Genomic DNA, 54,628 nt, shown 5'->3' on the forward strand with positions numbered 1-54,628 from the left:
GCGAGGACCGTGACTACATCCTGGAGCTGCTGCTCGAGCATTCCACCGCGGGTCTGACCTACGAGCAGTGCGTCGGGGTGACTTACCAGCAGTTGCGCGACGACAGTGACGCCGCGATCGCCCGCATCGTCGACGCCTATCACGCGGTGGCCGAGCACTGCGACGCGGTGGTGATCGTCGGCAGTGACTACACCGACGTGACCAGCCCGGCCGAACTCTCGGTGAACGCCCGGATCGCGGTCAACCTGGGCGCACCGGTGCTGCTGACGGTGCGTGGCACGGGCCGTACTCCCGACGAGGTCGCCAGCGTGGTCGAGGTGTGTCTGGCCGAACTGTCCGCGCAGCGGGCGCACACGGCGGCCGTCGTCGCCAACCGGTGTGAACCGGACGAAATGCAGGACGTCGCCGATGCGCTCCGCAAGTTCACCCCGCGCGCCTACGTGCTGCCCGAGGAGCCGTTGCTGGCGGCGCCGACGGTAGCCGAACTGACCGAAGCCGTGGACGGTACGCCCGTTCGCGGTGACGAACAGCTGGCCCAGCGCGAGGTGATGGACGTGATGGTCGCCGGGATGACGGCCGACCACGTGCTGGAACGGCTGCGCGACGGTATGGCGGTGATCACCCCCGGCGACCGCTCCGACGTGGTGCTCGCGGTCGCCAGTGCCCATGCGGCAGAAGGCTTTCCGTCATTGTCGTGCCTCGTGCTCAACGGCGGCTTCGATCTGCACCCATCGATCGCCGCCCTCGTCGTCGGTCTGCGGCTGCGGCTGCCCATCATCGCCACCGCGCTGGGCACCTACGACACGGCCAGCGCAGCGGCCGCTGCCCGCGGCCGGGTCACCGCGTCCTCGCAACGCAAGATCGACACCGCACTGCAGCTGATGGACCGGCATGTCGACGTCGACGATCTGCTCGAGCAGCTCACCATCCCGATCCCGACCGTCACCACGCCGCAGATGTTCACCCACCAGTTGGAGCAGCGCGCCCGGGCCGACCGCCAGCGCATCGTGCTGCCCGAAGGCGAGGACGACCGGATCCTGCGCTCGGCGGGCCGCCTGCTGCAGCGCGGTGTCGCCGACTTGACGATCCTGGGAGACGAATCCCAAATCCGATCGCGGGCAGCGGAACTCGGCGTCAGCCTCGACGACGCAACGGTGCTCGACCCGCGCAGCAGCGACCTGCACGAGCAGTTCGCTGAACAGTACGCCGAGCTGCGCAAGGCCAAGGGCGTCACATTGGAGCATGCCCGCGAAATCATGAACGACGCAACGTATTTCGGTACCATGCTGGTGTACAACGGAAAGGTCGACGGAATGGTGTCGGGCGCCGTGCACACCACCGCGCACACCGTGCGGCCCGCGCTGGAAATTATCCGGACGATGCCCGATGTGTCCACGGTCTCCAGCATCTTTCTGATGTGCCTGCCGGACCGCGTGCTGGCCTATGGCGACTGCGCCATCATTCCCAACCCGAGCACCGAACAGCTCGCCGACATCGCGATCTCCTCGGCGCGCACGGCCGCCCAATTCGGCATCGAGCCGCGGGTGGCCATGCTGTCCTACTCGACTGGCGCGTCGGGGTCCGGTGCCGACGTCGAGAAAGTAAGGAAAGCAACCGAATTGGTGCGGTCCCGGGATCCGCAGCTACTGGTCGAGGGGCCGATCCAGTACGACGCCGCGGTCGACCCATCGGTCGCGGCGACCAAGATGCGCGACTCGCCGGTCGCCGGCCGCGCCACCGTGCTGATCTTTCCGGACCTGAACACCGGCAACAACACCTATAAGGCGGTGCAGCGTTCCGCGGGTGCCATCGCGATCGGTCCCGTGCTGCAGGGCCTTCGCAAGCCGGTCAACGACCTGTCCCGGGGCGCGCTGGTCGAGGACATCGTCAATACCGTGGCGATCACGGCGATTCAGGCGCAGGGCATCCATGAGTGATCGTCTGGTCCTGGTGATCAACTCCGGATCCTCATCATTGAAATTCCAGCTCGTCGATCCTGATTCCGGTGAGTCGCGAGCCGGTGGCACGGTCGAAAAGATCGGGGAGCCGTCATCACCGATCCCCGATCACGAAGAAGCGCTGCGCCGCGCGTTCGAGATGCTGACCGACGACGGTATCGACCTGCAGCATTGCGGGCTCGCCGCGGTCGGGCACCGGGTGGTTCATGGCGGCAATCGTTTTCACCGTCCGACCCTGCTAAATGACGACGTGATCCGGGAACTGGAGGAGCTCGCCCCGCTGGCGCCGCTGCACAACCCGCCGGCACTACGAGGCATCGAGGTGGCACGCAAACTGCCGCCCGCAGTGCCGCACATCGCGGTGTTCGATACTGCGTTCTTCCATCACCTGCCCGCGGCCGCCGCCACCTACGCCATCGATCGCGAACTCGCCAAGAAATGGCAGATCCGCCGGTACGGATTCCACGGCACCTCACACGAATTCGTCAGCGGGCAGGCGGCGGCGTTTCTGGGCAGACCGCAGGGCGAGCTGAATCAGATCGTGCTGCACCTGGGTAACGGTGCATCGGCATCCGCGTTAGCCGCCGGGCGACCGGTAGAGACGTCGATGGGCTTGACGCCGCTGGAAGGCCTGGTGATGGGCACCCGCAGCGGTGACATCGATGCGTGCGTGTTCGGCTACTTGTGGCGGACCGCCGGTATGAGTGTCGACGAGATCGAGTCGATGCTGAACAATCACGCGGGCGTGCTCGGCCTGAGCGGCGAGCGTGACTTTCGGCGGCTGCGGACGATGATCGACTCCGGCGACTCCACAGCAAAATTGGCCTACGACGTGTTCATCCACCGGCTGCGCAAGTACATTGGCGCCTACCTGGCGGTGCTGGGCCACACCGATGTGGTGAGTTTCACCGCGGGCATCGGCGAGCACGACGCGGCGGTGCGCCGGGATGCGCTGTCGGGGCTGCGGGAGTTGGGAATCGAGCTGGATGAAGAAGCGAACGCCGCGTCGGCCTCCGGTATGCGCCGGATATCCACGCCGAGTTCGCGGGTCGCGGTTCTGGTGGTGCCGACCAACGAGGAACTGGCCATCGCACAGGACTGCGTGAGCTTGCTATAGGGGCCGGCCTCTTGGGGCGCGGGTCTAGCGGTGTGCGAGCAGGGCGGTTCGGCCGTCGGTGCCGAGCGTCCAGCCCGTCAGGGCGCGGGTATAGCCGTTGTCATGGCCCAGGGTGAACAGCTCCACGAATTCGCGGGCCAGGTTCTCGTTGGCGGCTTTGGCGCTGTTGGTATCGGGGTGGCGATCGCGCCGCGGTCGGCGGCCAGCGCGGTATCGACATTGCTGGGCCAGTTCTGTCCGACCACCGCGTCGACCTCGGGGCCGGTGACCCCGAACCCGGTCCTGCGCAGGACGCGGGCCCCGCGATCCATCTCGGGGACTGCCCGGCCATAGTGTCCTACCGTCGCGCGCAAACCTATGTTTCGCTGAGTGTGGCTGTGGACGGTGGTAAGCGCCGTACGCGGTCGTCATGCGAGCGTGCTGGCATGAGCGACGTGGCGGGTCCCTTCATCGGCAGCGAGGCGTTGGCGTCCGGTGCCCTGGACTGGCATCGGCTGCGTACGCGGTACCGGCCGGTGTTCCCGAATGTCTACCTGCCGAAAGGCCTGCAGCCCTCGCTGCAGCAGCGCACTGTCGCGGCATGGCTGTGGTCGCGTCGCCGAGGGACGATCGCGGGTGCGGCCGCGGCCGCGCTGCATGGGGCCGAGTGGATCCCCGACGACGTTCCGATCGAGCTGATCCACCGCAATCCGAGGGCGCCGCGCGGTGTACTGACTCGGCGCGAAGGCCTGCACGACGGTGAAGTCCAGATCATCGACGGGCGCCCGGTCACCACACCCGAGCGAACCGCCTTCGATATCGGCCGGCGCGGGGCGATACGGTCGGCGGTAGCGCGACTCGATGCGTTATCTCGCGCAACGGGTTTCAAGGTCGACGACGTGTTGACGCTCGCCGAGTGCCATCCCGGCTCACCGGGGTTGCGGCGTTTGGAGGCTGCGCTCGAGCTGGTGGATGCAGGGTCGCAGTCGCCGCGGGAAAGCTATCTGCGGCTACTGCTCACCGATGCCGGCTTTCCGCGGCCGCAGACACAGATTCCGGTGGTGGGCGGTGACGGCCTTCCCCTCGCGTATCTGGATCTGGGTTGGCGGGAGTCGATGGTAGCGGTCGAGTACGACGGCGACCACCATCGCACCGACCGCCGTCAATTCGTCAAAGACATCAAACGGCTGGAAATGCTCGAGCGGATGGGCTGGATCGTCGTCCGGGTAGTCGCCGAGAACCATCCGGCGGAGATTGTGCGACGGGTCCGCGCCGCGCTCGAGGCGGCGGCGGCCCGGTCGCGGATTTGATTGTGCTGCTACTGCTTTGAGTGTGCCGCCACCGCGCGGATAAGACCGAAATCGCGCGGTGTACGCACACTCGATGGAACGGGCGGCCGGCGCCCGCCCCGGCCTTGACCGCCCACAGGGGCAATGGCGAATCTCATCAGCGATGAGCGCGCTCACATGTGGACCGGGGTACGGGCCGCTCGGCTGTGTCTATTGTGATGCCATCACCTGCCTTTCGAAGTGCTCAACTGTGCTCGTGCTCAAGGGGAAGCCGGGGGGCTGCGCTGGACGGCGCGCACCCGGTGCGCTGGTCCGGGACGCGGCCTGAGTGGGACGCTCGAGGCGACGGGTGATGCCGGTGGCCGGCGACTGGTAGCCACGGCCGCACACAAGATGGCGTCGACCTCGGCGATCAGCTCGGCGACTTCCCCGGCCAGGTCCAGCTCAGCCGGAATCAACAGGCTGGTCATCTGGTGGCCTCTCAGGCGTCGACGACCTGGTGCCCGTTGCGCCGCTCGACTGCTACCTTGCGCGGCTTTGCCCTCTCGGCCACCGGAATTCGCAGTGTCAGGACTCCCGCGTCGTATGACGCCTCGATCTTCTCGGTGTCCAGGTTATCGCCCAGCACCAACTGCCGACTGAACACACCGCGGGGGCGCTCGTTGGCCACCATCTCCCGGCCCGGTTCGACATCGGGGCGCTCCGCGCGCACCGTCACCACGTTGCGCTCGATGTCGATGTCCAACGAATCCTCTTTGACGCCGGGCAAATCGAACTCCACGACAAACGACGAGCCGTCGCGCCAGGCGTCCATTGGCATCGCGGACGGACGTGCGGCGGTCCCCAAGACCCGCTGGGTGAAGCGGTCGAAGTCGCGGAACGGATCGGTTCGCATCAGCATCGTCGCCACCTCCAACTCATTCAATGTGGTGTCAAAGCTTGAGTAAATGTGTGCCTGACGGCATACATCTGATTTAGCACGGCACCGGGTCGAACGCAAGAATTAGCGCCGAAATTTCTTCTCAATGTTGTTGCGCGCGTGCAACTACCGGTCAGAAGGTACTCGTGGGTCGCACCTGGTTGGCCATGTCCACCAGGGTGTAGCGATGGCGCTGGGTGGGTGCCACCCTGGCCAGGCTGCGCAACGATGCCTCGACACCCAGCCGCAGGCCATGGTCGGTGAACGGGAATCCCAGGATGTGGTTCGTGCTGGCTTGTTTGTTGCCCCGATTGTCCTGCAGCCAGTCCATCGCGCCGCCGAGCACCAGTGCGCGGATCTGCAGAACCCGGGGTTCGGTGGGCGGCAGCGCTTCCACCCGCCGCGCCGCGTCGCGGATCTGCTCCTCGGTGATCTCGCTCTGGCTGCGCCCGGACAACAGGGTGACCGCACTGGTCAGGCGAGCGGTGGTGAAATGTCGCGAGGTGGGCGGTACTTCGTCGAGGGTCCGCACCGCGCCGCTGCGGTCGCCCATCGCCGAGCGGGCTCTGGCCAGCCCGAAAGCCGCCGAGATCACGCCGTCGTTGGTGGCCCACACCGTCTGGTAGTAGTTGTGCTGGTCGGGGTTGCCGGCCAGTTCGGCCGTGGCAGCCAGCGCCAGTTTGGGTGCCAGTTCGCCCGGGAACGTGTCCAGGACCTCGGTGAAATGCTTGATGGCAGAGTCATAGTCGCCGGTGAGCAACCCGGCCACCGCCCGGTACCAGATTAGTCGCCACTGCCAGCCGACCCGTTCGGCAAGATCTTCCAGCTTGCGGGCGGCCTTGCTGACATCCCCCAGGTCCAGCAGCGCCCGGACCTCCATCAACGGCAGCTCCACCGACTCGCTGAGGTCCAGGCCCTCGGCATCCAGGGAGCCGTGCCGGGCCGCCCGCAGCGAGTCCAGTGTCTGTACCGGCTGCGAAAGCACCGTCGCCTGCAATACCGGGGCCGCCACGTCGGTCGGATCGACCAGCGGCACCGGCAGCGCGGTGACGATCTCCTTGGCCGTCAAATTCTCCGAGTGCACCTGGCCGTCCAGGTACACGTCGGTGTGCGCGACCAGCAGATCCACTCCGAACGTCGAGCGGCTGGGGCTGAAGATCGTCGACAACCCGGGCCGAGGGATCCCGGTGTCCTGGGCCACGACCTCCCGCAATACCCCCATCAGCTGCCCCGACATCTCCTCGGCGCTGCTGAACCGTCGTCGCGGGTCGGGATCGATTGCGCGACGCAGCAACCGGGCGAAAGAGTCGTACTTGATCAGCACCGGGTCGTCGTCGGGCAACCCGTCGACATAGCGGCCGTTACGCGTGCGCAGAGTAAGGGTCAGCGCCGCCAACGTGCGTCCTACGGTGTAGATATCGGTGGCCACCGTCGGACCGGTCCGAACTATCTCGGGGGCCTGATAACCCGGGGTGCCGTAGAGGTAGCCGAACGAGTTGATCCGCGAGACGGCACCGAGGTCGATCAGTTTGAGCTGCTCCTCGGTGAGCATGATGTTCTCCGGCTTCAGGTCGTTGTAGACCAGGCCGATGGAATGCAGGTAGCTCAGCGCGGGCAGTATCTCGAGGATGTAGGCGATCGCCTCGGCGACCGGCAGATTTTCTCCGCGGCCCCGCTTGAGTGACTGCCCGCCGATGTACTCCATGACGATGTACCCGACCGGATCGCCGTGCTTGTCGCTGTGCTCGACGAAGTTGAAGATCTGCACGATCGACGGGTGCACCACTTCGGCCAGGAACTGCCGCTCGGCCATCGCGATCGCCTGTGCCTCGGCGTCTCCCGAGTGCACCAGGCCTTTGAGCACCACCGGGCGGTCGTTCACGTTATGGTCCACCGCCAGATAGACCCAACCCAGGCCGCCGTGCGCGATGCAGCCCTTGACCTCGTACTGACCGGCGACGATGTCGCCGGGGTTCAGCTGCGGGAGAAAGGAATACGGGCTGCCGCAGTAAGGGCACCAGCCTTCCTTGGACCCTTCAGCACCCTTGTCGGAGGCCGACCGTCCGACCGGCCGGCCGCAGTTCCAGCAGAACCGTTTGGATTCCGGCACGACCGGGTTCGTCATCAACGCCTTGACCGGGTCGATGTCCGGGACCCGCGGAATCTCCACCAACCCGCCGCCGAGCTGCCGCACCGGCGGAAGGGCGCGCGTCGCTGCGACCATCCGGTCCTGGGGCTGGGTGTCGATGCTGCCCAGCGAGATCTGGAAGTCGTCGTCATCGTCGTCGTCGAAGTCAGGCCGGAACAGCGCCTGAGTGGCCTGCGGCCTGCTTCCCGTCGTCGCGGTCGCGCCCGTCTGCGCATCCTCCGGTTGGGCAGCCGGCTGCGTGCCGGGCGACTCTTCCTGGCCCAACTCGTCTTCTTGCGCCGGCTTACCCATCAGTCCACGTACCTCGGCTGGGGCGGCGAGGGTGCCGGCCCCAGAACCGTCAACCACTTGCGGTACAGGGTATTCCAGGTGCCGTCGGTGCGGATGCGCTCCAGGGTGCCGTTGACGAAGCGGACCAGGCCGGTGTTGTCCAGGTTGATCCCGATGCCGTAGGGCTGGGTGGCCATGTTGGGGCCGACGATGTGCAGGTAGGGGTCCTCTTCCACCAACCCGGCCAGGATCGAGTCGTCGGTGCTCACGGCGTCGATCTGGCGCTGTTGCATGGCCACCAGGCAATCGGCCCAGTTCACCACCGACACGATCACCGGCGGTGGGGCGATCTCGCGGATCCGGCGCAGCGACGTGGTGCCCCGGGCCACGCAGACGCGCTTGCCGGACAGATCGGACACCTTGGAGATCGCCGAGTCCCGCGGCGCCAGGATGCGCTGGTTGGCATCGAGGTACACGGTCGAGAAGTTCACCAGCTTGCGTCGCTCGCAGGTGATGGTCATGGTCTTGACCACCACATCGACCTGCGACTTCTGCAGGGCCGTGATCCGTTCATCCGCGGACAGGATGCGGTACTCGACGTGCGAGGGTCCGCCGAAGATATCGCGTGCCACCTCACCGGCGATGTCGACATCGAAGCCCGTGATCTCCCCGTTGATCGGGTCGCGGAAGCTGAACAGGTTGCTGCCGATGTCGAGGCCTACGATCAGCCGGCCGCGGGCGCGGATGTTGGCCACCGCGGCGTCGGCGTCGGCCTTGTTGGGGAACGGGCGCAGGCTGGCGGTGGGATTGCAATCCTGGCTGGTGTTGTCCGGCGGCAGCGGCGCCTCCATCGGCAATTCCTGCATGCCCACCGGAGTCGGCAGCGGCAGCGTCGGCGTCACTTCCACCTTCAACGGCTCGGAGTGTCCACACCCGGCCAGCAGGGCCGCCGCGGCGATCAACGCGGTCATCCGCCGGGGCGTCACCGGTACTCCTTGAGCCGTGGCCACAGGCCCAGCGCGACCGCGATGGCCGCACCCAGGCTGAGCACCACCGCGCCGACCTGCGCTCCGGCCAGCCCGCGTTTGGCGTTGAGGACGTCGTTGCGCAGGTGGTTGCGGCTCTGCTCCATGGCCTTGGTGAGGGCTTCGTCGAGCTTGTCGAACGCCGGGGTGGAGTCGTCTTCGCCCTTGCCGAGCGCGACCTGGGTGGCAGCCCGGTAGTTTCCGACCGAGATGTAGGCGTTGATCCGGTCGTTGGCCTGCTGCCAGCGGACCAGCAACTGGTCGGCGCCCTGCAGGTCGGGCTTGTCGACGGCGTCCCGGCGGGTCATGTATGCGTCGAGCTGGTGGTGCATGGCGTCGATGCGCTGATAGAACGCCTGCTTGCGCACCTCTTCATCGCCGCGCCGGATCAGTGAAAGCGTCTCGTCGGCGCGGGCCTGCTGGGCCGTGATGGCCAGGTTGGTGACCGACCGCAGCGACTCGGCCGCCGTGTCCTTGGCGCTGCGACTGGCCGTCGTCGAGATTGTCAGCGCTGTCCCGACCCACACCATCATGATGAGGATACTGAGCGCGCCGACCACCAGACCCGGGTTGATCCGGCGTCGGGTGCGCCGGGCCAGCCAGCGGTGCGAGAACGCACCGAACACCACGGTGGTGGCAACGACCAGGATCACCGGCGCCGGAAACTGGGTCGACGCGGTGGTCTCGCTGTCGACCCGCGCCGAGGTCGCCTGGTAGAGCTGCTGAGCATCGGGCAGGATCTGGGACTGCATCAGCCCCGAGGCCTCTGACAGGTACGACGAACCTACCGGGTTGCCCGCCCGGTTGTTGGTGCGGGCGATCTCGACCAGCCCGGTATAGACCGCCAGTTCGGCATTGATCCGCCCCAGCAGCTGCACCTGCGTCTCGTCGGTCAATCCGCTGGATGCCCGGGTCACCGCAACCGCGGCGTCGGTGATGGCCTGTTCGTAGCGCAGCCGGACGGCCCGCGGCTCGGTCTGGGCGATGAATGCGGTCGCGGCGGCGGCGTCGGCCACCGACAGTGTGGTGTAGAGCCGCCCAGCTGCGAACGACAGCGGCTCGGTGTGGTCGAGGACGGTGGTCAGCACCTGCTGACGGTGATTGATGGTCGTCGAGGTCGCGAAGGCACTGGCCACCCCCAGGGCGGCCAGCACGATACCGATGGTCAGGATGCGCCCGGGGGTGGTCGAGACGAACCACCATCGGGGATGAGCCGGTTCCGCAGGCGAACGCAATCCCATCGGCTCGGTCGACGGGTGCGCCAGCTCAACCGTCACGTCTGCTCGGACCTCATCTCGGCCATATTACGAACCCGTATAAGCGAATTCTAAGAGCAATGTGCGGCGGATGGGGGGAGGCCCGGCCAATTGCCCGCCCGGGATCGCAATGGCGCTTGCCCGCTCCCCTCGCCTCCGCCGGCCCCGGATGGCACGGTCGCCGGGCGGGTAGGTCCTGCATATCCTGAATCCGTGCAGGGCGACGGCGACGGTTGGGTGATCTCCGAGCGCGGCGGGCATTACTGGGGTAGGTATGGCGCTGCCGGGTTGCTGCTGCGGGCTCCGCTACCGGACGGCACCCCTGCGGTACTGCTGCAGCACCGTGCGGTGTGGAGCCATGAGGGCGGCACCTGGGGTCTGCCCGGCGGCGCGCGCGACAGTCACGAGACCCCGGAGCAGACGGCGGTTCGCGAAGCGCAGGAGGAGGCGGGCCTGGCCGCCGAGCGGCTGACGGTACGGGCGGTCGTGGTGACGGCGGAAGTCGCAGGCCGGGGCGGAATGCAGTGGAGCTACACGACGGTGGTCGCCGATACCGGGGAGTTGTTGCCGACCGTGGCCAACCGGGAGAGCGCCGAGCTGCGCTGGGTCGGCGAGAATGAGGTCGACGACCTGCCGCTGCATCCCGGACTCGCCTCCAGCTGGCAGCGGCTCCGCACGGCACCGGCGACGGTGCCGCTCGATCACGGCGATGAACTGCGTAACGGCCTGCCCCGCACCGTCGAGATCGAGGCGGGTGTCTTCGTCTGGTGCATGCCCGGCGCCGCGGACGAGGCGCACTCGCCGCTCAGCCGGCGGATCAGCGCGCTGCTGCAAGCGCCGAGCTGAGTTCTGCGGCCGCGGCCCGCGGATCCGCGGCGGCGGTGATGGCCCGCACCACCACGATGCGGCGGGCGCCGGCAGCAAGCACCTCGGGCAGCCGTGCCAGGTCGATGCCCCCGATGGCGAACCACGGCGTCTCGGTGCCCAGCGCGGCCGTGGTGCGTACCAGCTCCAGGCCCGGCGCCGCACGGCCCGGTTTGGTCGGGGTGGGCCAGCAGGGGCCGACGCAGAAGTAGTCAGCTGCCGAGGCGGCGGCCGCGGCCGCTTCGCCGGCATCGTGGCTGGATCGCCCGATCACGGTATGGGGTCCGACGATGTCCCGCGCCACATCCAGGGGCAGGTCGCGCTGACCCAGGTGCAGCACGTCGGACCCTGCGGCGCGCGCGATATCGGCGCGGTCGTTGACCGCGAACAGAGCGCCGCGGCGGCGGGCTGCGGCCGCCAGGATCTCGCAGGCGGCCAGCTCGTCGAGCGCCTCGAGCGGGCCGAACCGCTGCTCGCCGGGCGATCCCTTGTCGCGCAGCTGGATGATGTCGACTCCGCCGGCCAGGGCGGCATCGGCGAATTCGGCCAGATCGCCGCGCTCGCGGCGCGCGTCGGTGCACAGATACAGCCGTGCTTGGGCGAGACGGGAAAGGGGGTCCTGCACACCGCGACGGTAGCGCGCTAGCGTGGAGTCTGAAGAACACACGGGAGTCCCGGGCAGACCAGCGGGGCTGAGAGTGGACAATGAGCGATCGACCTGTCCTTACCGTCACACCTGATCCGGGTCATGCCGGCGAAGGGAGCAGAGGATGTCCAACGCAGTTGCGGGTTCGGTGGCCGTGATCGGTGGCGGGGTCATCGGCCTGTCGGTGGCGCGCCGGGCGGCCCGGGCCGGGTTGCCGGTGACGGTGCACCGCAGCTCGGAGCGGGGCGCCTCGTGGGTGGCCGGCGGCATGCTGGCCCCGCACAGTGAGGGCTGGCCCGGGGAGGATCGGCTGCTGCGGTTGGGTCTGGAGTCGTTGCGGCTGTGGCGCGAGGGCTTCCTGGACGGACTGGATCCGGCGGTGGTCACCGCACGTGAATCGCTGGTGGTGGCGGTGGACCGGGCCGACGTCGCCGACCTGCGCACCGTCGCCGACTGGTTGTCCGCGCAGGGCCATCCGGTGGTCTGGGAGTCCGCTGCACGCGACGTCGAACCGCTTCTGGCGCAAGGCATCCGGCATGGTTTCCGGGCGCCGACCGAGCTGGCCGTGGACAACCGCGCCGTGCTGGACGCCCTGGCCCGCGACTGCGAGCGTCTCGGCGTGCGCTGGGCTGAACCCATTACCGACCTCAACTCCGCGCAGGGTGATACCGCGGTGATCGCCAACGGGATCGACGCACCCGCCATGTGGCCCGGGCTGGGGGTGCGGCCGGTCAAGGGTGAGGTGTTGCGGTTGCGCTGGCGCAAGGGATGCCTGCCGCTGCCGACCAGAGTGGTCCGGGCCCGGGTACACGGACGTCAGGTGTATCTGGTGCCGCGCGCGGACGGCGTGGTGGTGGGCGCGACCCAGTACGAGCACGGCCGCGACACCGCGCCGGCGGTGTCGGGCGTCCGCGACCTGCTCGACGACGCGTGCGCGGTGCTGCCGGCGCTTGGCGAGTACGAGTTCGCCGAATGCGCCGCTGGCCTGCGCCCGATGACGACCGATAACCTGCCCATTGTGCGACGACTCGACGAGCGGACACTGGTGGCGGCCGGTCACGGTCGCTCCGGCTTCCTGCTGGCGCCGTGGACCGCCGAAAAGATTGTGTCCGAACTTCTTCCGGTGGGAGCCCGGTCATGATCGTCACGGTCAACGAGCAGCGGGTGGAGATCGACGAATTGACGACGGTCGGCGCGTTGCTGAGCGCTCTGGGCTTTCCGGACCGTGGCGTAGCGGTTGCGATGGGCGACGCGGTGCTGCCCCGCTCTGCTTGGACGACAAGGCTTTTCGACGGCGCGCGACTCGAGGTGGTGACGGCGGTGCAAGGTGGTTGACAACAAACTGACGATCGCGGACCGCGCCTTCACGTCCCGTCTCATCATGGGCACCGGGGGAGCGACCAGCCTTGCGGTGCTGGAGGATGCGCTGGTGGCCTCCGGCACCGAGCTGACCACGGTTGCCATGCGACGGGTGGACGCCGAGGGCGGCACCGGATTGCTGGACCTGCTGAATCGACTCGGCATCACGCCGCTGCCCAACACCGCCGGGTGCCGCAGCGCCGCCGAGGCGGTCCTGACCGCCCAACTTGCCAGGGAGGCCCTGGAAACCAACTGGGTCAAGCTCGAAGTGATCGCCGACGAGCGCACCCTGCTGCCCGATGCGGTCGAATTGGTCAGCGCGGCGGAGCAATTGGTGGACGACGGGTTCGTGGTGCTGCCGTACACCAACGACGACCCGGCGCTGGCCCGGCGGCTGGAGGACACCGGTTGCGCGGCGGTGATGCCGCTGGGTTCGCCGATCGGCACGGGGCTCGGCATCTCCAACCCGCACAACATCGAGATGATCGTGGCGCGCGCCGGTGTGCCCGTGGTCCTGGATGCGGGCATCGGCACCGCCAGCGATGCGGCACTGGCCATGGAGTTGGGTTGTGACGCGGTGCTGTTGGCCACCGCGGTCACCCGCGCCGCCGATCCGGCGGCGATGGCCGCCGCGATGGCCGCCGGCGTCACGGCCGGTTTCCTGGCGCGCCGCGCCGGGCGTATCCCGAAACGCTTCTGGGCCCAGGCGTCCAGTCCTGCCCGCCCGGTGACGCCAGCGGTCACGGAGCCCCCTGCTAAGGAGGCGGGCAATCAGACCTGAGCTGAAACGCTATGTCGCGCTGGGCAGCTCGATGGCCGCCGGCCCCGGGATCCGGCCGCGCGCCGACGGCGCGCCGTGGCGGTCGGGCCGCTCGGCGCGTAACTATCCGCATCTGGTCGCCGAGCGTGCCGGCCTGGAGTTGACCGACGTCACCTACTCCGGGGCCACCACCGCCCACGTGCTCTCCGAACGCCAACACGGCGCGCCGCCGCAGCTGGCGGCGCTGGACGGGTCGGAAGCGCTGGTGACGGTCACCATCGGCGGCAACGACGTCGGCTATGTGCCGTTGCTGACGGTCGCCTCGTTGCCGTCCATCGCGCGACGTCTGCCGCTGGTCGGGGGGCGTATCGGTGAACTGCTGGACCGCAACGAGCGCGAGCTGGCACTGGGCCGCGTGTTCGATTCGCTGTGCCAGGTGGGTCGGTCGATCCGGCAGCGCGCCCCGCACGCCCGGGTGTTGTTCGTCGACTACCTGACGCTGCTACCGCCCTCGGGTCAACCGGCGCCGCCGCTGTCCGGCGAACACGCCGATCTGGGCCGGCATATAGCCGCCACCCTCGAGCGACTAACGGCGAAAGCCGCCGCGGCGACAGACTGTGAAGTCGTCTGCGCCGCGGCGGCCAGCCGTGATCGCCATGCGTGGTCGAGTGCGCCCTGGGTGACCAAACCCGTTGTGCCGCTGCCCGGTCGGCCCGCCCCGCTGCACCCCAACGCCGTCGGAATGCGGGCCGTGGCCGAGCTGGTGGCGACCACCCTCTGACCGGATCAGCCGTTGGTGCGCCACCACTGATAGAGCGCGGCCGTGTCGCTACCCGATGCACGAACAAACGCAAGAACGTTCTTGGCGTCGACGGTCCAAATGATCTCTGCCTTACCGTCATCCGTACCGCAAGCCACCTGTCCGGCGGAATCGGTGGAACTGCCCTGGTGCCATGTCGTCGGCGACTGCGCATCCCCGCACTTCGTGAGCTGGTCGCTGCCAATGAGTTTGGTGAACGAGCTGGCGAGGTCTGCGCTGTTGGGGAATTGGAAGTATTTCGCAGAGGACGGTCCGGAGCTGTCGGCATTCTGTCCGCAGGCCAGTACCGCCTGCACCGTCGGGAATGCGGACTGTACCTCGGAAACCGCTTGCGAGGAGCAGTTGCTGGAGGAGTAGCCCTTCGACAGTGAGCCGGCGAATGCATCGGTGGGGTCGGCCGATGCGGTGGCAACGCCCGCGCAGGCGAAGCCGCCAACCAGTGCGGCGGTCGTAACGCCCCGCAGCGCGTTCGTGAGATAGGTCATTTGTAGCTCCTTGTCATAGTTAGACAGTGTGGTGCTGCGCTGATCTCGAGGAGTTATCTGCGTCGTTCATCGGCAACACGAATTTCTTTGCCAACGGCATCGTAAGCCTATCGTGCTACCACGCAAGCGGTTTGCCAAGATATTCCTTGGCGGGGACTGCCGAAGTGCCTGCGGCGCAGGCGAAGAGTCAGCCGTTGGTGCGCCACCACTGGTAGAGCGCCTGCACGTCGGTGTTGGCTCCGCGAATGTAGCTCAGGACGTTCTTGGCGTCGGTGGTCCAGATGATCTCGGCGGCACCCTGGTAGGTACCGCAAGCGACCTGCCCCGCAGTGGCGCCGGCGCTGCCGGTGTGCCAGGTGGTCGGTGACTGGCCGCTGTCGCCGCAGGCGGTCAGGGTCTCGTCTTTGATGCTGGCGGTGAACCCGCCGCTGAGGTCACCCGGGTTGTTGTACAGCAGGTATGTCGCCTTGACCGGGCCGTTGGCGTCGGCGTTCTGTCCGCAGTTGATGGCCGCCGCCACACCCGCCGGCGGCTCTTTCGGGGTGCAGTTGCTCATCGAGTAACCCTTGGACAGGGACGCGGCCAGGGTGTCGTTGGGGTCGGCGTGGGCGGCGGCGGTGCCCGCGAAGGCGCAGCCGCCCATCAGCGCTGCGGCCGTCGCGGCTCGCAGCGCGGTGTAGAGGTGAGACATCCCCTGGCTCCTTAAAGGTCGTCGGACCGACGTGTGCGGCTGCCCTGATATCGGTGAGTGTATTTCTCGCACCCCCCGGCAGGACAGGCCTGTCCCGGCGTTGGCATCGTCGAGCTACGCCGCAGCCCTCCCAAACATTCCGTGGGAAATTGTCTGTCCTGGCATCGGTCCCCGATGGCGCGCATTGAGCTGTGATGCGGTCGACGGGCACTTCGCCAGCGTGGAAATCCTCTGCCCCACATGCGTATTCGTCGAGAGAACGGGTGCCTGCCGGATGGTGCCTACGGACCCGCTCCGACACTGCCGAGGAGGCCGAAGTGCCAATTTTCAATTGGTGATGCCCTGGCGACGCCTCTCCGGTATGGTAAGCCTCGCTTCACGCCAGCTAACTCTTCTGATCTGGAGAATAAATGACACAACCACCTCCTCCCGGTTACCCGCCGCAGCAGCCGCCAGCCGGTCAGCAGCCCGACAACTACCTGGTCTGGTCGATCCTGGCGACGCTGTTCTGCTGCCTTCCGCTCGGGATCGTGGCGATCGTCAAGTCCACGCAGGTCAGTGGTCTGTGGGCGCAGGGTCAGTACGCTGAGGCGCAGGCCGCTGCGGACAGCGCCAAGAAATTCGTGAAGTACTCGGTGATCGCCGGAATCGTCGTGGCTATCATCTACGGCATCCTGATCGCGCTGGGTGCGATGAACACAGATACCAGCTCGGCAGCGATGATGATGGTCGATGCGCTGAGCCTGGGCTGATGTGATGGTGACCCGCCAAGGGTCGGTTCCCGCGGCACTGGGTGCGCGATTGAGCGCCCCGGTACTCGTGGCCGCAGCCTCGGCTGTGGTATGCGCCGGCATTTGGCTGGGTGACCCCACTACTCCCAACGGCCCACTGCCGACCTGCCCCACCAAGACGCTGCTGGGAATCGATTGCCCCGGTTGCGGCAGCATGCGAATGCTGTACAGCCTGATGCACGGTGATGTGTTGGCCGCGGCCAGGTTTAACGCGCTCGGCCTGGTGGCCGCGGTGCTACTGGTGTGCGCGTTCGCGGCCTGGACGTACGGCAGGTGGACCGGCCGGCGAATCAGAGGCTGGCAGCACAATCGGTGGGCGGCCACGGTGACTCTGGCATTAGTGGTGGTCTGGTTTGTGGTGCGTAATCTGCCGTTCGCTCCGTTCAACGCGCTCTACGTCTGACCGCTTCGGCTGCTGCGGGGTGTGCGGTCTAGTCTGGGCGCAATGGTGCACAAATTGAAGACGATTCCGGCTGTGCTGGCTGTGATTGCGATCGTCGCCTTCCTCACGGCGGGATGCGGACAGGGGTCGAAGCAGGCGGTCCCCAGCGGAGTCAGTCAGGCCGCCGGCGAGTTCGCCAATACGATCCGAAGCAAGGTCAGCACCGATGCGATGATGGCGCACCTGTCCAAGCTGCAGGACATCGCCAACGCCAACAACGGCACCCGCGCGGTGGGCACGCCCGGTTACGAAGCCAGCGTGGACTACGTCGTGGAAACGTTGCGTAAGAGCGGTTTTGACGTCCAGACACCTGAGTTCTCGGCGAGGGTGTTCCACTCGGAGAAGGGTTCGGTGTCGGCCGGCGAGGTGACCGCGGACGCGCGCGCGCTGGAATACAGCCTCCCCACTCCGCCGGAAGGGGTGACCGGGCCGCTGCTGTTCGCACCCGAAGATGACAGCCCCGGATGCACGCCCAGTGACTACGACAAGCTGCCTGCCAAAGGCGCGGTGGCGGTGGTCGACCGGGGCAACTGTCCGTTCTCCCAGAAGGAGGACGCCGCCGCCCAGCGCGGCGCGGTGGCCCTGATCGTCGTCGACAATGTCGACGAGGAGTCGATGGGCGGCACCCTCGGGGCAAACACAGACGTCAAGATCCCGGTGGTCAGTGTCACCAAATCGGTGGGTTTCCAGCTACGGTCCAAATCCGGTCCGGCGACGATCAAACTGAACGCGAACACGCAAAGTTTCAAGGCCCGCAACGTCATCGCGCAGACCAAGACCGGGTCACAGACAGACGTGGTGATGGCCGGCGCGCACCTGGACAGCGTGCCGGAGGGCCCCGGCATCAACGACAACGGTTCGGGAGTGGCCGCGATTCTGGAAACGGCTGTGCAACTGGGTAACTCGCCTCAGATACACAACGGGGTGCGGTTCGGCTTCTGGGGTGCCGAGGAGTTGGGTCTGATCGGCTCGCGCAACTACGTGGAGTCGCTGGACCTCGAAGGCCTCAAGCACATCGCGCTGTACCTGAACTTCGACATGCTGGCATCGCCGAATCCCGGCTACTTCACCTACGATGGCGACCAGTCGCTGGCCTTGGACGCGCGCGGTCAGCCGGTGGTGCCCGAGGGTTCGGCCGGTATCGAACGGACGCTGGTCGCCTACTTGAAGCAGGCCGGAAAGACGGCCCAGGACACCTCGTTCGACGGTCGTTCCGACTACGACGGGTTCACCCTGGCCGGCATCCCCTCCGGCGGTTTGTTCTCCGGCGCCGAGGCGAAGAAGTCCGACGAGCAGGCCAAGCTGTGGGGTGGTACTGCAAACGAGCCGTTCGATCCGAACTATCACCAGAAGGGCGACACCCTCGAACACATCGACCGCACCTCGCTGGGCATCCAGGGTGGCGGCGTCGCGTACGCCGTAGCGCTGTACGCCCAGGATCTGGGCGGGCGCAACGGTGTTCCGGTCATGGAGGACCGCACCCGGCACGTGCTCGTCAAGCCATGACGAGGCCGCTGGCCGTCCTGCTCCTGATCCTGTTGGTCGGCGCGTGTGCGGACCCGCATGCACCGCAGCGGGCGACGCCGGCCACCGCGCCCGACCCGGGCCGATCGCTGGCGGCGAAGGTGACCGCCGACGGTATGTGGGTTCATCTGCGGGCACTGCAGGACATCGCCAACGCCGACAACGGCAGTCGGGCGACGGGCACCCCCGGTTACGACGCGAGTGTCGAGTATGTGGTGAAAGCGTTGCGTGGCAAGGGATTCGACGTTTCCACGGCGCAGTTCGAGCGGCTGCGCAACGTCTCGGAGGGTAAGCCCGTCGTGACGATCGGCGGCCGCAGCTTTCCGGTCGATCAAGCCTCGCTGCTGGTCCGGACGCCGCCCGGTGGTCTGACCGGACCGGTGGTCCGTCCTGCTCAACCGGCAGGCTGCGCGGCGGGCGACTACCCCGCCACACTGCCCACCGGCGCGATCGCGGTCGTCGACGACAGCCGGTGCTCGGTCGTCGACAAACAGAACATCGCCGTGGCCAAGGGCGCCGCAGCGCTGATCGTGACGAGCCAGCCCACCGGGCAGGGCGCACCGCCAACCCTGTTCAATGCCGGCTATTACAACCAGCTGACCGTTCCGGTCGCGGTCATCGGCGCCAGCGCCACGGCGGCGCTGGGCCGTTCGACCGCATCGGTCCGGCTGGTGCTGGACGCCGAGAACGTCAAGGTTATCTCGCGAAACGTGCTGACGCAGACCAAAACCGGGTCGGCGCACGACGTGGTGCTGGTGGGCACCCATCTGGACAGCCCGCCCGGCAGTCCGGGCATCAACAACGCCGGGTCCGGCGTGGCCGCAGTGCTCGAGACCGCTCTGCAGCTGGGCCCGCTGCCGCCGGTGTCCAACGCGGTGCGGTTCGCATTCTGGGGAGCCGAGGAAAACGGGCTCAACGGTTCGATGGACTACGTGTTCGGGCTCGACAACGACGCGCTGAACGACATCGCGCTGTACCTGAACTTCGACATGCTGGGCTCCCCCAACCCGGGGTTCTTCACCGACGACGGCGATCAGTCCGGTCCGGCCGGGCCGGGGGTGGCACCATCGGACGTACCCGAGGGCTCGGCCGGCATCGAACGCACCCTGGCCGGATATCTGAACCTGGCCGGCAAACGACCGGCCGACATGCCGTTGAACACCCGGACCGATTATCATCCGTTCCTGGTTGCCGGCGTCCCGGTGGGGGGCATGAATACCGGTGCGTCCCAGACGAAAACCACCGTGCAGGCTCGGCTGTGGGGCGGGCAGGCCGGTGCCGCGTTCGATCCGAACTATCAAAGCGTCCGCGACACCGTCGACGCGATCAATCGGGATGCGCTGGCGGTCATGGGTTCCGGGGTGGCGTTCGCCGTGGGCACGTACGCGGACTCGATCGGGGGCGTCAACGGTGTCACACCGCACGACAAACGGCATCGGACGCGGGTTTCCTGAGTAGAGTGAGCTTCTGGCTCAGGCCGAGAGCAGACGAAATCGTCTTTTGGGTAGGAGGTTCCTGTGACCGAGCAACCACCGGGCTACCCGCCCCCACCGGGCGGTTACCCGCCGCCGGGTGGTTACCCGCCGCCGCAGGGCTACGGGTATCAGCCGCAGGGCTACGGTTACGGAGGCTATCGGCCGCCGCCCTCGAGCACGACGAATCCGATGGCGATCGCGTCGTTGGTGTCGTCCCTGCTGGGCTGGATCTGCGGCGTCGGGCCCATCCTGGGCGTCGTCTTCGGCCTGATCGCGCTCAACCAGATCAAGCAGACGGGTCAGGGCGGACGTGGCCTGGCCATTGCCGGCACGATCATCGGGGGCATCGGGGTGGCGTTCATGGTGCTCTACCTGATTTTCATGGTGGTTTTCGCGGCTTCCAAGGCCGGGGATCCGCAATCCGCTGCCTCGTTGTTCAACCTTGGGCGGCAAGCACTCTCGGGGCCGTAACTAAGTGCTCAGTGATGGGTTGCGGCCCATTTAGAATGGTTTTCCTTGCGTGCAGGCCGGTTGGGACGGGGTTGGTCGAATGAAGATGCGCTCGCGCAGTTTGGTCGCGTCCTCGCGCGCCCTGTCGGCTTGTCTGGGCGCGGTGCTGGTGGTGGCCGGCTGTACCACCATGGTCACCGGACGCGCGGTGTCGATTCTCAACGATCCGTTCCGGGTGGGTGGGCTGCCGGCCACCAATGGGCCCAGCGGAGCCAAACCGAACGGACCGGCACCCACGGGCACCGTGCTGAACACCAACAACGGGCCCATCGACAAGCTGTCTCTGTTGTCGATCAACGACATCGAGGAGTATTGGAAGGCCAACTACACCGCGCCGCTGCAGGGCTCGTTCAGACCCGTGGACAAGTTGGTGTCGTATGACTCCAACGACCCGAACAGCCCGATCGTCTGCCAAAACGAGACCTACGATCTGGTCAACGCCTTCTACACCTCCCGGTGCAACATGATCGCGTGGGACCGTGGCGTATTCATGGCAGTCGCGCAGAAGTATTTCGGCGACATGTCGGTGAACGGCGTGCTGGCACACGAATTCGGGCACGCGTTGCAGACCATGGCCAAGCTGGTCACCCGGAAAGACCCCACCATCGTGCGCGAGCAGCAGGCCGACTGCTTCGCCGGCGTCTACATGTACTACGTGGCCTCGGGCAAGTCGCCGCGGTTCGACATCAGCACCGCCGACGGGCTCGACCACGTTCTCGCCGGGATCATCACGACGCGCGACCCGGTGATGGACGCCGACTCGCAGAACGACGACGAGCACGGCTCCGCCCTGGACCGGGTCAGCGCCTTCCAGATGGGCTTCATCACCGGTACCCCGGCGTGCGCGGCGATCAACAAGGCCGAAGTCGAGCAGCGGCGCGGAGATCTACCGACCGCGCTGCGGGTCGATCCCAACGGAGGCCCGGAGACCGGTGAGGTGGAGATCAACGAAGACACCCTCAAGACCTTGATGGAATTGATGGGCAAGATCTTCTCGCCGAAGAGCCCGCCGACGTTGGTCTTGAAGGCGGGTGGTTGCCCGGACGCCAGGCCGAGCCCGCCCGCCTCCTACTGCCCGGCCACCAACACGATCAGCGTCGATCTGCCGGCGCTGGCGACCATGGGCAAGGTCGCCGGCGAGAAGGAACAGAGCCTGCCGCAGGGCGACGACACCGCACTGTCGATCGTGATGTCGCGCTACGCACTTGCGATGCAGCACGAGCGTGGCCTGGCGATGCAGAGCCCGTGGACCGCGCTGCGTACCGCGTGCCTTACCGGCATCGCACACCGCAAGATGTCCGCGAACATCGAACTGCCGTCCGGGAACTCGCTCGTGCTGACCGCCGGTGACCTAGACGAAGCCGTTGCCGGGCTGCTCACCAACCACATGGTGGCCAGTGACGCCGACGGCGTCAGTGTGCCGGCCGGGTTCACTCGCATCGCAGCCTTCCGCTCCGGCGTGGTAGGCGAAATGGATGGCTGCTACGCGCGCTACCCGGGCTGACGGGGCGGCTCGGCCAGCGGTCGAGCGAAGCCGCGGCGGGTCATGAGCTCTCCCGGCGATGTGAATCAGTGATGCGGCGGACCTGCCGAAAATAAGTCCGATGGCCGGCAGCCGGCTGATTGCTCGCCAGGCATTTAGCTGCAACCTACACCCCGCCAACCATCGGACCACCCCTCAAGCGCTGTTTATGTTAATGGACATTCCGCAACCGCGATACCCCTGGCACCCTCGGCGGAGTGTTATTCCGGCTACAGTGATGCGGTGTCCAGCCCGTCCGGCCCGAGCGCACCGCCGGCAGTCCGCCGGCGGCCCAAGGACCGCAAGGCGCAGATCGCCCGCGCGTCGGCCGAGGCGTTCAGCGCGCAGGGCTATCACGCGGTGAGCATGGAGACCATCGCGGCCAGGGTCGGGGTCTCGGCTCCCGCGCTTTACCGGCACTATTCGGGCAAATACGACCTTTTCCGTGGTGCGGTGCTGACCTTGAGCCGGCAACTGGTCGATGCCACCGACCTCGGCACTGACGATCCCGGTGCTGCCCCGACGGCGACGCAGGAGCGCCTCGTCGCCGGGCTGATCAATGCGACGTTGGACAACCGAGCTTCCGGCGGCCTGTATCGCTGGCAGGCGCGCTACCTCCGTGCCGGGGACCAGGCCGCGCTGGCTGACCACCTGAAGCTGATCAATCGCCGAATTCAGAAGCCGCTCATCAAGATTCGGCCGTCGCTGGACTCCCGGCAGCGGTGGTTGCTGTCGGCGGGGGTGCTCAGCGTGATCGGCAGCATCGTCGACCATCCCGCGCGCCTGGCGGCCGACGAAATCCGGGTCCTGTTCGGCGAGGCGGCATCGGCGATTCTTGCCGCGGAACTTCCGCAACCGGGTGAGGTCCATCCGCGGCCGGCGTCCTGGCGACTGTTCGCCGAGGATGCCGGCGTCTACGAAGCTCTGCTGCACGCGTCGATGATGCTGTTCAGGGACCGCGGATATTCCGAGACCAGCATGGCCCAGATCGCCAAGGCTGCCGGGGTGCCCGTGTCGGGGATATACCGTTACTTCTCCGGTAAGTGCGAAATCCTGGCGACCGGCCTGCGCAGGGCGGCTGACCGGGTCTCGGGGCAGCTGTCGCCGGTGCTGGGTGCCCTCACCGAACCCCGGCAGGCGTTGGCCCTGCTCATCGACGCTTATGTGGCAACCTCGTTCGCCAATCCCGAGCTTGGCGCGGTCTACTACACCGAGCGGGCCAACCTGACGCCCGCCGATCAGATGCTGCTGCACAACGTGCAGCTGTCCACCATCGATTCCTGGGTGCGGTTGCTGACGGCCGCCCGGCCGGCACTCACCGCGATGCAGGCGCGCTTCCTGGTGCACGCCGCGATGGCACTGGTGGTCGATCTGGGCCGGATGGGCGAGTCGGCCTATCTTCAGGCGTGCGTGCGAAAGCTGATGGAGGTCACGCTGTTCGGTCCGCCAGACCAAGCAGACGCAACGCCGCTGTCACGGCCATCGCGGGCACGTCGAGGGTCTTCGAGCCGAGATCGTGCCGCGCGCCGGTAATCTCGACGATCTCGGTGGGCGCCGGGATCAGGGCCGCGGCGGCACGTAGTTCGGCGATGGTGCCGAACGGATCCGAGGTGCCGTGGGTGAACACCGTCGGCACGGCGATGCTCGGCAGGTGCTCGGTGCGGGCGCGCTCCGGCTTGCCCGGCGGATGCACCGGGTAGGAGAACAGCGTCAACACGTCAACCGGGACTTCGAGGGCGGCCACCACCATCGAGGTCTGCCGGCCGCCGTAGGAATGGCCGCCGGCCACCAGCGGCCCGTCGGCCAGCGTGCGGCACAATTCGATCGCCTCGACGATGCCCGCCTGGTCGGCCATGGCCGAGTTGGACGGCGGGCCCTTGGGGCGCCGTCGCCGGTACGGCAGGTTGTAGCGCACCGCCAGCCAGCCCCGGCGTGCCCACTCGTCGCAAATGCGTTGCAGCAGAGCGGAATCCCGATTGCCGCCGGCGCCGTGAGTAAGTGCCGCCACCCCTTGCGGGGTATCCGCTGGCCGGTGCGCGACGCCGGCGATGTCGTCGAGGCCGCTCATGAGCGGAGCCGGAACAGGGGCGACACGGGTCCATGACCCCCGCCCAACGGATAGGCCGCGCGCAGGCATTCGGTGACCCAGCGCTTTCCGAACGCGACCGCATCGGGCATCTCGTACCCGTGCGCCAGTGCGCAGGCGACCGCGGCGGCCAGCGTGTCGCCGCCGCCGTGGTCGTTGCCGGTGGGTAGTCGCGGGGTGTCGAACTCATGGAAGTCGGCGCCATCATAGAGCAGATCCCTGCTGCGGTCCGACGACCGCAGGTGCCCGCCCTTGACCAGCGCCCAGCGCGGGCCCAGGGCATGCAGTGCCTTGGCGGCGGCACGCTGAGAATCGGCGTCGACGACTTCGATATCGACGAGCAGCTTCACTTCATCCAGATTTGGTGTCACCAGGGTGGCCAACGGAAACAGTTGGTTGCACAGCGAATCCACCGCGGAGGCGGCCAGCAGTGGATCCCCGTGCATGGACGCGCACACCGGGTCGACGACCAGCGGCACGGTCAGGTGCAGCCGGCGCCAGGTATGCGCCACCACCTCGATGATGGACGCCGACGCCAGCATCCCGGTCTTGGCGGCCTGAATACCGATGTCGGTGACAACCGCCTCGATCTGGCCGGCCACCACGCCGTCGGGGATTTCGTGAATACTGTTGACGCCCAGGGTGTTCTGGACGGTGACTGCGGTAACCGCAACGCACCCATGCACGCCGAGCAGCGCGATGGTGCGCAGGTCGGCCTGGATGCCGGCCCCACCGCCGGAGTCCGACCCGGCGATGGTCAGCACCCGCGGCGGCGTCGTTCCCGGCGGCGCCAACGGGAGCAGTGGCGGCGCCGAACTCACTGGGTCAGCGGGAGATACACCCGGTTGCCGTGCTCGGCGAACTCACGCGACTTCTCGGCCATGCCGTTGGCCAGCATGGCCTCGACGTCCTCCTCGGTCTCGAGCCCGTGCTTTGCGGCGAAGTCCCGCACGTCCTGCGTGATCCGCATGGAGCAGAACTTCGGCCCGCACATCGAGCAGAAGTGCGCGGTCTTGGCCGGCTCGGCGGGCAGCGTCTCGTCGTGGTACTCCCGCGCGGTGTCGGGATCCAGGGACAATGCGAACTGGTCGTTCCAGCGGAACTCGAACCGCGCCTGCGACAACGCATTGTCGCGATCCTGGGCATGCGGGTGGCCCTTGGCGAGGTCGCCGGCGTGTGCGGCGATCTTGTAGGCGATCACACCGTCCTTGACGTCCTTGCGGTCCGGCAGGCCGAGGTGCTCCTTGGGTGTGACGTAGCACAGCATCGCGGTGCCCGCCTGGGCGATGATGGCCGCGCCGATCGCCGACGTGATGTGGTCGTAGGCCGGTGCGATGTCGGTGGCCAGCGGTCCGAGGGTGTAGAAGGGGGCCTCCTCGCAGAGTTCCTCTTCCAGCCGCACGTTCTCGACGATCTTGTGCATCGGGACGTGACCGGGTCCCTCGATCATCACCTGCACGCCATGGGCTTTCGCGATCTTGGTCAGCTCGCCCAGGGTGCGCAGCTCGGCGAACTGCGCGGCGTCGTTGGCGTCCGCGATCGAGCCCGGCCGCAGCCCGTCGCCCAGCGAGAAGGTGACGTCGTAGCGCGCCAGGATGTCACAGAGTTCTTCGAAGTTGGTGTACAGGAACGACTCCCGGTGATGCGCCAGGCACCAGGCGGCCATGATGGAGCCGCCGCGCGACACGATGCCGGTGACCCGCTTGGCGGTCAGCGGGACGTAGCGCAGCAGCACTCCGGCGTGCACGGTCATGTAGTCCACGCCCTGCTCGCACTGTTCGAGCACGGTGTCGCGGTAGAGCTCCCAGGTCAGTTCCGTCGGATCGCCCTTGACCTTCTCCAGCGCCTGGTAGATCGGCACGGTACCGACCGGCACCGGGGAGTTGCGCAGGATCCACTCACGGGTTTCGTGGATGTTCTTGCCGGTGGACAGGTCCATGATGGTGTCCGCACCCCAGCGGGTGGCCCACACCATCTTGTCGACCTCCTCGGCGATCGAGGACGTGACGGCCGAGTTGCCGATGTTGGCGTTCACCTTCACCGCGAACGCCTTGCCGATGATCATCGGTTCGCTCTCGGGGTGGTTGTGGTTGGCCGGGATGACGGCGCGGCCGCGAGCCACCTCGTCGCGTACCAACTCCGCGGGCAGCCCTTCCCGGGCGGCGATGAACGCCATCTCCGCGGTGATCTCACCGGCGCGGGCGCGCTGCAACTGGGTGCCGCGGTCGCGGACCACGCCGGGGCGCGGCGGCAGGCCGGCGGTCAGGTCGATCACCGCGTTGTCGTCGGTGTAGGGCCCGGAGGTGTCGTAGAGATCGAAATGGTCACCGGTGGACAAGTGCACGCGCCGGAACGGGACGCGCATCCCGGAAATGCTTTCCACGTCACGGTAGACCTTGCTGCTGCCCGCGATGGGTCCGGTGGTCACCTGAGGTTCGATGGTTACGGTCATCCTGCATCTCCCTACGCCGGCATTACCCGGTCAGGTTCGTACGGTCGACGGCCCCGAGCCGTCCTCTCAGCGCACCGGGCGTGCGCTCCCGTGTCATTTTCGGTTGGATGTCTCCCACGCTAGCGCAGGGCGGTAGGCCATGTCTTTATGCGACCGTGGATCCGGAGACACCCGGGGGCGCTCGGCTTCAGCCGGGCAGGCCGGGGGTGCCGAACAGCAGAGCTTTCATACCGCCGTGCCCGCCGGTGCCATTGGGGCCGTCGGGAGCGCCGAGCCCGGCAGCGGTGCCGCCGGCACCCGGGGCGCCGCCGTTGCCTCCGTTGCCGAACAGCCCGATCGCGTCGCCGCCCTCTCCGCCGTTGCCACCCCCGCCGGCGAAGTAGCCCCTGCCGCCGCCTCTGCCGGTCCCGCCTGCGCCGCCGCTGCCGAACAGTCCGCTGTGACCGCCGTTGCCGCCCCCGCCTCCGGTCCCGCCGATGCCGCCGACGGTGCCGCCGTCGCCGGCGAATCCGCCGGCTCCGCCGATGCCGCCGTTGCCGAGCAGTTTGGCGTCGCCCCCGTAGCCGCCGGCGCCGCCGGTCCCGCCGTTGCGCGGCGCCAGGCTGCTGGAAGTGCCGTTTCCGCCGGCACCGCCGTTCCCGCCGTTACCGATCTGGCCGCTCAGACCGCCGTTGCCGCCGTGACCGCCGCTTGCGCCGCCGCCGGCGGTCCCGGCCCCACCGTCGCCGCCGGCGCCTCCGGCCCCGCCGTTGCCGTAGAGGAATCCGCCGCGGCCGGCATCGCCGCCGTTTCCGCCGGTGCCGCCATCGGTCGTCCCGCCACCGCCTACGCCACCGGCGCCTCCGGCGCCGCCGGCGCCGAACAACTGGGCCGAACCGCCGACTCCGCCGCCCCCGCCGAGCCCGGCGCGCTGCTGGACCACGCCATCTCCGCCGGCACCGCCGCCACCGCCGGCGCCGCCGTCGCCGTAGAGCACACCACCTGACCCGCCGTGCCCGCCGAAACCGCCGTCGCCGCCGGCGCCCGCGGAGCCGGGGCCACCGACTCCGCCCATTCCGCCGGTACCGCCGTGCCCGAACAGCCCGGCGCCGCCGCCGGCACCGCCGGTGCCGCCGAACCCGCCGGGGCCGCTGCCCCAGCCCGCGGCGCCCGCTCCGCCGGTCCCACCCGGGCCGCCGTTGCCGAACAACCAGCCGCCGTTGCCGCCGTTGCCGCCGGCCGCGCCTATACCGCCGGTTCCGCCCGCTCCGCCGTTGCCGAACAGACCGGCGGCGCCGCCGTTTCCGCCGTTGCGGCCGACCGCACCAGCCGCACCATTGCCGCCGCTGCCGAACAGGATGCCGCCGGCTTCGCCGTCGCCGCCGGGCGTTGTCGCGGCGTTGCCGTCCCCGATCAGCGGCCGGCCCAGCAGCATGCGCGCGGGCGCATTGATCGCGTCGAGCGCGACCTGTGCGACATTGGATGACTCCGCACCGGCGTAGGCTCCGGCGCCCGCCGAGAGGGTCTGGACGAATTGAGCGTGGAACGCCGCCGCCCGGGCGCTGACCGCTTGATATTCCTGGGCGTGTCCATTGAACAGGGCGGCGAGCGCCACCGAGATCTCGTCGGTTCCAGCGGACAGTAGTGTCCCGGTGCCGATCGCCGCCGCGGTGTTGGCATTGCTGATGGTGGCAGCGACGTTCGCCAGGTCCGTCGCCGCCGCTACAACCAGTTCGGGAGCTGCGATCACATACGACATGGGGACACCTTCTGGCAGCGGTGTTGCGCAGTTCCTGCGTAGTTATTGAACGTGCAGGTCACGATGTTGCCGACGGTCGGGGGCCCGGACGTGGAGTGGCCGTCACCGGCGCGTGATGGGATGATGCCAATGTGCAGACGGAGGGTCGCGAACGGACGGCGAGTCCCGTGCTGCCCGCCGGAGCCAGGCCCTACCTCAGTGTCGGCAGCTTCCGTTTCTGGTTCGTCGGGCAACGCTGGGAGTGGTCTGACGAGATGGCCCGCATGCACGGCTACGAGCCGGGATCGGTGGAGCCCACCACCAAGCTGCTGATGTCGCACAAACATCCGGATGACCGAGCCCATGTGCAGGATCTGCTGGATTACGCGCTGCAGTCGGGGGAGCCGTTCTCGAGCCGGCACCGGTTCATCGATACCGGCGGCACCGTGCACGACGCGATCGTCGTGGCCGACCGCATGCTGGACGACAACGGTGCGGTGCTGGGCACCGCCGGGCACTACATCGACCTGACCAACAGCTTCGACGAGGCCCGCCAGGAGGTGCTGGACGAGGCCCTGCCGGACCTGTTCGACAACCGCGCGGCGATCGAGCAGGCCAAGGGCGTACTGATGTACGTCTACCGGGTGAGTGCCGAGCAGGCGTTTCGCGTGTTGCAGTGGCGATCGCAGGAGACCAACACCAAGCTGCGCGGGCTGGCCAAGCAGCTGCTCGACGAGGTCAGGTCGATGGGCAGCCCGTCCAACAGCGCGCAGAGCCAGTTCGACCATCTGTTGCTGACGGTGCACGAGCGCGTCCCCGACGACGCCTGAGGCTGATGGGGCGTTAGGCTCCACTATCTGGGACGGGTTAGGCAGCGGATTCGGGCATCCGCGCCTCAGCCACCGGCCGGAACATGACACATTCAGGCGGGTAAGCGATGGATTTGCTAGGGGTCGGGCATGAATCGGGCGAGGAAGCGGTAATTGTGACCGTCGAAGGTGATGTCGACTCCAGCACGGTGGACCAGCTGCGCGGTCAATTGACCGCCGCACTCGACGTCGCCGCGACGCACCCGTCGCGCCTGCTGATCGCCGACCTCACGGCGGTGAACTTCTTCGGCAGCGCCGGTTTGAATGCGATGCTCGAGTGTCACGAGGCAGGCCGGGCAGCTGGAACGGCGGTTCGGCTGGTGGCCGACCACCCCCAGGTGCTGCAGCCGATCACGGTGACCGAGTTGCACCGGATCTTCGACATCCATCCGACAGTTTCTGACGCGTTGCAACGATGATTGCGCCCGCTGGCGAGGGCGGTTTCCAGGGGTCTGCTAGTCGGCTTCTTCTAAAGCTTCGCCGATCTCTTCCAAGATCTGGCTGTGGTGATTACTGGCCAGCAGGTGTCCGGTGCCGATGACCAGGGCGACCGGCCAGTCGATCAGCTCGACGGCTGCCAGGGCTGCCAGGCCCGCGTAGTAGGCCAGCTGCTCGGGCGGCGGAACGGTCACCCGCCCCACCAACGGCAGGTTCACCACGAAGGTGTGCCCGGCCCGGATCTGGTCCACCGCCTCGCGGTGTGGGGTGTGCCGGCGTTCTTTCTTTTCCGCCATCATTTGCCTTTCGGTAACGTCGGCTTTGCCGTCCTGCCGGTTGGTGGGGTCACCGTCGGTGATATGACGACGACAGAACACCCGACCGACCCGCTAGCGGCGTCGTTCGCCGTGTTGCTGAGGGGGCCCTTGACCGAACTCTATGCGCTGTTGTGGCGTGTCGGCTTGTTGGAGGTCGTGACGACGGAACGGGCGCCCCGGCGGGCTTCACGACGATCGGGAGTGCGACGGTACCCGGCGCCGGTGCCGTCTCGACCGGAGTACACCCGGGCAACGGGCTGACCGCCTGAATCAACGCCTCGTCAGGTCAGTTGGTGCTGCGCAGGTCGCTGGTGCCGGCCCTGCGCCCGGTCGTCTTCTTCGCCGCGGTCTTGGCGGGTGCCTTTTTCGGTTCCGGCTCGTCGGGCACCGGTGCCAGCTTGGCCTTCGTCGGCTGCGCAAGTTGCACGGGCGGCTCCGCGGGGTGGCTCAGCTTGCGCAGCAACAGAGCACCACCGCCGACGGCCAACAGGATCGGCCACTCGACCAGACCGGCCGCGCCGATCGCGCCGATGGCCAGAGCCGCTGCCGGAGTGGACTTGCTACCGGTACTGAGCCCGTGCTGGATTCCTTCGGCCGCGCCCTTGACCCCGCCGACGAAGCCGTTGACGGCGGCGCCACCCACCGCACCGGCCGCCGACGTCGTCGCCGTGGCGGCACGACTTACCGTTCGACCAACACCCCGCACCGTTCGATCGACGACACCCATATTGACTCCCTGGCCTAGGTTTACCTGTTTGTATACCCCTATGACGCGCGCAAGACCAGATTTTCAATCGGCTCGCAGGTCGACCAGCACCGGTGCATGGTCGCTGGGCGCCTTGCCTTTGCGTTCCTCCCGGACGATCTGCGCGTCCACCACCCGAGCGGCCAACGCCGGCGAGCCGAGGATGAAATCGATCCGCATGCCCTGCCTCTTCGGGAAGCGCAGCTGGGTGTAGTCCCAGTACGTGTACACCCCTGGCCCCGGGGTGAAAGGTCTTACCACGTCCGTGAATTGGGCATCGACGATCGCATTGAACGCCTGCCGCTCCGGATCGGAGACATGGGTGCAGCCCTGGTAGAACTCGGTGCTCCAGACGTCGTCGTCGGTCGGTGCGATGTTCCAGTCCCCCACCAGGGCGATCGGCGCCGAAGGATCGGTCTGCAACCAACCGGCGGCCGTATTACGAAGCGCGGCAAGCCAATCCAGCTTGTATGTGTAGTGCGGATCGTCGAGCGCGCGACCGTTGGGTACGTAGAGGCTCCATACCCGCACGCCGCCGCACGTGGCACCCACCGCCCGGGCCTCGGAGGCGGCTGCGACGTCCGGCTTACTGCTCCAGGTCGGTTGACCCTCGAACCCGACTTCGACGTCGTCGAGACCGACGCGGGATGCGATGGCAACTCCGTTCCACTGATTGAAACCGACGTGCGCGACCTCGTAGCCACGTTCGATCAGCGGCAGCGCGGGAAACTGGGTGTCCGAGCATTTGTTCTCCTGCATCGCCAGGACGTCGACCTGGGCGCGATCGAGCCAGTCGACGACGCGGTCCAGGCGGGTGCGGATCGAGTTCACATTCCAGGTGGCCAGCCGCACCAGTGGGGTGCCGGCTTCCGGCGTGCCGTCGGGCATCGGTTGTCTCCTAGACCATCAGTGACCGAACGGGTCCGGTCCCTCGCCCGGCAGCCAGGACAGGCCGGGAACCCCCCAGCCGTGCGACTTGATCGCCCGTTTCGCGGCGCGGGCGTGCCGGCCGATCAGGCAGTCAACGTACAGGAACCCGTCCAGGTGCCCGGTCTCGTGCTGCAGCATGCGGGCGAACAAGCCGGTGCCCTCGATCGAGACGGGCTTTCCGTCGGCGTCCAGTCCGGTGACCCGCGCCCAGTCGGCGCGACCGGTGGGGAAGGACTCGCCCGGGACAGATAGGCACCCTTCGTCGTCGTCGTGCCCGGCCGACGGCATGGTTTCCGGGATTTCGGAGGTCTCCAGCACCGGGTTGATCACGACGCCGCGGCGGCGGTTGGTCAGCTCGCGGTCGTCGGAACAGTCATAGACGAACACCCGCAATCCGTAGCCGATCTGGTTGGCGGCCAACCCGACGCCGTGAGCGGCGTCCATGGTGTCGTACATGGTCTTGATCAGCTCAGGCAGCTCGGCCGGCAACGACCCGTCGGCACCGACCGGGACCGGCGTCGTCGGGGTGTGCAAAACGGGATCACCCACGATGCGGATGGGTACGACGACCATGGTCGGCTAGCTTAAAGCGTGTCGAGCCGGCCGCCCGGAATGGGCCGCGGCAAGTGTGACCAAACCGTCCGCCGGGCGGGCATAAAGCCCTTCTGCCAGGCATGCTGCCGGCCGCGGGCCGTCCGTACCACAAAGCAATGGGCCGACTCGCGGGTCCGGTTTCCAGCCCGGGGAATGCCGGCGTGTTTCAATAATCGCCGGAGAATGCCCCTATGTAGGTCAGGTCATTCGAGTAAATCGAGTATTCGCCGGAAGGGTCCAGGGGAAGCGATATGGACAGCGCCATGGCGCGGGCAGACCGATCGGGGGACAACTCTGAGATCGCCGACGGGCTGACCCGTCGCGAACACGACATCCTGGCTTTCGAACGGCAGTGGTGGAAGTTCGCCGGGGTGAAGGAAGAGGCCATCAAGGAGCTGTTCTCGATGTCGGCGACCCGTTACTACCAGGTGCTCAACGCGCTCGTCGACCGGCCCGAGGCGTTGGCGGCCGACCCGATGCTCGTGAAGCGGCTGCGGCGACTGCGTGCCAGCCGGCAAAAAGCCCGGGCCGCGCGGCGCCTCGGCTTCGAAGTGACCTGACGACCCCGGGCTACAGTGGGCTCGATGAACGAGCGCGTACCGGATTCTTCCGGGCTTCCCCTGCGGGCCATGGTGATGGTGCTGTTGTTCCTTGGTGTCATTTTCCTGTTGCTCGGCTGGCAGGCCCTGGACTCGTCCGGCAAGTCCGACGACGACGCATCACCGGTCACGACCGTGTCCAGCAGCACCGCGACGGCATCGTCGGCCAGCACCAGGCCCGCAGCGAACGAGTCCGAGGTGCGCATCTACAACATCTCGTCGAAGGAAGGCATCGCCAAGGCCACGGCCGACGAGCTCAAGGCGGCCGGTTTCAAGGTCACCGAGGTCACCAACCTATCGGTTTCCGAGGTCTCGGCCACCACCGTCTACTACGGCGAAGACAGCGAGAAGGCGACCGCGGACGCAGTCGGCAAGAAGCTGGGGGCGCCGGTGGAGAAGCGCATCTCCGCGCTTTCCGACCAGCCGCCCGGCGTCATCGTTTTGGTGATGGGTTGACGCTGAGCTCTCGCTGTCGCCAGGTTAGGCTCTGCGCTATGTCGAAGCTTGCCGGTTTGAAAGTCGCATCCGTCACGTGCGTCGCGCTGGTGAGCGCGTGCTCGTCGCCCCAGCACGCGACGACGACACCGGGTACCACCCCGTCGGTCTGGACGGGATCCCCGGCGCCGTCGACCGCGGGTCGTCAGGAGGCGACGCCGAGTCCGCAAGCCGGTGCGTCGGCGCAGACGTTGATGACTGTTTTGAAGGGGCCTGACGGCGCACAGATCGCCACGGCGAGGTTCGAGTTCGCCAACGGCTACGCGACCGTGACGGTCGCGACGACCGGCACCGGTGTGCTCTCGCCCGGCTTCCACGGCATGCACGTGCACAAGGTGGGCAAGTGTGAGCCCAACTCGGTCGCCCCGACCGGCGGCCCGCCCGGCAACTTCCTTTCGGCCGGTGGACATTTGCAGCTGCCCGGATCCACCAGCCCTTCCAGCGGTGATCTGCCGCCGTTGCAGGTGCGCAAGGACGGGTCCGGGATGCTGGTGACCACCACGGACGCGTTCACGATGGACGACCTGACGTCTGGCAGCAAGACCGCCATCATCATCCACGCGGGCGCGGACAACTTCGCCAACATTCCGGCCGATCGCTACAAGCAGAACGACGGGACCCCAGGTCCGGACGAGACGACGATGACAACCGGTGACGCCGGCAAGCGGGTGGCGTGCGGTGTCATTGGGTCCGGGTAAGGGTCCGGGCAGCCTGCCGTCCAGCAGGGCGCGTAGCCACATCGACTTCGCCCGCTCGCCCCGCCCCACCGTGGGCGTGGAATGGGAGTTCGCCCTCGTCGACGCACGGACGCGGGACCTGAGCAACGAGGCCACCGCCGTCATCGCAGAAATTGGCGAGAACCCGCGTGTGCACCAGGAACTGCTCCGCAACACGGTCGAAATCGTCAGCGGCATCTGCGAAAACTCCGCCGAGGCGATGCAGGACCTGCGCGACACCCTGGGTCCCGCCCGTCAGATCGTGCGCGACCGGGGCATGGAGCTGTTCTGCGCCGGCACCCACCCGTTCGCGCAGTGGTCCAACCAGAAGCTGACCGACGCACCGCGTTACGCCGAGCTGATCAAGCGCACCCAGTGGTGGGGCCGTCAGATGCTGATCTGGGGAGTGCACGTGCACGTCGGGATCTCGTCGGCCAACAAGGTCATGCCGATCATGTCGTCGCTGCTCAACCACTACCCGCACCTGTTGGCGTTGTCGGCGTCGTCGCCGTGGTGGGGCGGCGAGGACACCGGGTATGCGAGCAATCGGTCAATGATGTTTCAGCAGTTGCCCACCGCCGGGCTGCCGTTCCAATTTCAGACCTGGTCGGAGTTCGAAGGCTTCGTTTACGACCAGAAGAAGACCGGCATCATCGATCACGTCGACGAAGTCCGTTGGGATATCAGGCCTTCCCCGCATCTCGGCACGCTCGAGGTGCGGATCTGCGACGGCGTGTCCAACCTGCGGGAGCTGGGTGCGCTGGTCGCACTGACGCACTGCCTGATCGTCGACCTGGACCGCCGGCTGGAGGCCGACCAGCCGCTGCCCACCATGCCGCCCTGGCATGTCCAGGAGAACAAGTGGCGAGCGGCCCGATACGGGCTGGACGCGGTGATCATCCTGGACGCCGACAGCAACGAGCGGCTGGTCACCGAGGACCTCGACGATGTGCTGAACCGTCTGGAGCCGATCGCCAAGTCGCTCAAGTGTTCTGACGAATTGGCCGCAGTGGCCGACATTCCGCGCCGCGGCGGGTCATACCAACGTCAGCGCCGGGTGGCCGAGGAGCACGATGGCGACTTGCGCTCGGTCGTCGACGCACTGGTCGCCGAGTTGGATATCTGACGCTCACGGATTCGAGTGTGCTCACACTGTCGAAATTTCGCGATCTCGCCGCAGTGGATGCACTGTCGAAACGCTAAGCGCACACTCGATTTCCGTTGGCGTTGGCTGCGACGCGCCGCAGCATCCGGCGCACCACGATCCGGTGCCCGCCGCTGCCGATGACCAGTGCCCGATACACCGTGCCGCGCAGCCCGGGAAAGTCCGCGAAGGTCAACGCGCGCAACCGGACACCGTCGCGCTCCGGATCCACCTCGAAGACCAGGCGGTACTTCGCGAACCAGTGCCGGCCTTTGAGTGCCAACCGGCGCGGCGGTGTGGCCTCTTCCAGTGTGAACCCGATGGGCACCGTGGCGGGATCACCGGGGTCGCGACACATCGTATGCAGCAACGCCGCCCAGGCTTCGGCCGGTGCGGCGTTAACCGCGATAGCATGCTCATCGATATAGGGTAATCGTTCCATATAAAAGGATCATACTAGATCGTGGCACCCCCGCGGAAGCACGAAACCGACGTCATTCTGGACGCCACCCGGACGCTGGTGCTGACCGCGGGCCCACGGGCGGCCAGCGTTGCAGCGATCGCCAAGGCCAGTGGCGCCCCGGCGGGCACGCTGTATCACCGTTTCGGCAACCGCGACGGCGTTGTGATCGCCACGTGGTTGCGGGCGCTGGACCGGTTTCAGCAGCGCGCTCTCGCCGCCGCGGGCGGTACGGCTGCCGATCGCGCCACGGCGATGGCCGTGGCGGCCATCGGATTCGCCCGCGAGCTTCCCGACGATGCGCGGTTGCTGTTGACCATCCGACCCGGGGACCTGGTAGATCGTCAGTCTGACGGGGCCTTCCGGGAGACACTGGCTGCGATGAACGCGCCGTTGGCGCAGCGGGTGCGGGAGTTGGCGCAACAGCTTTACGGAAGCGACGGTCCGCGCGCTCTCGATGCGGTGTACCGTGCCGTATCCGACCTGCCCTATGCAGTGGTGCGGCGCCACGCCTACGACGATCCGTTGCCCGCGTGGCTGGAGCACGATGTCGCGGCCGCTGCCCGAGCCGTGCTGCATAGTTATGGTGAGAAGGAATGAGGCGGCCTGATGAAACCTATTGAACTGCCGATGTTTCCGCTCGAATCGGTGCTGCTGCCGGGTGAGGACCTGCCACTGCGCATCTTCGAGCCGCGCTACACCGCGCTGGTGCGGGACTGCCTGGACAGACCCGAACCGCGGTTCGGGGTGGTGCTGATCTCCCGCGGCCGCGAGGTCGGCGGCGGTGACGGGCGCTGTGACGTAGGAACGCTGGCCGCGATCGACGACTACGCCGACGGCGGCGAGGGGCGGTATGCGCTGCACTGCCGGATGGGCGAACGCATCCAGGTGGCGGAGTGGCTGCCCGACGATCCGTACCCGCGGGCCCGGGTGCGGCTGTGGCCCGACGAGCCAGGGCCGCCGGTGACCGCCGCCGAGTTCGGCGATGTCGAGGACCGGGTGTGGGCGCTGTTCGAGCGGATCGCCGAGGTGCGAGGAATCGAGCTGCCGCAGCGCGACGTGTTGTTCGACTACGCAGGCGACGACGCCGCCGAGCCGTCAAAACTGCTGTACGCCTTGGCGTCCCGCGTTCCGATGGGGCCGGCTGACCGCTATGCGGTGCTGTCGGCGGCGTCCGCGGCCGACCGGCTGACCGCGCTGCGCGAGGCCGTGGAGTCGGTGATCGCGGTGGTGGAGTTTCAGCTGTCGGACTGATCGTCCTGTGTCGCCGGTTACGGCTTCCAGAAGTCGTTCATCGGAGTGGCGTACATGTCGTTGCTTGTTAGCGGGTCGAGGCGAACATTCGGCGCCGGACCCAGGGCGTATTCGAGAGTGCTCATCAGGCTGTAGTGGTTGTAGTACGAGTTGCTGACGAAGGGGCCGCCCTTCATGTTGCCGAAGTCCACCGCACCCTGATTCGGAATCACGATCGTCGAAATGTGGTTACCCTGATTGCCGATGCCCAGTGACAGGTTGTTGTAGTCCTCGTCGAACGTGATGATGATGGCATCCTTCTGACCCACGGTGTTCCAGGCTGGCGAGCTTTGGATGCTGGACACGGTGTGCTGGAGGAACTGGTCACCGGCGGCGACGTTGTATTGGTTCGTGGTGAGCTGGCTGGCCAGCCAATTGGCGGCGCCACCCGGGAAGTCGACGGGGCCCTCCATGTTGTTGGACCCGTTGGCGGCGATCCATGAGAAACGCGGGGTGGTGCCAGGGTTCTGCAGATCGGTGCTCAACTGGGTCAGCGGCAGCAAGTGCGTCTGCAGGTAGGTGGGGGTGTTGTTGTAGACGTAGCTGTAATTGGCGAAGGGCAGTGCGTCGACGGAGTAGTCACCCGAAGACACGATGGCGCCCGGGTAGGGCATGCTCTGCGCGTAGCCGGCCCAGGAGATGTTCGCGGCATCCATTTCCTCCATGAGGCTGGGTGCGTTGATGGAGTTCGGGGGAGCGTTGTAGATCAGCCCGAAGTCCGATCCACCCATGATCCGGAAGTAATTGGGATCGCTGGGGTGGCCTAACGCGTAGTAGTTGTTGGCATATCCGTAGCTGTTGATCAGGCTGTTGAGGTAGGGCGCGTTGACGCTGCCGATGATGTCGCCGGCCCCCTTGTTCTCCATGTAGATCAGAAACACGTGGTCCAGTTGGCCGACGTTCGAGTGCGGTTGGGTGAGCAGCGGCGCGACGAGGTTGGGGTCGCCGACGGTGAACGACAGGTTGTCGGCGTAGGCGTTGTTGTAGTTTCCCAGCACCGGGTTGCGGTCGGTGAAGGTCGCGGTCACCACCGCGGAGGTGGTGCCCGCCGGGATCGTCCCTGAGACGTCCCGTGTCTGGAACCCGGTCATTGCCAGGCGATCCAGCGCGCTGACCGGTCCGATCGAGCCGGTACCCAGGGTGACTCCGTTGGGGTTGAGGAATGTCACCTGCACCGACGTCGAGGACGGGTCGATGAGCGCGCCGCCGAGCAAGCCGCTCAGCGTGTAGGGAGTGGTGCCCGTGTTGATCTTGGCGGACGCGGCGGTCAGGTCGACGGTTTGACTGATGGTGGACGTGGCCACCGGTCCGCCGCCGGCGAAGTTGTTGCCGGCACCCGGCGGCGGGCTGGCCGGGAAACCCAGGAAACCCGGCAGGTCCGGGAACGGGAACGATACCGGCGACGGATAGCTGCGCGGTGTGCCGTACGGGATGATGGTGGGGGTGCCGCTCACCGTCCAGCCCGGAAAAGTGACCGAGCTGAAGCCGGAGGTGGACGGGCTGGCGATTTCGAAGCCCGGGTTGATCAGCAGGTTCTGGCTCATCGGCAGTCCGGGGATTCCGTTTCGGCCGAGCAGCAGCCCGCCGGTGCCGACGGTGCCGGGGCTGCCCAGCAAGTTGCCGTAGCCACCGTTGCCGCCGTTGCCGCCGTCGCCGATCAGGATGGCGCTGCCGCCGCTCCCGCCGTTCCCGCCGATCGACGTGGGGTTGGCCTCCGCGCCGGCCCCGCCGGGCCCGCCGTTGCCCAGCAACGAGCCGGCAGTACCACCATCGCCGCCTGCCCCGCCGGCGCCCGTTGCCGTGAATCCGCCCGGCCCGCCCGCCCCGCCGCAGCCGAACAGCACCGCGTTGCCGCCGAGCCCGCCCCGGCCGCCGGGCGCTTGGAAGAGGCTCACACCCGTAGAGCCGCCGGCACCACCAGCGCCGCCCGAGCCCAGCCAGCCCGCGGTGCCACCGGCCCCGCCGGCGCCGCCGCCAGAGGTGATGGCTGCGGGTTGCAGAACCGATCCGCCGGCACCGCCGGCGCCACCGGTGCCGGCGAACTGCCCGGCGGCCCCGCCGGCCCCGCCGGGGCCGCCGGCGCCGTTGATGCTGGCGCCGCCGTCACCACCGGCGCCGCCGGCGCCGACGACCGAGCCGCCGATGGTGTAGGAAGCGCCGCCGAACAGCGAGCCGTTGATGCCGGCCGGGCCGCCGGCGCCGCCGGCACCGCCGGCGGATTGGATGGACGCCCCGCCGACTCCGCCGCTGCCGCCGCCGGCACCGACCAGGCCGCTGAGCGGCCCGCCGGTCCCGCCGATCCCGCCGGCGCCAGGTCGTAGACCAACGGTCAGCTGGCCGGTCATCCCGCCGGCACCCCCGACCCCGCCGGAGCCGAACAAGCCTCCAGGTCCGCCGATACCCCCGCCCGCGCCGTTGCCGTCGCGTAAGGGGTCGGGGGAGCCGACGCCGCCCGCCCCCCCAGGACCGCCGTTACCGAACAGCCACCCGCCGCTTCCGCCCATGCCACCGGCCCGGCCGGGGCCGGACGCCCCGAAGCCGCCGGCCCCACCGGTGCCGCCACCACCCAGCAGTCCGGCGGCGCCGCCGAGCCCGCCGGGCCGGCCGTCAGCGCCGGAACCACCGGCTCCGCCGTCGCCCAGCAACCAGCCGCCGGGGGCGCCGGCGGCGCCGCTGCCCGCGGCGCCCGGGGTGCCGTTGCCGATCAGCGGGCGTCCGGTCAGGAACTGGCTGGGCGCGTTGATCACGCTGAGCGCTGCCGCCGGCAGCAACAACCCGTTGGCTCCGGCGGCGCCGTTGCCGCCCGCGGGCGCACCGAGACCGCCGACCCCGCCGTTTCCGCCGATGCCGAGGAGCACCGCCCTGCCGCCGGCGCCGCCCGCCCCGCCGGCGAACCCTGGGGCGCCCTGCGCGCCGGCCCCGCCGGCGCCACCGTCGCCGAAGACCAGGGCCCCGGTGCCGCCGGCCCCGCCGGCCCCGCCCGCCCCGCCGGTGGAGAACGCACCTGCTCCACCGACGCCGCCGAAGCCGATCAGGCCCGCGTCGCCGCCGGCCCCGCCCTGGCCGCCGATGCCGGTGCCCAAGTTGCTGCCGCCCGACCCGCCCGAGCCGCCGGACCCCAGCAGCCATCCGGCGTGGCCGCCGGTGCCGCCGGGACCGCCGTTACCGTCCAAGCTCGTGCCGCCGGTACCGCCGGGACCGCCGTTGCCGAAGAGCGGGCCCGCCGCGCCACCGGTGCCACCTGCCCCGCCACCGCCGGTACTGCCCAGCCCGCCGGTGCCCCCGGCGCCACCGGCACCGGCAAGCAGGCCGCCGACGCCGCCGGCCCCGCCGGCGCCTCCGGCGATCCCGGTTCCGCCCGCCCCGCCGGCGCCGCCACCGGCGCCGGCCAGCCCGCCAAGCAGTCCGCCGACTCCACCGGCCCCGCCGGCCCCGCCGGTCCCGTTCGCCGCGAACCCGCCGGCTCCGCCGGTCCCGCCGGCGCCCAACAGGAGTCCGGCCCCGCCCGTGCCCCCGGTCCCACCGGGTCCGGATACCGCGAAGCCGCCGGCCCCACCAGCCCCGCCGGTGCCCAACAGGAATCCGCCGTAACCACCCGGACCGCCGGACCCACCCACGCCCCCGGCCCCGCCTGCCCCGCCGGTGCCAATCAACCCGGCGGCGCCGCCGGCTCCGCCGCTCCCGCCGGGCGCGCCTGATCCGCCGGCCCCGCCGTCCCCGAGCAACCACCCTCCGGCTGCCCCGCTGGCACCGGTCCCGGGCGCTCCGTTGGCGCCGTTGCCGATCAATGGGCGTCCGGTCAAGTCCTGAATGGGCGGGTTGACCACGCCCAGGAAATTCTCTTCGAGCGACTGCCACTGCACGGCTTGCAAGAAGGATTCCAGCAACGATCCGTTCGCGGCCTCAGCCGTCGCGTAGGAGGCGGCACTCGCGCTCAACTCGTGCACCAACTGCCCCTGGAACCGCGCCACCTGGGTGTTCAGGGCCTGAAATGTCTGCGCGTGGTTGCCGAACAACTGCGCGATAGCCGACGACACCTCATCGGCGGCCGCCGCCACGATGCCGGTAGCCGACGGCGCCCAGGTTGCGGTAGCCGCCCTCACCGTCTCCCCGATCCCGCTCAGATCCGCGGCCGTCGCGGCCAACGCCTCTGGTGCTGCGATGAGGAAGGGCGACACTGCAGGTCCCATCAAGCCGGGGCGACTAGTAGAAGCGCTAACTGTATTTCACCGGCCCGGGAAAGTGAACGGAATTGGCCAGTTCCGGCAAGGCGTTTCGAGTTTTCGGTCACTCACTGCACCTTGGCGAATGCGCGCAGGGCCTGCATCTGCAAAAAATCCAGTGAGGGCCGCACCTTTTCGCGGGCGGCGGCCAGATCTGCGGCGGTCACGTCGGCAGCGTCGATGGAGCGGCGCATCGCGGTCAGCGCAGCCTCCCTGAGCAGGGCCACGCAGTCTGCGGCGCTGTAGCCGTCCAGGCTGGCGGCCACCTCGGCCAAGTCCACGTCCGAACTCAGCGGGATGGATTTGCCTGCGGTGCGCAGGATTTCGCGGCGGGCATCGGCGTCGGGCGGTTCGACGAACACCAGCCGTTCCAACCGGCCCGGCCGCAGCAGCGCCGGGTCGATGAGGTCGGGTCGGTTGGTGGCGCCCAGCACGACGACGTCGCGCAGCGGGTCAATGCCGTCCAACTCGGTCAGCAGCGCCGCCACCACCCGGTCGGTGACACCCGAGTCGAAGCTCTGGCCACGCCGGGGCGCCAGTGCGTCCACCTCGTCGAGGAATATCAGCGACGGGGCGGAATCGCGCGCGCGCCGGAACAATTCGCGTACCGCCTTCTCCGAGGAACCCACCCACTTGTCCATCAACTCGGAGCCTTTGACGGCGTGCACGCTGAGCTGCCCGGTGCTGGCCAGCGCACGCACCACGAACGTCTTGCCGCAGCCCGGCGGGCCGTAGAGCAATACGCCGCGCGGCGGGTCGACCCCCAGACGGGAGAACGTGTCCGGATGTTGCAGCGGCCAGAGCACCGACTCGGTCAGCGCCTGCTTGGCCTCGATCATGTCACCGACGTCGGCGAGTGTGACGCTGCCGACGCTGATCTCCTCGCTGCCCGACCGGGACAGCGGCCTGATCACCGACAGTGCGCCGATGAGGTCATCCTGGTTGAGTTTGGGCGGCTGGCCGTCGGTACTGGCCCGCGACGCCGCCCGCAGCGCCGCTTCGCGCATCAGCGCCGCCAGGTCGGCGACCACGAATCCCGGTGTCCGGGCGGCGATCGCGTCGAGGTCGAGGTCGGTGGTGGGCACCTTCTTCAGCAGTGCCTCCAACAGCGCCTTGCGGGTCCCGGAGTCGGGCAACGGCAGCCCCAGCTCGCGGTCGCACAACTCGGGGGAGCGCAGCCGGGCATCGATCTGGTCGGGCCGCGCCGACGTGGCGATCAACGCGACGCCATCGGTGGCCACGGCCTTGCGCAGCTCGGTGAGGATGAGCGCAGCCACCGGTTCGGGAGTTTCCGGCAGCAGCGCGTCAACATCGGTGATCAGCAGCACTCCGCCGCCGTCAGCGATTTTCGTCACCGCCGTTGCGACTGCCCGCAACCGGTCTTCGGCGGCCAGCGCGCCGACGGCCGGACCGTCCAGTTGCACCAGCCTCCGTCCGGCGCACACCGCGCGCACCAGGGTCACTTTGCCGACGCCGGCCGGACCCGACACCAGAACGCCGAGGTTGGTGCCCGCGCCCAAGGTCTTCAGCAGATGCGGCTCGTCGAGGGCCAGCTTGAGCCATTCGGTGAGCTTGGCCGCCTGCGGCTGTGCCCCCTTGAGCTCTTCGACCTGCATCTCCGGGGTCGAAACGTCGACGGCCGGGATGACGCGGGACGGGTCGGGTACCGCGGTACCCCAACTGACCAGCGTGTTCGGCTGGACACTGACCGGCCCGACCGGGTCCACACCGGTGACCGTCAACAGCTCCGAGGTCCAGCTGATCCCCACCGAGGAAGCCAGCGCGCGGGTGGCCGCCGACGTCGACGTGCCGGGTCCCAGGTCGCGCGGCAACAGCGATACCGCGTCGCCGACCGTCATCACCTTGCCGAGCAGGGCCTGGCGCAGCGTCGCCGGCGACAGTGACTGGGTGGCCAGCGTCGAACCGCTCAACGTCACGGTGCGTGCCCCGTAGACGGTGACGGCGCTGACGATCACTTCGGTGCCCTCCCGCAGACCGGCGTTGGACAGCGTGACGTCGTCCAGCAACACGATGCCGATCGGGATGTCGCCGGTGGCCATGCCCGCGACCGCCGCAGTGGTGCGGGAACCGGTGAGCGACACCGCATCCCACTCCCGGATACCCAGCGCGACGATGGTGCTCGGATGCAGGCGCACCACGCCACGGCGGGAATCGACGGCGGAAGTGTTCAGCCGGGCGGTGAGTGTGAGGTGATTCGTGCGGGTCACGTCACCTGCCCGGCTTGCGCAGCCCGAGCCGCGCCATCGACCGTCGGTGCGGCTGGGCCCGTCGGGTCGCGCGCCGGGCGGCGCGTCGTTGCTTGTTGTCGTCTTCCCACGCCTCGGGGTGTCTGGCCAGCCAGCGCTTGCTGCGCACCGCGAACGGGATGTGGCACACGTAGGAGATGATGATCACCCAAATCAGGATGTAAGGCGCCAGCACCGCGGCCGCCGCGGCGATCGCCAGCACCGCCAGCAACGGCGCCGCCCAGTTCGGCGGCACCGCCAGGGTGTGGAACTTCTTCATCGGGATCGCGCTGACCATCAGCAGCGACGTCCCGGTGATCCAGAGGCTCAGGAACCAGATCGACGTCCACCAGCCCTCGCCGAACTGCAGTTTGAGGCCGATTGTGCCGATCATCGACACGGCGCCCGCCGGGGCCGGCATGCCGACGAAGTACTCCTTGGCGTACGGCGGTAGCGTCCCGTCATCCTGCTGAGCGTTGTACCTGGCCAGTCGCAGCACCACGCACACCGCATAGAGCAACACGACCGCCCAGCCGACCGGCCACTTCGACAACAGTGTCACGTAGACAACCAGGGCCGGGATCACGCCGAAGTTCACCGAGTCGGCCAGCGAGTCGATCTCGGCGCCCATCCGCGACTGAGCGTCCAGGATGCGGGCCACCCGGCCGTCCAGCGCGTCGAGGATGGCGGCCACCGCGATCAGCGCCATCGCGGGTATCGGCATCTGGTCAAGCGCGAACTTGAAGGAAGTCAGCCCTGCACAGATGGACAACACGGTCATCGCGCTGGGCAGCAGATGCAGCGCTTCGGTGCGCCGCACTCGCGGTTTGTTGATCATGACAACTCTGCCAGCACCGTTTCGCCGCCCAGGGTGCGCTGGCCGAGGTTGACGATCGGCTGCGCATCCGGCGGCAGGTAGGTGTCCAGTCGCGAGCCGAACCGGATCAGTCCGTAGGTCTCTCCGATGCTGAGCCGGTCGCCGACGTGGGCGTCGCACACGATGCGCCGCGCCACCAGTCCGGCGATCTGAACGACTACGACCTCGGGGCATTCATCTCCGAGATCCATGCGGATCCGCACGCTGGTGCGTTCGTTGGCCTCGCTGGCCTCGGGCAGATCGGCGGACAGGAAACGGCCGGGACGGTGTTGGACGGCGATCACCTCCCCGCTCACCGGGGCCCGCTGCACGTGCACATCCAGAATCGACAGGAAGATGCTGATGCGCGGGCGCGGCGTCTCGCCCATGCTGAGCTCGGTGGGCGGGACGGCGGTGTCGATCACGCAGACCGTGCCGTCGGCGGGTGCCACCACGGCGCCGGGACGGGTGGGGGGCACCCGATTCGGGTGCCGGAAGAATCCCGCGCACGCGCCCGCCGCCAGCAGACCCGTCCGGCGCACCCAGCGGTGTCGGCGCCCCAGCGCGGCCAGGGCCAGGCCCGCGCCGATGAACGGCCGTCCGCCCGGGTGGATCGGGGGTACGGTGTCCCGCACCAACTCGATCAGGTGCGCAGGACCTTGGGAGGAGCCAGGGCGTCGTGCCACGCGGGTCATCTTACGTAAGCGCCGGCCCGCGGCGTGGTTCGTTCGGCTCCGCCGGGGGAAAGCACACATCGAGCCTGCCTGTTCGAGGAGTCCTGACATTCCGACCCAATTCCGCGCCGCTGCGGCGCTGCGCCGCGCAAAGATCGGCGTCACCGCGGCATTCGTCGCTCATGCGGTGGTGTTCTCGTCCTGGGCCGCCCACATTCCGCAGGTCAAGTCGGCACTCGGGCTGTCCGACGGGGCACTGGGAACCGCGTTGTTCGGTGCGCCGCTGGGGTCGGTCGCGGCGACCTTGTTCAGCCACTGGGCGCTGCCGCGCTGGGGGAGCCGTCGGCTGGTGCCCGTCATGGTCGCCGGCTATGCGCTGGCTCCGATGGCGGTGGGACTGGCCACCTCCGGTTGGTGGCTGTTTCTGAGCCTGATGCTGTGGGGCTGGTTCCAGGGCGCGCTGGATGTTGCGATGAACACCCAGGCCGGCACCCTCGAGCGGCTGGCGCGAGCGCCGATCATGGCCCGATTCCACGGCATCTGGAGCGTCGGCGCGCTGGTGGGGGCGGTGATCGGAGCCGGCTGCGTCAGCGCCGGCACTGGGCTCGAACCACAGCTGGTGGCACTGGGGGTCGCGGTGCTGGTTGTGGCCGGGCCGCTCACCCTCCGCCTGGTTGACGACGAGGCCGCCGACGTCGCCGCGGACGAGCGCGGGCGTACCTGGACACCGACCGTGGTGATTCTGGCGGCGGTGGCGTTCGCGTCTTTCCTGTGCGAGGGCGCAGCCACCGACTGGTCGGCGAACTACGTGCACGACGTCGTCGGCGCCGGGGCCGGGGTGGCAGCGCTCAGCTATGCGGCCTACACCCTGGCGATGGTCGCCATCCGGTTCGGCGCGATGCGCCTGCACGCCCGTGTTTCGGCGCGGCGGTTACTCCCGGGCCTGGCCCTGCTCGCCGCCGCCGGCATGAGCGTCACGCTCGTCGTCGCCGATCCGGTGATCAGCGTCATCGGTTTCGCCAGTGTGGGAGCCGGGGTGGCGCTGTTGGTGCCGACGACGTTCAGCGCCGCGTATTCGGCCGGCAGCGGGGGCTCGGCGATAGCCCTGGTCGCCGCGACCGGCTGGGTGGGCTATCTGCTCGGGCCGCCGCTGATCGGTCACCTGGCCCAGTGGGCCGGACTGTCGGCGGCGCTGGTCACCATTCCGGTGGTGCTGGTGATCGCGGCGTTCGCGATCGCGAGCACCACTGCCTTCGATGGCGCCGACGAGTTCCACCGGGCTTAGCTCAGGTCCCACACCTGCAGCTCAGTACCCGCCGGCACCTCCACCACATCCTCGGGAATGTCGAGCAGGGCGTTGGCCGCCGCCAGCCAGCGCAGGTGATGCGATGCGGGCGGGCCGTAACTGGTGACCTGCCCCGCCAAGGCGTCGAGCACCGCGCGCCGGAACTGTCGTTTCCCCCGCGGCGATGTCACGGCCTCGGTCAGCACCGCGACCCGCTTCGGTCGCTGCGGGTCCGGCAGTCCCATGGCCGCGCGCAACGCGGGCCGGATGAATACTTCGAAGGACACCAGCGCGCTGACCGGGTTGCCCGGCAACGTCACGATCGGCGTGCCGGCCACAAAGCCGGCGCCCTGCGGCATCCCGGGCTGCATCGCAACCTTGACGAACTGCACGCCCTGATCACCCTGGCGGCCGAAGGCGTCTTTGACCACTTCATAAGCGCCGGCGCTGACGCCGCCGCTGGTGATGATCAGGTCGGCGTCACCGGCGTACCGGTCCAGGACCTGCGCGAACTGCGCCACGTCATCACCGGCGGTCGCGGTGGCAACCACGGCGGCTCCTGCCTCCCGCACGGCGGCGGCCAGCATGACCGCGTTCGACTCGTAGATCTGGCCGGAGCGCAGCGGAGTCCCGGGGGCCACCAGCTCCGAGCCGGTGGAGATCACCAAGACCCGCTGCCGCGGGATCACCGGCAACTCGACCAGCCCCAGCGCCGCCAGCAGACCCATCGCGGCCGGCGTCGCACGCTGACCGGCATGCAGCACTGTGGTACCGGCGGCGACATCCTCACCGGCACGCCGGATGTGCTTGGCGGGCGTCGCGGCTTCCCGGATGGTCACCGAATCCACACCGCCGTCGGTGGCTTCTACCGGCACGACGGCCGTCGCACCCGCCGGCAGCGGAGCCCCGGTCATGATCCGGTGCGCGGTACCGGGTTTCAGTTGCAGCTCGTCGGTACGACCGGCCGGAATGTCTTCGGCGACCGGTAGCACCACTGGACGCTCACGCGTCGCGCCGGCGGTGTCCTCGGCGCGCACGGCGTAACCGTCCATCGCGGAATTGTCGAAGACCGGCAGTGACAACGGCGCGACGACGTCCTCGGCCAGCACCAATCCCAGCGACTCGGCCAGCGCGACCGTGGCGGCGCGACAAGCTTGGATCATCTCCGCGACGACGCGCTGGTGTTCGTCCACTGACCGCATCCGGCCATTATCGGCCCCCCAAGGGTCAGGTCGCGATGCTGGCCGCACGTCTATCCGACAAACGCCGCTGCGCATATGCACGACCCCGGTCGGGGTCGCCGGTCGCGTAGCCGACGATGTCAGCGAGCGTGTTGATGCGTCCGCCGCCTCCCCAGGTGCCGTCGGCGATTTCGTTGGGGAAAACCCAGATCCGTTGCGGGTCGATGGGATACGCACCTTCCTCGGCGGCGAGCACGGCCTCGGTGACTTCCCGGACGATTGCGGCGCGGCGATCGTCGTCGAACTGTCCTTCGGGAACGGACGCAATGAAGCGATAGCGCGGCGCAGTCGCCGGGCGACCGGCGACGAACACCGCCGCCGGGCGGTGCAGGAATACCCAGGCGATCTCGCGCGTCCGAGGATCGGCGGGGTCGGCGCCTTCGTTGCGCAACAGGATGTCGGTCAGCTGGGACAACAACGTGTGCTCGGCCGCTGCCGACAGGGCGCCGTCTGGGATGAACGCATCGAGCATGGGCATGGCACCGGCCTCCGATTCAATATCTGGGTTTATTTTGTAAACCTAGCTATTATGGGTTTAGATTGTCAACCCAGAAAGGCTAGGAAAATGCTTCCGGATCGTCTCCGCTACAGCTCGTCGAACTGTTCGATCGCGCGCACGCTTGAGGTGGTCGGGGAAAAGTGGACGTTGCTCGTCCTGCGCGAAGCCTTCTACGGGGTGCGGCGCTTCGACGACTTCCACGCCGCGCTGGGATGCGCGCGCAACCTGCTGTCAGCCCGGCTGAAGACCCTGGTCGACAACGCTCTGCTGGAGAAGCGGGAATACCGCGACGATCGTGGCCGGCGGCGCGAGGAGTACCGCCTGACCGACAAGGGTCGGGAGCTGTTGCCCGCTGTGGTCGCCCTCATGCAGTGGGGCGATCGTTGGGCGGCCGACGAGGCCGGACCGGCGGTGGTGCTGCACCATGATCGATGTGGGCAGCCGGTTTCGGTGCAGCTGAGCTGTGAAGCCGGACACGCACCGCTGCAGGCGCGCGATGTCCGTGCGACGCCGGGACCGGGTGCCCGCGGCGTCGCGTGATCAGACCGGGAAGCTGACGCCGGTCAATTCCTCGGAGACACTCCACAGCCGGCGCTGCAGTTCCGCATCGTGCGACTGCGCGCTGGACTGCACCAGCTTCGGGTGGCCCCGTTGTTCGCCCAGACCGTCGGGGCCGTAGTACTGCCCGCCCTGCACGGTCGGATCGGTGGCCGCCCGCAGCGTCGGCAGGGCACCGGCCTCCGCACTCTGGAACAGCAGCGGCGCCAACGCGTTGAGCGGTCGCAGAATGCGCGGGACATTGCGGGCCAGTTCGGTGGCCGAGCCGCCGGGGTGCGCGGCGACGGCGAGGGTGGGGGCCGCCGCGGCCGCCAGCCGGCGCTGCAACTCGTAGGTGAACAGCAAATTGGCCAGCTTGGACTGCCCGTACGCGCCGATCCGGCTGTAGCTGCGTTCCCATTGCAGATCGTCGAAGTGGATCGCGGCGCGCATGCGGTGACCGAGGCTGCTGACCGTCACCACCCGGGACCCGCGCACCGGCAGCAGGCGGTCGAGCAGTAGCCCGGTCAACGCGAAGTGGCCAAGATGATTGGTGCCGAACTGCAGCTCGAAGCCATCCGCGGTGACCTGCTTCGGGGTCCACATCACCCCGGCGTTGTTGATCAGCAGGTCGATATGCGGATAGGTGCCGCGGAGTTCGTCGGCGGCGCGGCGTACCGACGCCAACGAGCTGAGGTCGAGCTGGGTCAGCGTGGCGTCCACACTTGCGGCCTCGCGGCCCACAGCGGCGACGATGCGGGACAGCGCCGCATTTCCTTTCTCGAGATCACGCACGGCCAGCACGACGCGTGCGCCGTGGAAGGCCAGCGCAGCGGCGGTGTGGTAACCGAGCCCGGTGTTGGCGCCGGTGACGATTGCGACGCGGCCGGTTTGGTCCGGGATGTCGGACTGCGACCACTTCTTCGTGGCATTGGGGGTCATCAGGCTCAACTTACCCAGCCAGATCAGGTCGCGATCTATCCGCACGTAGAGTCGAGAACGTGATTACCGGTTTGGCCCACGCCGGCGTGTGCGTACCCGACTGCGAGGCCGCGGTGGCCTTCTATCGCGACGTATTGGGCCTGCGTGTGCTGTCGCCGCCCTACATCATGGCCGGTAACGCCATTCGCGACGATATGGGTGAACTGGTGTCCGATCCCACCATGAAAGCCGCCGTAGTCGGGTTTCCGGGCGACGGCGACCGGGTCCTCGAGGTGATCGAGTACGTCAACGTCGGCGGATCGGAGCAGCGGGCCACCGCGGCCCTGACCGATCACGGGCTGTCGCACGTCGGGCTGATCTGCGAAGACCTCGACGCCACCCGCGTCGAACTGGAAAGCAAGGGGGTGCACTTCCTGGTCAGCGGGATCGCCGACGTCGCGGGGGTGCGCACCATCTGGTTCGTCGACCCATGGGGCGTGGTGTTCATCCTGGTGGAGAAGAGCCGGCCCGAGCGGCCGTACTTCGCGCAATGGGGCTGAAGCCGCGAGTCGGTGTCATCGGGGCGGGCGCCGGCGGCATCGCGATGGGAATCCAGCTCGCCGCCGGGGGATACCCCTTCACCATCTTCGACCGCGCGGACGGCTTCGGTGGGACCTGGCGGCACAACACCTTCCCCGGCGCCGCCTGCGATGTGCCGTCGCACCTTTACTCGTACTCGTTCGCGCTCAACCCACGCTGGAGCAAGACCTACGCCAACCAGCCCGAGGTCCTCGCCTACCTGGAAAAGGTCGCCGCAGACTACGGACTCGGTGCTCACCTGCTGCCAGGGACGGCAATCACCACGGCGCGATGGTCGGACGACTCGAGGCGCTGGACGCTGACGGCAGACGATGGCCGCCAGTACGACTTCGATGTCGTGGTGAGTGCGGTCGGGATGCTCGACGTGCCCAACATTCCGAATATTCCCGGGGCGCAGAGGTTTCGGGGCCGGCAGTTCCATTCGGCCCGTTGGGACCACAGCAAATCGACGGCCGGGGAACGGGTCGCGTCCATCGGCACCGGCGCCAGCGCGGTCCAATACGTCCCTGCGATCGCGCGGGACACCGCGCACCTCACGGTGTTTCAGCGCACCCCGATCTGGATCGCGCCCCGATTCGACTTCCCGTTCACCCCCGAGCAGCACGAGGAGTTCGAACGCCACCCCGAGGCGGCGCAAAAACTGCGCGATGAGGCGTTCGACGCCTACGAGTCATCCAGCTTCGACGTCGACGACGCACAGACCCGCGAGGCGACCGAACTCGCCCGAAGTTACCTGGCACGCAAAGTGACCGACCTCGAACTGCGGGCCAAGCTGACGCCGGACTACCCGGCCGGCTGCAAGCGGCCGTTGATGTCGCGCGAGTGGTACCCGACCCTCGCATTGCCGAACGTCGACCTGGAGATCACCGCCATCGCGGAGCTGACCGAGCATGGCATACGCACCGTCGATGGCGTCGAGCACCGGCTCGACACCGTCATCTACGGCACCGGGTTCAAGGCCGCCGACTACCTGGACAGCATCGACGTGTACGGAACCGCGGGCCGGCACCTGCGCGACGACTGGTGCGGCGGAGCCGAGGCCTACCTCGGCACCCTGGTCACCGGATATCCGAATTTCTTTACGCTCTACGGCCCCAACACAAATGGGGTCAACTCGATCATCTACATCCACGAGATCCAGACCACCTTCGTCCGCCACATCCTCGACACGATGGGCCGACAGGGGACACGCACGGTCGAGGTGACGGCCGACGCGCAGCGCCGCTACAACGACGAGGTGCAGGCCGCGATGGTAGGAAAGGTGTGGCTGGCCTGCACCAACTATTTCCAGCATCCCAGCGGCAAGGTGGTGACCCAGCTGCCGTTCAGCGGCCGGACATTCTTCGAGCGAACCCGCACGATGAACCTCGGCGACTTCGTCCTGCGTGATTAGGCGACGACATGATCGTCGTGGCGCACGAACCACTCGCGCCGCTCGTCGTCGGTCACGTCCGCCAGCGCTGTGAAGCCTTCGAAGTAGGCCTCGCGTGCCGCAGCGAGGGCGTGCCGGAGCGTTGGACGGTTCATGGCCCGCTCTTCAGCCCACGGCGAACGCGGCCATACGCTCGTGGGGTCTTCTTGCACTCGGCATAGGCGAGTGCTAATAATGACGTTGGCACTCGGCATAGGCGAGTGCTAGGTCGGGACGGTGAGGTCCAGCACCAGAAGCTGTGATCGTCCGTCGCGGGCACTGCGCCCGGCCAGCGTAAGTAACGGGGTGGCCCACCTGAGGTCAGCCCGTATCATCCCCAATCCGGAGGAATCACTTCGCAATGGCCAAGACAATTGCGTACGACGAAGAGGCCCGTCGCGGCCTCGAGCGAGGCTTGAACGCCCTCGCCGACGCGGTAAAGGTGACGCTGGGCCCCAAGGGCCGCAACGTCGTCCTGGAGAAGAAGTGGGGTGCTCCCACGATCACCAACGATGGTGTGTCCATCGCCAAGGAGATCGAGCTGGAGGACCCGTACGAGAAGATCGGCGCCGAGCTGGTCAAGGAAGTCGCCAAGAAGACCGACGACGTTGCCGGCGACGGCACCACGACGGCCACCGTGCTGGCGCAGGCGCTGGTCAAGGAGGGTCTGCGCAACGTCGCTGCCGGGGCCAATCCGCTGGGTTTGAAGCGCGGCATCGAGAAGGCCGTTGAAAAAATCACGGAAGTTCTCCTCTCGTCGGCCAAGGACGTCGAGACCAAGGAGCAGATCGCGGCCACCGCGGGCATCTCCGCGGGTGACCAGTCGATCGGCGACTTGATCGCCGAGGCCATGGACAAGGTCGGCAACGAGGGTGTCATCACCGTCGAGGAGTCCAACACCTTCGGCCTGCAGCTCGAGCTCACCGAGGGTATGCGGTTCGACAAGGGCTATATCTCGGGCTACTTCGTCACCGACGCCGAGCGTCAGGAAGCCGTCCTCGAGGACCCCTACATCCTGCTGGTCTCCAGCAAGGTGTCGACCGTCAAGGACCTGCTGCCGCTGCTGGAGAAGGTCATTCAGGGCGGCAAGCCGCTGCTGATCATCGCCGAGGACGTCGAGGGCGAGGCGCTGTCCACCCTGGTCGTCAACAAGATTCGCGGCACCTTCAAGTCGGTGGCCGTCAAGGCCCCCGGCTTCGGTGACCGTCGCAAGGCGATGCTGCAGGACATGGCCATCCTCACCGGTGGTCAGGTCATCAGCGAAGAGGTCGGCCTCTCCCTGGAGACCGCCGACATCTCGCTGCTCGGCAAGGCCCGCAAGGTCGTCATCACCAAGGACGAGACCACCATCGTCGAGGGCGCCGGTGACACCGACGCCATCGCCGGGCGGGTGGCGCAGATCCGCGCCGAGATCGAGAACAGCGACTCCGACTACGACCGTGAGAAGCTGCAGGAGCGCCTGGCGAAGCTGGCCGGCGGTGTTGCGGTGATCAAGGCCGGCGCTGCCACCGAGGTGGAGCTCAAGGAACGCAAACACCGCATCGAGGACGCTGTCCGCAACGCCAAGGCGGCCGTCGAGGAGGGCATCGTGGCCGGCGGTGGCGTGGCGCTGCTGCAGGCGGCTCCGGCGTTGGCCGAGCTCAACCTCACCGGTGACGAGGCGACCGGCGCCAACATCGTGCGGGTGGCGCTCGAGGCTCCGCTGAAGCAGATCGCCTTCAACTCCGGGCTGGAGCCCGGTGTGGTGGCCGAAAAGGTCCGCAACTCGCCCGCCGGCACCGGCCTGAACGCCGCCACCGGTGAGTACGAGGACCTGCTCAAGGCCGGCGTCGCCGACCCGGTCAAGGTGACGCGCTCGGCACTGCAGAACGCGGCGTCCATCGCGGGCCTGTTCCTCACCACAGAGGCCGTCGTGGCCGACAAGCCGGAGAAGGCGGCCGCTCCCGCGGGCGACCCGACCGGCGGCATGGGCGGTATGGACTTCTAAGCGTTCGACAACGATCGGGCCGCGCAGCGGCTTGAGGAGGCGTCGAACCAATTTAGGAAGTCGACGAGAAGCCCGGCTCCTGCACGGAGCCGGGCTTCTTCGTGTGGTAGGGGGTATTTGATGGACGTACCGGACTGGGTGTGGGCCCTGACCATCCTGGCGATCGCGGGGCTGCTGGCCTTCGACTTCGTCTTCCATGTGCGCAAGGCGCACGTCCCGACGTTGCGTGAGGCCGCGGTTTGGTCGGCCGCCTACGTAAGCGTCGCCGTCCTGTTCGGCGTCGGCTTGCTGGTATTGGGCAGCGCCGATGCGGGTCCGGAGTACTTCGCCGGGTACGTCACCGAAAAAGCGTTGTCGGTCGACAACTTGTTCGTCTTTCTGGTGATCTTCGCCAGCTTCCGGGTGCCGCGAGAGGATCAGCAGAAGGTGCTGCTGTTCGGGATCGCCTTCGCCCTGATCGCTCGCACCGGTTTCATATTCGTCGGCGCGGCGCTGATCAATACCTTCGCGTGGATCTTCTACTTGTTCGGCCTGATCCTGCTGCTCACCGCCGGCAGCGTGCTGAAGTCGGACCATGACGACGATTCCCGTAAAGCCGACAACTTCGTCGTCCGGATCGCGAAGAAGCTCATTCACACCACCGAGCACTATGACGGCGACAAGCTGTTCACCGCGGTCGACGGTAAGCGGGCGATGACGCCGATGCTGCTGGTTATGGTGGCCATCGGCGGCACCGACATCCTGTTCGCGCTGGACTCGATACCGGCCATCTTCGGCCTCACTCAGCACGTCTACATCGTCTTCACCGCGACCGCCTTCTCGCTGCTCGGTCTGCGGCAGCTGTATTTCCTGGTGGACGGCCTGCTGGACCGGCTCATCTACCTGTCGTACGGGCTGGCGGCCATCCTCGGCCTGATCGGTGTGAAGCTGATCCTGCACGCTCTGCACGAGAACAACGTGCCCTTCATCAACGGTGGCGAGCCCGTGAAGGTCGTCGAGATCAGCACCTACGTATCGCTGAGCGTGATCGTCGGCGTTCTGATCGTCACCGTGATGGCTTCGTTGGTGAGCCGGAAAGGCAAAGCTGCGACGGCGATCGCCAATGCCCGCCGGCACGCGACGGCTTATCTCGACTCCGAGTACACCCACGACCCCGAGGAACGCGAACGCATCTTCCGCAAATTGCTCGACGAGCGCGATCAGATCATGGCGCTCGGACCCACGTACCAACAGAAGGTTCGCGGCGAGCCGGCGCTCATCGACCTGCTGGAACGGGCGGCTGCCAACCATGACGAGGCGGTCGGGCGCGGCGAAGCCGATCCGTTCGTCCGGAAGGGACTGACCTAGTCGTCACGCCTGGCGGCTTGGCCAACGGGCAGCCGATAGGGCACCGCCGAGAGGAGCGTCACAAATTCGGGCCGCCGCTCGTGCGGAATCATGTA

The 54,628-nt window shown here is 67.9% G+C and carries 56 protein-coding genes, 2 pseudogenes and 1 riboswitch; of the genes and pseudogenes, 31 read left to right on the forward strand and 27 right to left on the reverse strand.

Features of this window, described 5'->3' with window-relative positions; genetic code table 11:
* Nucleotides 1-1,937 (forward strand): phosphate acetyltransferase (gene pta, locus ACX9NE_RS07800; RefSeq protein WP_459361121.1); only part of this gene is annotated, 1,937 nt, incomplete at its 5' end.
* Complete coding sequence (locus ACX9NE_RS07805; protein ID WP_459361122.1) at nt 1,930-3,075, forward strand: acetate kinase; 1,146 nt, start codon at nt 1,930-1,932, stop codon at nt 3,073-3,075. The genes pta and ACX9NE_RS07805, both read left to right, overlap by 8 nt.
* Nucleotides 3,076-3,099: 24 nt before the next feature.
* Here the strand turns inward: ACX9NE_RS07805 and ACX9NE_RS07810 are convergent, their stop codons facing one another.
* A complete protein-coding gene (locus tag ACX9NE_RS07810; protein ID WP_459361123.1) occupies nt 3,100-3,201 on the reverse strand; it encodes a hypothetical protein in 102 nt (33 codons plus the stop codon).
* On the opposite strand from ACX9NE_RS07810, the gene ACX9NE_RS07815 reads away from it, so the two are divergent.
* Together ACX9NE_RS07815 and ACX9NE_RS07820 are read left to right on the forward strand one after the other, a co-directional pair.
* Nucleotides 3,178-3,408, forward strand: a complete 231-nt coding sequence (locus tag ACX9NE_RS07815) for a hypothetical protein (protein ID WP_459361368.1) — start codon at nt 3,178-3,180, stop codon at nt 3,406-3,408. The two genes, ACX9NE_RS07810 and ACX9NE_RS07815, sit on opposite strands and share 24 nt — an antisense overlap.
* Nucleotides 3,409-3,500: 92 nt before the next feature.
* Nucleotides 3,501-4,364 carry a hypothetical protein gene (locus ACX9NE_RS07820; protein WP_459361124.1) on the forward strand — a complete coding sequence of 288 codons (864 nt, stop codon included), beginning with the start codon at nt 3,501-3,503 and terminating at the stop codon, nt 4,362-4,364.
* 239 nt (nt 4,365-4,603) lie between these two features.
* Here ACX9NE_RS07820 and ACX9NE_RS07825 read toward each other — a convergent pair whose 3' ends face one another.
* From ACX9NE_RS07825 to glnX, 5 genes are all read right to left on the reverse strand, one after another.
* Nucleotides 4,604-4,813: a hypothetical protein gene (locus ACX9NE_RS07825; protein WP_459361125.1), complete on the reverse strand. Its 210-nt coding sequence runs from the start codon at nt 4,811-4,813 to the stop codon at nt 4,604-4,606.
* Between the two features lie 11 nt (nt 4,814-4,824).
* Nucleotides 4,825-5,244 carry an Hsp20/alpha crystallin family protein gene (locus ACX9NE_RS07830; protein WP_459361126.1) on the reverse strand — a complete coding sequence of 140 codons (420 nt, stop codon included), beginning with the start codon at nt 5,242-5,244 and terminating at the stop codon, nt 4,825-4,827.
* Between the two features lie 151 nt (nt 5,245-5,395).
* The gene (locus ACX9NE_RS07835) at nt 5,396-7,702 is read right to left on the reverse strand and encodes a serine/threonine-protein kinase PknG (protein WP_459361346.1); all 2,307 of its coding nucleotides are present in this window, start codon (nt 7,700-7,702) and stop codon (nt 5,396-5,398) included.
* Entirely contained in the window at nt 7,702-8,652 is a 951-nt protein-coding gene (locus ACX9NE_RS07840) for a glutamate ABC transporter substrate-binding protein (protein WP_459361347.1), read from the reverse strand. The genes ACX9NE_RS07835 and ACX9NE_RS07840 overlap by 1 nt, the downstream gene beginning before the upstream one ends.
* Nucleotides 8,653-8,663: 11 nt before the next feature.
* The gene (gene glnX / locus ACX9NE_RS07845) at nt 8,664-9,983 is read right to left on the reverse strand and encodes a protein kinase G-activating protein GlnX (protein WP_459361127.1); all 1,320 of its coding nucleotides are present in this window, start codon (nt 9,981-9,983) and stop codon (nt 8,664-8,666) included.
* Nucleotides 9,984-10,175: 192 nt separating this feature from the next.
* Here glnX and ACX9NE_RS07850 point away from each other — a divergent pair, with 192 nt between their 5' ends.
* The gene (locus ACX9NE_RS07850) at nt 10,176-10,808 is read left to right on the forward strand and encodes an NUDIX hydrolase (protein ID WP_459361128.1); all 633 of its coding nucleotides are present in this window, start codon (nt 10,176-10,178) and stop codon (nt 10,806-10,808) included.
* On the opposite strand, the gene thiE is transcribed toward ACX9NE_RS07850, so the two are convergent.
* Complete coding sequence (gene thiE, locus ACX9NE_RS07855; protein WP_459361129.1) at nt 10,780-11,451, reverse strand: thiamine phosphate synthase; 672 nt, start codon at nt 11,449-11,451, stop codon at nt 10,780-10,782. The two genes, ACX9NE_RS07850 and thiE, sit on opposite strands and share 29 nt — an antisense overlap.
* A gap of 145 nt (nt 11,452-11,596) precedes the next feature.
* On the opposite strand from thiE, the gene thiO reads away from it, so the two are divergent.
* The 4 genes from thiO to ACX9NE_RS07875 are packed head-to-tail and all read left to right on the forward strand — an operon-like array spanning nt 11,597 to nt 14,372.
* A complete protein-coding gene (thiO, locus tag ACX9NE_RS07860; RefSeq protein WP_459361130.1) occupies nt 11,597-12,613 on the forward strand; it encodes a glycine oxidase ThiO in 1,017 nt (338 codons plus the stop codon).
* On the forward strand, nt 12,610-12,807 hold the full coding sequence (thiS, locus tag ACX9NE_RS07865) for a sulfur carrier protein ThiS (RefSeq protein ID WP_459361131.1): 198 nt from the start codon (nt 12,610-12,612) through the stop codon (nt 12,805-12,807). Before thiO ends, thiS begins: the two co-directional genes overlap by 4 nt.
* On the forward strand, nt 12,800-13,612 hold the full coding sequence (gene thiG / locus ACX9NE_RS07870) for a thiazole synthase (protein ID WP_459361132.1): 813 nt from the start codon (nt 12,800-12,802) through the stop codon (nt 13,610-13,612). The genes thiS and thiG overlap by 8 nt, the downstream gene beginning before the upstream one ends.
* Nucleotide 13,613: 1 nt before the next feature.
* Nucleotides 13,614-14,372, forward strand: a complete 759-nt coding sequence (locus tag ACX9NE_RS07875; RefSeq protein ID WP_459361348.1) for an SGNH/GDSL hydrolase family protein — start codon at nt 13,614-13,616, stop codon at nt 14,370-14,372.
* A 5-nt stretch (nt 14,373-14,377) separates the two neighbouring features.
* On the opposite strand, the gene ACX9NE_RS07880 is transcribed toward ACX9NE_RS07875, so the two are convergent.
* Together ACX9NE_RS07880 and ACX9NE_RS07885 are read right to left on the reverse strand one after the other, a co-directional pair.
* Nucleotides 14,378-14,896 (reverse strand): serine/threonine protein kinase, encoded by a 519-nt coding sequence (locus ACX9NE_RS07880; RefSeq protein ID WP_459361133.1) that lies wholly within the window; start codon nt 14,894-14,896, stop codon nt 14,378-14,380.
* A gap of 187 nt (nt 14,897-15,083) precedes the next feature.
* On the reverse strand, nt 15,084-15,587 hold the full coding sequence (locus tag ACX9NE_RS07885) for a serine/threonine protein kinase (protein ID WP_459361134.1): 504 nt from the start codon (nt 15,585-15,587) through the stop codon (nt 15,084-15,086).
* A gap of 410 nt (nt 15,588-15,997) precedes the next feature.
* On the opposite strand from ACX9NE_RS07885, the gene ACX9NE_RS07890 reads away from it, so the two are divergent.
* From ACX9NE_RS07890 to ACX9NE_RS07920, 7 genes are all read left to right on the forward strand, one after another.
* Nucleotides 15,998-16,339 carry a CD225/dispanin family protein gene (locus ACX9NE_RS07890; RefSeq protein ID WP_459361135.1) on the forward strand — a complete coding sequence of 114 codons (342 nt, stop codon included), beginning with the start codon at nt 15,998-16,000 and terminating at the stop codon, nt 16,337-16,339.
* A gap of 4 nt (nt 16,340-16,343) precedes the next feature.
* On the forward strand, nt 16,344-16,781 hold the full coding sequence (locus tag ACX9NE_RS07895; protein ID WP_459361136.1) for a DUF2752 domain-containing protein: 438 nt from the start codon (nt 16,344-16,346) through the stop codon (nt 16,779-16,781).
* A gap of 42 nt (nt 16,782-16,823) precedes the next feature.
* Nucleotides 16,824-18,326, forward strand: coding sequence for a M28 family metallopeptidase (locus ACX9NE_RS07900; protein WP_459361137.1), 1,503 nt, complete (start codon nt 16,824-16,826; stop codon nt 18,324-18,326).
* A complete protein-coding gene (locus ACX9NE_RS07905; protein ID WP_459361138.1) occupies nt 18,323-19,798 on the forward strand; it encodes a M28 family peptidase in 1,476 nt (491 codons plus the stop codon). Before ACX9NE_RS07900 ends, ACX9NE_RS07905 begins: the two co-directional genes overlap by 4 nt.
* A gap of 63 nt (nt 19,799-19,861) precedes the next feature.
* A complete protein-coding gene (locus tag ACX9NE_RS07910) occupies nt 19,862-20,290 on the forward strand; it encodes a DUF4190 domain-containing protein (protein ID WP_459361139.1) in 429 nt (142 codons plus the stop codon).
* 79 nt (nt 20,291-20,369) lie between these two features.
* Nucleotides 20,370-21,833 (forward strand): neutral zinc metallopeptidase, encoded by a 1,464-nt coding sequence (locus tag ACX9NE_RS07915; RefSeq protein WP_459361140.1) that lies wholly within the window; start codon nt 20,370-20,372, stop codon nt 21,831-21,833.
* 261 nt (nt 21,834-22,094) lie between these two features.
* Complete coding sequence (locus ACX9NE_RS07920; RefSeq protein WP_459361141.1) at nt 22,095-23,384, forward strand: TetR/AcrR family transcriptional regulator; 1,290 nt, start codon at nt 22,095-22,097, stop codon at nt 23,382-23,384.
* On the opposite strand, the gene ACX9NE_RS07925 is transcribed toward ACX9NE_RS07920, so the two are convergent.
* From ACX9NE_RS07925 to ACX9NE_RS07940, 4 genes are all read right to left on the reverse strand, one after another.
* A complete protein-coding gene (locus ACX9NE_RS07925; RefSeq protein WP_459361142.1) occupies nt 23,281-23,919 on the reverse strand; it encodes an alpha/beta hydrolase family protein in 639 nt (212 codons plus the stop codon). The genes ACX9NE_RS07920 and ACX9NE_RS07925 overlap by 104 nt on opposite strands.
* Complete coding sequence (gene thiD, locus ACX9NE_RS07930; protein ID WP_459361143.1) at nt 23,916-24,758, reverse strand: bifunctional hydroxymethylpyrimidine kinase/phosphomethylpyrimidine kinase; 843 nt, start codon at nt 24,756-24,758, stop codon at nt 23,916-23,918. The genes ACX9NE_RS07925 and thiD overlap by 4 nt, the downstream gene beginning before the upstream one ends.
* On the reverse strand, nt 24,755-26,389 hold the full coding sequence (gene thiC, locus ACX9NE_RS07935; RefSeq protein WP_459361144.1) for a phosphomethylpyrimidine synthase ThiC: 1,635 nt from the start codon (nt 26,387-26,389) through the stop codon (nt 24,755-24,757). Before thiC ends, thiD begins: the two co-directional genes overlap by 4 nt.
* A riboswitch (TPP riboswitch) is annotated at nt 26,381-26,491 on the reverse strand. Its footprint overlaps the gene before it by 9 nt.
* An 85-nt stretch (nt 26,492-26,576) precedes the next feature.
* On the reverse strand, nt 26,577-28,127 hold the full coding sequence (locus tag ACX9NE_RS07940) for a PE family protein (protein WP_459361145.1): 1,551 nt from the start codon (nt 28,125-28,127) through the stop codon (nt 26,577-26,579).
* A gap of 167 nt (nt 28,128-28,294) precedes the next feature.
* Between ACX9NE_RS07940 and ACX9NE_RS07945 the strand changes: the two genes are divergently transcribed.
* Nucleotides 28,295-28,936 (forward strand): PAS and ANTAR domain-containing protein, encoded by a 642-nt coding sequence (locus tag ACX9NE_RS07945; protein ID WP_459361349.1) that lies wholly within the window; start codon nt 28,295-28,297, stop codon nt 28,934-28,936.
* Between the two features lie 107 nt (nt 28,937-29,043).
* A complete protein-coding gene (locus ACX9NE_RS07950) occupies nt 29,044-29,394 on the forward strand; it encodes an STAS domain-containing protein (protein ID WP_459361146.1) in 351 nt (116 codons plus the stop codon).
* 36 nt (nt 29,395-29,430) lie between these two features.
* Here ACX9NE_RS07950 and ACX9NE_RS07955 read toward each other — a convergent pair whose 3' ends face one another.
* Complete coding sequence (locus tag ACX9NE_RS07955) at nt 29,431-29,712, reverse strand: hypothetical protein (protein ID WP_459361147.1); 282 nt, start codon at nt 29,710-29,712, stop codon at nt 29,431-29,433.
* A gap of 60 nt (nt 29,713-29,772) precedes the next feature.
* Between ACX9NE_RS07955 and ACX9NE_RS07960 the strand changes: the two genes are divergently transcribed.
* Complete coding sequence (locus ACX9NE_RS07960; RefSeq protein WP_459361148.1) at nt 29,773-29,991, forward strand: Rv1535 domain-containing protein; 219 nt, start codon at nt 29,773-29,775, stop codon at nt 29,989-29,991.
* A gap of 25 nt (nt 29,992-30,016) precedes the next feature.
* Here the strand turns inward: ACX9NE_RS07960 and ACX9NE_RS07965 are convergent, their stop codons facing one another.
* The 3 genes from ACX9NE_RS07965 to ACX9NE_RS07975 all read right to left on the reverse strand — a co-directional run bounded on the left by ACX9NE_RS07965 (nt 30,017) and on the right by ACX9NE_RS07975 (nt 31,978).
* Nucleotides 30,017-30,457: a hypothetical protein gene (locus ACX9NE_RS07965; RefSeq protein WP_459361149.1), complete on the reverse strand. Its 441-nt coding sequence runs from the start codon at nt 30,455-30,457 to the stop codon at nt 30,017-30,019.
* Between the two features lie 63 nt (nt 30,458-30,520).
* A complete protein-coding gene (locus ACX9NE_RS07970; protein ID WP_459361350.1) occupies nt 30,521-31,327 on the reverse strand; it encodes an exodeoxyribonuclease III in 807 nt (268 codons plus the stop codon).
* Between the two features lie 54 nt (nt 31,328-31,381).
* On the reverse strand, nt 31,382-31,978 hold the full coding sequence (locus ACX9NE_RS07975; protein WP_459361150.1) for a peptide deformylase: 597 nt from the start codon (nt 31,976-31,978) through the stop codon (nt 31,382-31,384).
* Between the two features lie 272 nt (nt 31,979-32,250).
* Here ACX9NE_RS07975 and ACX9NE_RS07980 point away from each other — a divergent pair, with 272 nt between their 5' ends.
* Genes ACX9NE_RS07980 through ACX9NE_RS07995 form a run of 4 tightly spaced genes read left to right on the forward strand, consistent with a single transcriptional unit; the run spans nt 32,251 to nt 34,935 of the window.
* Nucleotides 32,251-32,559, forward strand: coding sequence for a DUF3263 domain-containing protein (locus ACX9NE_RS07980; protein ID WP_459361151.1), 309 nt, complete (start codon nt 32,251-32,253; stop codon nt 32,557-32,559).
* Nucleotides 32,560-32,583: 24 nt separating this feature from the next.
* Complete coding sequence (locus ACX9NE_RS07985; protein ID WP_459361152.1) at nt 32,584-33,054, forward strand: LytR C-terminal domain-containing protein; 471 nt, start codon at nt 32,584-32,586, stop codon at nt 33,052-33,054.
* 38 nt (nt 33,055-33,092) lie between these two features.
* Nucleotides 33,093-33,791, forward strand: coding sequence for a superoxide dismutase[Cu-Zn] (gene sodC, locus ACX9NE_RS07990; protein WP_459361153.1), 699 nt, complete (start codon nt 33,093-33,095; stop codon nt 33,789-33,791).
* A 13-nt stretch (nt 33,792-33,804) separates the two neighbouring features.
* Entirely contained in the window at nt 33,805-34,935 is a 1,131-nt protein-coding gene (locus tag ACX9NE_RS07995; protein WP_459361351.1) for a glutamate--cysteine ligase, read from the forward strand.
* A gap of 73 nt (nt 34,936-35,008) precedes the next feature.
* Here the strand turns inward: ACX9NE_RS07995 and ACX9NE_RS08000 are convergent, their stop codons facing one another.
* Complete coding sequence (locus ACX9NE_RS08000; protein ID WP_459361154.1) at nt 35,009-35,395, reverse strand: SRPBCC family protein; 387 nt, start codon at nt 35,393-35,395, stop codon at nt 35,009-35,011.
* A gap of 21 nt (nt 35,396-35,416) precedes the next feature.
* Between ACX9NE_RS08000 and ACX9NE_RS08005 the strand changes: the two genes are divergently transcribed.
* Nucleotides 35,417-36,013 carry a TetR family transcriptional regulator gene (locus ACX9NE_RS08005; RefSeq protein ID WP_459361155.1) on the forward strand — a complete coding sequence of 199 codons (597 nt, stop codon included), beginning with the start codon at nt 35,417-35,419 and terminating at the stop codon, nt 36,011-36,013.
* A gap of 9 nt (nt 36,014-36,022) precedes the next feature.
* A complete protein-coding gene (locus tag ACX9NE_RS08010; protein ID WP_459361156.1) occupies nt 36,023-36,667 on the forward strand; it encodes an LON peptidase substrate-binding domain-containing protein in 645 nt (214 codons plus the stop codon).
* A gap of 17 nt (nt 36,668-36,684) precedes the next feature.
* Here ACX9NE_RS08010 and ACX9NE_RS08015 read toward each other — a convergent pair whose 3' ends face one another.
* From ACX9NE_RS08015 to ACX9NE_RS08035, 5 genes and pseudogenes are all read right to left on the reverse strand, one after another.
* Nucleotides 36,685-38,250 (reverse strand): alkaline phosphatase family protein, encoded by a 1,566-nt coding sequence (locus tag ACX9NE_RS08015; protein ID WP_459377717.1) that lies wholly within the window; start codon nt 38,248-38,250, stop codon nt 36,685-36,687.
* 3 nt (nt 38,251-38,253) lie between these two features.
* Nucleotides 38,254-40,896: pseudogene (locus tag ACX9NE_RS08020) on the reverse strand (PE family protein); the annotation flags it as partial.
* Between the two features lie 101 nt (nt 40,897-40,997).
* On the reverse strand, nt 40,998-43,157 hold the full coding sequence (locus tag ACX9NE_RS08025) for an AAA family ATPase (RefSeq protein WP_459361158.1): 2,160 nt from the start codon (nt 43,155-43,157) through the stop codon (nt 40,998-41,000).
* A gap of 1 nt (nt 43,158) precedes the next feature.
* Nucleotides 43,159-44,013: a CDP-diacylglycerol--serine O-phosphatidyltransferase gene (gene pssA / locus ACX9NE_RS08030; protein WP_459361159.1), complete on the reverse strand. Its 855-nt coding sequence runs from the start codon at nt 44,011-44,013 to the stop codon at nt 43,159-43,161.
* Entirely contained in the window at nt 44,010-44,717 is a 708-nt protein-coding gene (locus ACX9NE_RS08035; protein WP_459361160.1) for a phosphatidylserine decarboxylase, read from the reverse strand. Before ACX9NE_RS08035 ends, pssA begins: the two co-directional genes overlap by 4 nt.
* Nucleotides 44,718-44,844: 127 nt before the next feature.
* Between ACX9NE_RS08035 and ACX9NE_RS08040 the strand changes: the two genes are divergently transcribed.
* Nucleotides 44,845-45,990, forward strand: a complete 1,146-nt coding sequence (locus ACX9NE_RS08040) for an MFS transporter (RefSeq protein WP_459361352.1) — start codon at nt 44,845-44,847, stop codon at nt 45,988-45,990.
* On the opposite strand, the gene moeA is transcribed toward ACX9NE_RS08040, so the two are convergent.
* Both moeA and ACX9NE_RS08050 read right to left on the reverse strand, forming a co-directional pair.
* Nucleotides 45,987-47,192, reverse strand: a complete 1,206-nt coding sequence (gene moeA / locus ACX9NE_RS08045; protein WP_459361161.1) for a molybdopterin molybdotransferase MoeA — start codon at nt 47,190-47,192, stop codon at nt 45,987-45,989. The two genes, ACX9NE_RS08040 and moeA, sit on opposite strands and share 4 nt — an antisense overlap.
* A gap of 25 nt (nt 47,193-47,217) precedes the next feature.
* On the reverse strand, nt 47,218-47,709 hold the full coding sequence (locus ACX9NE_RS08050) for a tautomerase family protein (RefSeq protein WP_459361162.1): 492 nt from the start codon (nt 47,707-47,709) through the stop codon (nt 47,218-47,220).
* Between the two features lie 87 nt (nt 47,710-47,796).
* On the opposite strand from ACX9NE_RS08050, the gene ACX9NE_RS08055 reads away from it, so the two are divergent.
* Complete coding sequence (locus ACX9NE_RS08055) at nt 47,797-48,270, forward strand: winged helix-turn-helix transcriptional regulator (protein WP_459361163.1); 474 nt, start codon at nt 47,797-47,799, stop codon at nt 48,268-48,270.
* Here the strand turns inward: ACX9NE_RS08055 and ACX9NE_RS08060 are convergent, their stop codons facing one another.
* On the reverse strand, nt 48,271-49,209 hold the full coding sequence (locus tag ACX9NE_RS08060; RefSeq protein WP_459361164.1) for an SDR family NAD(P)-dependent oxidoreductase: 939 nt from the start codon (nt 49,207-49,209) through the stop codon (nt 48,271-48,273).
* A gap of 59 nt (nt 49,210-49,268) precedes the next feature.
* On the opposite strand from ACX9NE_RS08060, the gene ACX9NE_RS08065 reads away from it, so the two are divergent.
* Both ACX9NE_RS08065 and ACX9NE_RS08070 read left to right on the forward strand, forming a co-directional pair.
* Nucleotides 49,269-49,748 carry a VOC family protein gene (locus ACX9NE_RS08065; protein WP_459361165.1) on the forward strand — a complete coding sequence of 160 codons (480 nt, stop codon included), beginning with the start codon at nt 49,269-49,271 and terminating at the stop codon, nt 49,746-49,748.
* A complete protein-coding gene (locus ACX9NE_RS08070; RefSeq protein WP_459361166.1) occupies nt 49,739-51,181 on the forward strand; it encodes a flavin-containing monooxygenase in 1,443 nt (480 codons plus the stop codon). Before ACX9NE_RS08065 ends, ACX9NE_RS08070 begins: the two co-directional genes overlap by 10 nt.
* On the opposite strand, the pseudogene ACX9NE_RS08075 reads toward ACX9NE_RS08070, so the two are convergent.
* Nucleotides 51,178-51,291 (reverse strand): annotated as a pseudogene (locus ACX9NE_RS08075) (cupin domain-containing protein); the annotation flags it as partial. The gene ACX9NE_RS08070 and the pseudogene ACX9NE_RS08075 overlap by 4 nt on opposite strands.
* Nucleotides 51,292-51,560: 269 nt before the next feature.
* Between ACX9NE_RS08075 and groL the strand changes: the two are divergent.
* Together groL and ACX9NE_RS08085 are read left to right on the forward strand one after the other, a co-directional pair.
* Entirely contained in the window at nt 51,561-53,186 is a 1,626-nt protein-coding gene (gene groL / locus ACX9NE_RS08080; RefSeq protein WP_459361167.1) for a chaperonin GroEL, read from the forward strand.
* Nucleotides 53,187-53,306: 120 nt separating this feature from the next.
* Nucleotides 53,307-54,533 (forward strand): TerC family protein, encoded by a 1,227-nt coding sequence (locus ACX9NE_RS08085; protein WP_459361168.1) that lies wholly within the window; start codon nt 53,307-53,309, stop codon nt 54,531-54,533.
* The last annotated feature ends 95 nt before the right edge of the window (nt 54,534-54,628 follow it).

Source organism: Mycobacterium sp. ML4 (assembly GCF_054515735.1).

What these genes read in the sequence shown, in the direction of transcription:
- ACX9NE_RS07895 (WP_459361136.1), top strand. Translation starts at nt 16,344, where the DNA reads ATGGTGACCCGCCAAGGGTCGGTTCCCGCGGCACTGGGTGCGCGATTG.
- ACX9NE_RS07965 (WP_459361149.1), bottom strand. Translation starts at nt 30,457, where the DNA reads ATGGGTGTCGTCGATCGAACGGTGCGGGGTGTTGGTCGAACGGTAAGT.
- ACX9NE_RS07975 (WP_459361150.1), bottom strand. Translation starts at nt 31,978, where the DNA reads ATGGTCGTCGTACCCATCCGCATCGTGGGTGATCCCGTTTTGCACACC.
- ACX9NE_RS07835 (WP_459361346.1), bottom strand. Translation starts at nt 7,702, where the DNA reads ATGGGTAAGCCGGCGCAAGAAGACGAGTTGGGCCAGGAAGAGTCGCCC.
- ACX9NE_RS08085 (WP_459361168.1), top strand. Translation starts at nt 53,307, where the DNA reads ATGGACGTACCGGACTGGGTGTGGGCCCTGACCATCCTGGCGATCGCG.
- ACX9NE_RS07900 (WP_459361137.1), top strand. Translation starts at nt 16,824, where the DNA reads ATGGTGCACAAATTGAAGACGATTCCGGCTGTGCTGGCTGTGATTGCG.
- ACX9NE_RS08010 (WP_459361156.1), top strand. Translation starts at nt 36,023, where the DNA reads ATGAAACCTATTGAACTGCCGATGTTTCCGCTCGAATCGGTGCTGCTG.
- ACX9NE_RS07905 (WP_459361138.1), top strand. Translation starts at nt 18,323, where the DNA reads ATGACGAGGCCGCTGGCCGTCCTGCTCCTGATCCTGTTGGTCGGCGCG.
- ACX9NE_RS07985 (WP_459361152.1), top strand. Translation starts at nt 32,584, where the DNA reads ATGAACGAGCGCGTACCGGATTCTTCCGGGCTTCCCCTGCGGGCCATG.
- ACX9NE_RS07885 (WP_459361134.1), bottom strand. Translation starts at nt 15,587, where the DNA reads ATGTCTCACCTCTACACCGCGCTGCGAGCCGCGACGGCCGCAGCGCTG.
- ACX9NE_RS07805 (WP_459361122.1), top strand. Translation starts at nt 1,930, where the DNA reads ATGAGTGATCGTCTGGTCCTGGTGATCAACTCCGGATCCTCATCATTG.
- ACX9NE_RS07915 (WP_459361140.1), top strand. Translation starts at nt 20,370, where the DNA reads ATGAAGATGCGCTCGCGCAGTTTGGTCGCGTCCTCGCGCGCCCTGTCG.
- ACX9NE_RS07830 (WP_459361126.1), bottom strand. Translation starts at nt 5,244, where the DNA reads ATGCTGATGCGAACCGATCCGTTCCGCGACTTCGACCGCTTCACCCAG.
- ACX9NE_RS07980 (WP_459361151.1), top strand. Translation starts at nt 32,251, where the DNA reads ATGGACAGCGCCATGGCGCGGGCAGACCGATCGGGGGACAACTCTGAG.
- ACX9NE_RS08050 (WP_459361162.1), bottom strand. Translation starts at nt 47,709, where the DNA reads ATGCCCATGCTCGATGCGTTCATCCCAGACGGCGCCCTGTCGGCAGCG.
- pssA (WP_459361159.1), bottom strand. Translation starts at nt 44,013, where the DNA reads ATGATCAACAAACCGCGAGTGCGGCGCACCGAAGCGCTGCATCTGCTG.
- ACX9NE_RS07960 (WP_459361148.1), top strand. Translation starts at nt 29,773, where the DNA reads ATGACGACGACAGAACACCCGACCGACCCGCTAGCGGCGTCGTTCGCC.
- moeA (WP_459361161.1), bottom strand. Translation starts at nt 47,192, where the DNA reads ATGCGGTCAGTGGACGAACACCAGCGCGTCGTCGCGGAGATGATCCAA.
- ACX9NE_RS08015 (WP_459377717.1), bottom strand. Translation starts at nt 38,250, where the DNA reads ATGAGCCAGAACCTGCTGATCAACCCGGGCTTCGAAATCGCCAGCCCG.
- ACX9NE_RS07880 (WP_459361133.1), bottom strand. Translation starts at nt 14,896, where the DNA reads ATGACCTATCTCACGAACGCGCTGCGGGGCGTTACGACCGCCGCACTG.
- ACX9NE_RS08000 (WP_459361154.1), bottom strand. Translation starts at nt 35,395, where the DNA reads ATGGAACGATTACCCTATATCGATGAGCATGCTATCGCGGTTAACGCC.
- ACX9NE_RS07890 (WP_459361135.1), top strand. Translation starts at nt 15,998, where the DNA reads ATGACACAACCACCTCCTCCCGGTTACCCGCCGCAGCAGCCGCCAGCC.
- ACX9NE_RS07840 (WP_459361347.1), bottom strand. Translation starts at nt 8,652, where the DNA reads ATGACCGCGTTGATCGCCGCGGCGGCCCTGCTGGCCGGGTGTGGACAC.
- ACX9NE_RS07815 (WP_459361368.1), top strand. Translation starts at nt 3,178, where the DNA reads ATGGCCCAGGGTGAACAGCTCCACGAATTCGCGGGCCAGGTTCTCGTT.
- ACX9NE_RS07925 (WP_459361142.1), bottom strand. Translation starts at nt 23,919, where the DNA reads ATGAGCGGCCTCGACGACATCGCCGGCGTCGCGCACCGGCCAGCGGAT.
- thiO (WP_459361130.1), top strand. Translation starts at nt 11,597, where the DNA reads ATGTCCAACGCAGTTGCGGGTTCGGTGGCCGTGATCGGTGGCGGGGTC.
- ACX9NE_RS07940 (WP_459361145.1), bottom strand. Translation starts at nt 28,127, where the DNA reads ATGTCGTATGTGATCGCAGCTCCCGAACTGGTTGTAGCGGCGGCGACG.
- ACX9NE_RS08060 (WP_459361164.1), bottom strand. Translation starts at nt 49,209, where the DNA reads ATGACCCCCAATGCCACGAAGAAGTGGTCGCAGTCCGACATCCCGGAC.
- ACX9NE_RS08055 (WP_459361163.1), top strand. Translation starts at nt 47,797, where the DNA reads ATGCTTCCGGATCGTCTCCGCTACAGCTCGTCGAACTGTTCGATCGCG.
- ACX9NE_RS07820 (WP_459361124.1), top strand. Translation starts at nt 3,501, where the DNA reads ATGAGCGACGTGGCGGGTCCCTTCATCGGCAGCGAGGCGTTGGCGTCC.
- ACX9NE_RS07950 (WP_459361146.1), top strand. Translation starts at nt 29,044, where the DNA reads ATGGATTTGCTAGGGGTCGGGCATGAATCGGGCGAGGAAGCGGTAATT.
- groL (WP_459361167.1), top strand. Translation starts at nt 51,561, where the DNA reads ATGGCCAAGACAATTGCGTACGACGAAGAGGCCCGTCGCGGCCTCGAG.
- ACX9NE_RS07955 (WP_459361147.1), bottom strand. Translation starts at nt 29,712, where the DNA reads ATGATGGCGGAAAAGAAAGAACGCCGGCACACCCCACACCGCGAGGCG.
- sodC (WP_459361153.1), top strand. Translation starts at nt 33,093, where the DNA reads ATGTCGAAGCTTGCCGGTTTGAAAGTCGCATCCGTCACGTGCGTCGCG.
- thiC (WP_459361144.1), bottom strand. Translation starts at nt 26,389, where the DNA reads ATGACCGTAACCATCGAACCTCAGGTGACCACCGGACCCATCGCGGGC.
- ACX9NE_RS08070 (WP_459361166.1), top strand. Translation starts at nt 49,739, where the DNA reads ATGGGGCTGAAGCCGCGAGTCGGTGTCATCGGGGCGGGCGCCGGCGGC.
- thiS (WP_459361131.1), top strand. Translation starts at nt 12,610, where the DNA reads ATGATCGTCACGGTCAACGAGCAGCGGGTGGAGATCGACGAATTGACG.
- ACX9NE_RS07825 (WP_459361125.1), bottom strand. Translation starts at nt 4,813, where the DNA reads ATGACCAGCCTGTTGATTCCGGCTGAGCTGGACCTGGCCGGGGAAGTC.